Genomic DNA, 56,103 nt, shown 5'->3' with positions numbered 1-56,103 from the left:
GGCTACCTGCACCTGACCGGTGACACGGTGTCGTGGCTGGACACCGCCGATGGCCGCTACCTGGTGCGGCGCGACGACGGCTGGCTGGTGCTCACCCCGACCGACGCGCCCCGGCTGACCTCGGCCGTGGAGCAGGTGGTGGCGGTCGCGAGCCGGAACTGACCGGAACCGACCGGAACCGATCGGAACCGGCCCGTCGACCGTGGCCCCAGGCGGTCGCATCGGCTAGGAACGTCGGTATGACCGACACGCAGGCAGGCACCGCCGCCGCCGGTGGGGCACGACCGCTGTGGCAGCCCGACCCCGACCGGGTCGCGGCCAGCCGCATGACCGCCTTCCGCGACTGGCTACGAGCCGAGCGGGGACTGGACTTCGCCGACTACGACGCGCTGTGGCGGTGGTCCACCGAGGACCTGGAGGGCTTCTGGGGAGCCGTCGCCGACTTCTTCGGGGTCGCCTTCCACCAACCGCCCGAACGGGTGCTCGCCGACCGGTCGATGCCCGGCGCGTCGTGGTTCCCCGGCGCGACCCTCAACTACGCCGAGCACGCGCTGCGCCACGAGGGCGAGGCCGTGGTGTTCCACCGCGAGGACGGCCTGACCGCCCGGCTCACCTACGCCGAGCTGCGCGAGCGCGTCGCCGCCGTGCGCGCGGGCCTGGTGTCGCTGGGCGTGCGCCGCGGCGACCGCGTGGCCGCGCTGGTGCCCAACTCGCCCGAAGCCCTGATCGCCTTCCTGGCCGCCGCGTCGCTGGGCGCCACCTGGTCCTCCTGCTCCCCGGACTTCGGCGCGCGGGCCGTGGTCGACCGCTTCGCCCAGATCGAGCCCACCGTCCTGGTCGCCGTCGACGGCTACCGCTACAACGGCCGCGCCTTCGACGTGCGGCCCACCGTGGAACGGCTGCGCGAGGAGATCCCGTCGCTCAAGGCCACCGTGCTCGTCGACTACGCGGGCGGCTCGCTGCCCGACGTCGTGCCGTGGAACTCCCTGCTCACCGATTTCGCCGGAGCCGAGCCGGCGTTCGAGCCGGTGCCGTTCGACCACCCCCTGTGGGTGCTCTACTCCTCCGGCACCACCGGACTGCCCAAGGGCATCGTCCAAGGGCACGGCGGCATCGTCCTGGAGCACCTGAAGATGCTCGCCCTGCACAGCGACCTCGGGCCGGGGGAGCGGTTCTTCTGGTTCACCACCACCGGCTGGATGATGTGGAACTACCTGGTCTCCGGCCTGCTGGTCGGCACGACGATCGTGCTGTTCGACGGCAGCCCCGCCCACCCCGACCTGTCGGCGCTGTGGCGCATGGCCGCCGAGGACCGCATCACCTACTTCGGCACCTCGGCCCCCTACGTCCAGTCGTGCCTCAAGGAGGGCCTGGAACCCGCGCGGACGTTCGACCTCTCGGCGCTGTGCGTCGTCGGCTCGACCGGCGCGCCCCTCACCCCCGAGGGCTTCCGCTGGATCGCCGACGCCGTGGGCGAGGTCCAGATCGCCTCCGTCTCCGGCGGCACCGACGTGTGCACCGCGTTCGTGGCCGCCTCCCCGGACCTGCCGGTGTGGCTGGGCGAGCTGTCCTGCCGGGCGCTGGGCGCGGCCGTGCGCTCCTACTCCCCGGAGGGGCGGCCGGTGGTCGGCGAGGTGGGGGAGCTGGTCGTCACCGAGCCCATGCCGTCCATGCCGGTGTTCTTCTGGGGCGACGAGGACGGCTCACGGCTGCGCGAGGCGTACTTCGACACCTATCCGGGGGTGTGGCGGCACGGGGACTGGATCACCATCACCGAGCGCGGCTCGGCCGTCATCCACGGCCGCAGCGACTCCACCCTCAACCGCGGCGGCGTGCGGATGGGCACCAGCGAGTTCTACCGCGTGGTGGAAGGCGCGGCGGGCGTGGCCGACTCGCTGGTCATCGACACCTCCAGCGCGGCCAACCCGGACGGCGAGCTGCTGTGCTTCCTGGTCCTGGACCCCGGCGTGGCGCTGGCGGACGTCGAACCCGGCCTGCGGGCGGCGCTGCGCGCCAACCTGTCCCCCCGGCACGTCCCCGACCGGTTCGTCGCGGTCGAGGAGATCCCCCGGACCCTCAACGGCAAGAAGTGCGAGGTGCCGGTCAAGAAGATCCTCGCGGGCACCCCGCCCGAGCGCGCGGTCAGCCTGGACGCGCTGCGCAACCCGGCATCCCTGCGGCCGTTTTTGGATCTTGTCTGAGACGCTCGTCACTGAACGGGCCCCCAACGGCCGCTGAACGCCCTTCTCGACCCCGGCATCTGCGCTCTGACCAGCGCAGATGCCGGTGGGAGGGGGGCGTTTTGCTTCTACGTCGGGGGTGTGTGTAACCTATGCGTCGTAGCCGAGGGCTCCGGGAGGCTTCGCCTAGTCTGGTCTATGGCGCCGCACTGCTAATGCGGTTTGGGTTTACCGCCCATCCCGGGTTCAAATCCCGGAGCCTCCGCAACACCCAGCTCCACCGGGTGACAACTGAAGAACGATGCGCTCGTAGCTCAACGGATAGAGCATCTGACTACGGATCAGAAGGTTGCAGGTTCGAATCCTGCCGAGCGCGCACCAGTCAAAGGCCCCGCCGGATTCTTCCGGCGGGGCCTTTGACGACAGTTCTGATGACAACGCCCTACTCGGCAGCGCGCTCGCTGTCGTCGAACAGCCCGCCCGCCCGATCGACGGCCTCCCGCTGGACGCTTCCGACCACTTCGATGTAGGTGCCAGTCGTCACACTGGTCGGGTTGAGCCACAAGATCCGTTGACCCGTGGCCGCTGTGTTGCGGCCTGCGTGCTTGAGGTTGCGCTCATGCGACAGGCGTGGTCTGATAGCTCTGGGTTGCACATATAAGTGTACGGCCGGTCGGTTGTAACTGTAAGTGCCCCGCTGAGGGAGTGGTGACGGTGTCGACCGTGGTGGCTACGGCTGATCGTGATGTCCTGTTGGCGGACGAGCGTGACCAGCAGCAGGCGCGAGCGCTGATGAGCCTGCTCTCCCCTGGTGGTGCGCGGTTCACCGCGGTGTCCGACGGGCAAGGCGCTGAGGTTCCGGTGCCCGATGAGCTGTCGGCGATCATCGCTCAGGTCGTTCGCGCTGTGGCGCGGGGGCATGCGGTCACGGTCAGCGCGATGCCGGAGGAGTTGACGACCACTGCGGCCGCCAAGCTGTTGGGCATCTCGCGGCCTACTCTGATGCGCAAGATCAACGCCGGGGAGATCCCCTCGCACAAGGTCGGCACGCACACCCGCTTGCGGACGGTTGATGTGTTGCGGGAGCGGGATGCGCGGCGGCGGCGCCAACTGGCCGCGTTCAACGAGCTGCGGGATTTGGAAGACGACTGATTCTCATTTCACCGACTATCGGCCCGGTCATCGATAGGGGATGCGACAGCGGCTAGCCTCTTGCGGTGGTCTCAACGAGAGTGTTCGTGGACGCGAACGTGCTGTACTCCCGTACTTTGCGGGACTGGCTTGCGCTGTTGCAACTCGAATCGGCTGAAGAGATCTACACGGTCTACTGGACTGAAGATGTGCTCGCTGAGGTGATCTACCGCCTCCGTCGAAGGCATCCGACCTGGTCGGGAGCGAAGATCACTTCCGTGCGAGACCTGATCGCGAAGACCTTCGAAGGAGGCCGGGTCGACGATTTCACCATCGACGGCTCGTTCTTCGGCAAGGACGGCGACGATCAGCACGTACACGCCGCGGCGGTGGCTTGTCAGGCGGACATCGTCCTGACCGGCGACAACGGCTTTTTCGCCACGGGGTGTGATGCGGACGCGAGGCCCTACGAGGTCTACAAACCTGACGACTTCTTCATGTTGGTCGACGACAGCGCGCCGCACCTGGTGCAGCGGGTGACCCGTGAACAGACTCTGTACTGGGTCCGCAAAGGCGGTCGCGCCGACTTGGCGGGCAAGCTCGTGGAGGCGGGCTGTCTTCGCTTCGCTGAGCGCGTGAGGGCGCACCAAGGGCGGTTGTCCCTGCCCGGCCAGGTTGGAAATCCTGTCAGCACAGGTGGGGCATGAGTCGCGGACGGCCACGGGATGCCACGTGACCGAGAGGCGTTGATCGCGGTGTCCGGAAAGGCTTTCGCGAAAAGCCCCTTCAGCGTCCTGGTCGTGGGGGGCGGGTGTGTCCGGGGTGACCGCCGGGCGTTGCGCGACCTCGGCCACCCCGTCACCGTTACCTGCCCGACCGGGAGGACCGCGCGGGGGAGAACAAGCGCCCGACCGCCCGGAGCAGGGCCCGGAACTCCGCCCCGTTCGGCCGCACGCCCAGGCGGGCGTACATGAGCACGTCGCCGTACTCCGCCATCCGGACGATCTTCCCGTCGTGGACGTCGAATCGGGTCAGGTAGCTGTTGCGGTACGGCTTGCCCGTCCGGGCGACGACCATGTCCCCCTTCCCGCTGAAGAAGACCTCGCCGCTCGCGGAAACGGTCCACTCGTGATCGCGCCAGAGCAGCGGGGTGAACTTGGCGAACAGCGCCTCCGTGTAGGCGAGGATCTCCTCCTTGCCCTTGACGTCGGCGACGCAGAACCCCTTCCTCCGGCCCGCGATGATGTCCGCGACCCCCTCACCGCTCCTGGTCGCGGTCGAGTGCATGAACAACTGCCGCGCGTCGGTCGCCAGGGTCGCCGCGACGGCGTCGAGGTCCTTGGCCTGGATCGCGTCGATGAAGTCACGGGCGAGCCCGAGCGCCGCTTCCGGCCCGGCGGTCGGCGTCGATCCGGTCACGACCGCCCTCCGGTGCGAGCGCCGCTGCTCGTCCTCTCGGCGTCCCAGGACAGCAGCGGTTCGCCGAACGACCTCGGCAGCCCGAAGGACTCGAAGCGGGGCGTCCACCAGCGCGTGAACTCGGATTCGTAGGCGAGCAGCCGCTCGGAGAACGTCGCCAGGTCCACGCCCTCGTCGAATTCGAGGTAGACGATGAGCGCCGCGTCGCCGTCCTGGTCGGGCTGGAGCCACATCCGCTCCCGGTGGTACCCGACGGCTTGCGCTCGTTCGGCGAGCCCGGACAGGTCCTCGTTCAGGTCGGCCATCAGGTCGCGGAACTCCTGGACCCGCTCGTGCGGAATGGGGAGAGCCCAAGCTGTACTGGTCATGCGCGTCAATCTGCGCGAGGTCGCGCGGGCCGGGAAGACCTCGCCGAGCCTGGTATCGGCGGGGCCAGGCAACGCGACCGGGTGCCGCGCCGGGGACAATGACGCGCGTGCCCAGCGCCGACCGGACGGAGTTCGGGGAGTACCTGCGTCGTCGACGGGCGGGGATGATTCCGCCGGAACCCGGGGCGGGGGCGCGTGCGTCGCGGCGACGGGTTCCGGGTCTGCGGCGTCAGGAACTGGCCGACCTCGCGGGAATTTCCGTCGAGTACTACACCCGCCTCGAACAGGGCAGGGCCCCGCGCTCCTCCCGTGAGATCCTCGCCGCGCTGGCGCGGGCGTTCGAGTTGTCGAGAGCCGAGCGGGACCACCTGTTCCGGCTCGCGGGCGAGCCGCCGCCCGAACCCGAGTCGCCGGAGGCCGCGGTCCGCCCAGGGCTTTTGCGGATGCTGCACGGCTTGGCGGGCACGATGCCGGTCACCGTGCACGACGGCCGCCTGGACCTGCTGGCGCTCAACACCGCCGCCGCCGAGCTGCTCCAGCCGCTCGCCGCCACGGGACCGTACGGGCGCAACATCGCCTACCAGGTCTTCACCGCCACGGCGCTGCCCGACCTCCTCGGCGACGAGGGGGCGGAGCTGCTCGTCCGCGTCGCGGCGGCGGAGTTCCGCGGGGCGCTCAGCCGGTACCCCGGCGACCGGTACCTCCAGGCACTGCGCGCCGAACTCGCCGCGACCAGCACGAGCTTCCGCGACCACTGGGAGCGGGGCGAGGTGGAGACGCGGCGATCCGCGGTGAAGCACATCCGCCACCCGGCCCAGGGATGGCTGAACTTCGACATCGAGATGCTGCACGACCCGGAAAGGGATCACTGGGTCATGCTGTACACCCCTCGCGACCCCGCCTGACCCTCAGCCCGTGGGCCGGTCGTCCACCGGCAGGTGGGCGGCGGTGACCGGGGAGGCCACCGACCAACCCACGGACCGGTAGAGCCGCGCCCCCTCCTCGGTGGCCAGCAGCACCGCCCGGCTCGCCCCGCGCTCCACCGCCGCGGCCGCCAGGGAGCGCATCACGACCCGGCCCAGCCCGCGCCGCCGGTGCGCGGGATCGGTGGAGACCTGGTCGACCACGGCCGCCGCGCCCCACACCGCGACCCGCCCGCTGGACGCGGTCGACCCGTCGGCGGCGTGCACCACCGCATCGCACACCGCGCCACCCGGATCGGCGATGACTTCCACCCGGTAAGGCGACGGGACCGTCACGTCCTCGACCCGCAGGTCAACCGTCATGAGGAACTCCGGCGGACTGACCAGCCACGCGGGCGTCAGGTCGGCGATCACCGCGTCCCGCTCCCCGCACACCTTCAACCACGTCCCCGGAGCGGTCAGCGTCCTGGCCCGGTGCGCGACGGTGGCGGTGTCCGGCAGCACGAAGCGCACGCGGTGCACCACCTTCCCCACGTCGATGCGGTAGCCGTCCGGCTCCCGCACCGGGGCGGGCGTGCGGCGGGACAGCGCCCAGCCGTGCACCCACTCCTCGACGGTGGCGGCGGTGGTCGAGGTGCGCATCGCACGATCGTGCCACCGGTGATCGACAGCGGCACGACGACGGACGGGGTTCCGGCGCGTGGACGCGGCGGCCGGCCGCCTGCCGGGATACCGTGCAGCGGTGCGCGTCGCCACGTGGAACGTGAACTCGGTGAAGCAGCGGATGCCCAGGCTCCTGGCGTGGCTGGACGAGCGCGGGCCCGACGTGGTGTGCCTGCAGGAGCTCAAGCTGACCAGTGACGCCTTCGCCGCGCTGCTCGGCGAGGAGCTGGCGGATCGCGGTTACGCCTTCGCCGCGCACGGCCAGCCGCAGTGGAACGGGGTGGCGATCCTGTCCCGCGTCGGCCTGGACGAGGTGACGCTCGGCGTCGAGGGTGCGCCGGGCTTCCCGGACCCGGAGGCGCGGGCGGTGGCCGCGACGTGCGGCGGTGTGCGCGTGCACTCCGTCTACGTGCCCAACGGCCGCGCCGTCGACTCGGACCACTACCACTACAAGCTCGCCTGGCTGGCCGCGCTGCGGGAGGTCGTGCGCGGGGGGCCGCAGGACGTGCTGGTCTGCGGCGACATCAACATCGCCCCGGCCGACGCCGACGTGTACGACCCGGCCGTGTTCGTCGGGCACACCCACGTCACGGCGGCCGAGCGGGCCGCGCTGGCGGAGTTCGGCCTGCGCGACGTGGTCCGCGACCGCTGGCCCGACCAGCGCGTCTTCAGCTACTGGGACTACCGAGGTGGCATGTTCCACCAGGACCTGGGGATGCGCATCGACCTGGTGCTGGCGGCGGAGACCGTGGCGGGGCGGGTGCGGGCGGCGTGGGTCGACCGCAAGGCACGCAAGGGGACCAGCCCCAGCGACCACGCGCCGGTCGTCGTGGACCTGGACGAGGCCCCGGACGGCGACATCGGGCCGGTGGTGCCCCCGCCGTCCGCGCCGCGCACCCGCACCACCCGGAAACCGCCCAGGGATTAGTCCGGGCCCGGTGGGTGTGGCGATCGCGCCGCACCCACCGGGGATCAAGCCCGGCGGACACCCCCCGCGCGGGTGCGGCCGCTCATCGGGTCGGTACGACGGCCGGTCGAAGAACAGCGGCACCTTCCGCCTCGTCCGACTGCGGGCGGACGAGGCGGAACTCGGCGCTCACCTCCTGGTCCGCCTTCACCGTGACGATGCGGTAGAGGTCCGGCGGCGAGATCCAGCCGTCGTCGGTGCCGAACAGGAACAGCTGGTAGTGGCCTGCGGGCACGTCCTCCAGCCGGAACCGGCCGGACGCGTCGGTCTTGCCGTCGACCCACGTCCACGGCATCCCGCCCTCGAAGCCGACTTGGACGTCGGGCAGCTCCTCGCCCTGGTCGAACGCGCCGTCGCCGTCGCGGTCGCCGTAGACCAGCGCCACCGCGTCGCCGGTGCTGTGGGTCATGGCGGCGGAGATGTCGATGACGTTGTCGGACTGGTTGCTGTCGGAGGCGGTGATGGTGGCCTTGAGCCGGACGGTGCCGTTGGGTCGGTAGCTCGGCTGGGTGCCGACCAGCGTGATCACCCGCTCCTCACCCGGCCACAGCTTCGCCGAGGAGGGGGAGCCGCCGTTGGGCAGCAGGTCGCCCCACTGCGCCCGGTCGTAGGACAGCGCCGAGTCGACGTTCTCGATCCGCAGGCCGATCGACTCGCCGAAGCCGGTGCCCACGTTGGCGATCCTCACGGTGGCGCGGATCGGCTCCGCCATGTCGTAGGACGCCTTGTCGAACGAGGCGGTGACCCGGATGTCCGGCGCGTGCCCTGGCTCGGTGACCGCCGGACCGTCCACGACGACGAACCGGGCCTGCACGGTCTGCTCGGGCTTGATCTCGACGACGTGCTCGCCACCGTCCTTGGCGCGGTACGGGCCCAGCACGAGCACCTTGGTGGTCCCGATCGGCAGCTTCGGCATCGACCACCGGCCCGTGCTGTCCGAGAACGCCGTGTAGGTGCGCAAACCGCTGCGCTGGTCGAGAGCGATCAGCTGGGCACCGGCCAGCGGGGTTTCCGCGCCGTTCGCGTCGGCGCGCAGGAGGGTGCCCTCGACGCCGCCGAACGCGCCGGTGACCTCCGCCAGGTCCGAAGAACTGGTGTAGCCCTCGGTGTTCCCGCCGTTGTCGCCGAACCTGCAGGAGACTTCGAGTTGGCCCGCGTTGTAGGCGGCGTCGGGCACCACGTCGGTGACGGTCAGGGACTTGGTCTCGCCCGGTGCCAGGTCGACGCCGGGACCGTCGGGGTTCAGCGGGGCCCAGCCGGGCCCCGGGGGTGCCGAGCTCCACGGGTAGCACACCGCGACCACGCGGGTGAGCGGCTTGGCGCCGGTGTTGGTCAGCGTGACCTGGAGGGTGACCGGGTCGGTGCGGCGGTAGCTGTCGCGGTCCAGCGCCACCGACGACCGCAGCACCTCCGAGACCGGCGGCACGGCGGGGATGGCGAGGTTGGTCGTCTCGCCCGCCCGCACGGTGAACTCGCTGGAGCCGGGTTGGACCACGAGGGTGGAGCTGGGGAAGTAGAGCCGGTAGCGGCCGGTCGGCGCGTCGGTGAAGCGGAACTCGCCGCTGCTGCCGGTCCGGGCGCCCCGCAGGGCGAAGGGCGCACCGCCGGTGGCCTGGACGCTCAAGCCGGACAGCGCCTCGCCGCTGTCGGGCTGCCCGTTGCCGTTGTGGTCGGTGTAGACCACGCCGGAGACGGTGCCGCGACCTTGGGGCACCTGCGCGGTGACCTTCGCGCGGTTGTCGCTCGGCGTCGGGTCCACCGCGGGATGCTGCTGGTACCCGTCGGAGACGTGCACCTCGAACTCGGCGGTGCTGCTGTCCGCGGCGATCTGCTTGACCACCAGTTGGATGGTCAGCCGCTCGCCGGGTGCCAGGCTCGGGCCGGGGAGGCGGCGTAGCTGCTCGCCGCCGGACTCGAGCGAGACGTTGCCACTGGTGGTGAAGCGGATGTCGGTGGCGGGAGCGGCACCCTTGTTCTCGACGGTGACCGTGAGGTTCATGGTCGACTCGGGCGCGTACTCGGCCCGCTCGAAGGCGGCGGTGACCTTCAGGTCCGCCACCTGGGGCACGGCTTCGGCCGCGACCCGCTCGGGCTGGGCGGTGGTCGGTGCGGTGGTCGGTGCGGTGGTCTCCTGCGCCCAGGCCATCGGGCCGCTGAGCGCGACCGAGAGCGCTAAGGCGCTCGCGATCGCGATCCGGGGCGTGCGGGATCTCGCGCCGTCGCGGCGCGCGGAAGTGTCGGACAAGAGAGGTTTCCCCCCGTTGAGGTCCGCCCGCCCGGAGTGCCGGCGTCCCTCGAGCCGCCGCCGAGCAGGGCTTTTGGTGATACGTGAAAAACGTACACGATCACCGGGGTCGCCCACAGGGGGAACTTCGGGCGCTCAGCCCAGCTCGGCCAGCACCCCGTCGGTGAACGGTGGCCAGGCCGCGACGGCCCACTCGCCGAACGGCCGGTCGGCCAGCGCCACGCAGGCCGCCCCCACCGCCGGGTCCACCCACAGGAACGTGCCGCTCTGCCCGAAGTGGCCGAACGTGCGCGGGGAGCTGCCCGCGCCGGTCCAGTGCGGCGACTTGTCCGACTTGATCTCGAAGCCCAGCCCCCAGTCGTTGTGGCGCTGCGAGCCGTACCCCGGCAGCACCCCCTTCAGGCCGGGGAACTGCACCGAGGTCGCCTCGGCGACCAGCTCGGCGGAGACCAGCCGGGGCGACTGCACCTCGGCGGCGAAGCGCAGCAGGTCCGACACCGTGGACACGGCGCCCGCGGCGGGGGAGCCGGTCAGCGCGGTGGAGGTCATGCCCAGCGGGGCGAGCACGGCTTCGGTCAGGTAGTCGGCGAACGGGATCTCGGTGGCCGACTCGACGAACGCGGCCATCACCTCGAAGCCGGTGTTGGAGTAGATCCGCCGCTCGCCGGGCGGGGCCTGGACCTTGTCCGAGTCGAACGCCAGGCCGGAGGTGTGCGCGATCAGGTGCCGCAGGGTGGCCGGGCCCACCGGCTGGTCCCACTCCACCGCGCCCTCCTCGACGGCCACCAGCACCGCGTAGGCGGTGAGCGGCTTGGTCACCGAGGCCAGGGGGAAGCGCCGCTCCACGTCGCCGAAGGTGCCCAGCACCCGGCCGTCGGCGGACACCACGCCGGTGGCCGCGTTCTCGACCGGCCACCGGGACACCGCGCGCAAGCTCTGCATGGCGCAAACTCTGCCACGTGTCCACCCGAGAGCTGGTCGTGCTCGGCACCGCGAGCCAGGTTCCCACGCGCACCCGCAACCACAACGGCTACCTGCTGCGCTGGGACGGCGAGGGTTTCCTGTTCGACCCCGGTGACGGCGCGCAGCGGCAGCTGCTGCTGGCCGGGGTGGCGGCGGGCGACATCACCCGGATCTGCCTGACGCACTTCCACGGCGACCACTGCCTGGGCGTGCCGGGCGTGGTGCAGCGGATGTCGCTGGACCGGGTGCCGCACCCGGTGCACGCGCACTACCCGGCGTCGGGGGCGCACTTCTTCCAGCGGCTGCGGCACGCCAGCTCCTTCCACGACGTGGTGGACGTCCGCGAGGTGCCGGTGGCGCGCGACGGGGTGGTGGCCGAGGGCGGGTTCGGCGTGCTGGAGGCGCGTGCGCTGGACCACCCGCTGGAGACCTTCGGGTACCGGCTGGTCGAGCCGGACGGCAGGCGGATGGTGCCGGAGCTGCTGGCGCGGCACGGCATCAGCGGCCCTCGGGTGCGGCAGGTGCTGGAGGAGGGCGGGCCGCTGCTGGCGGCGGTCAGCGAGCCGCGCCCCGGCCAGCGCTTCGCGTTCGTCATGGACACCCGGCTGTGCGACGGGGTGTTCGAGCTGGCCGACCGGGCGGACATGCTGGTCATCGAGTCCACCTACTTGCACGCGGACGAGCGCCTGGCCGTCGAGCACGGCCACCTGACCGCCCGGCAGGCCGCGCGGGTGGCCGCCGAGTGCGGGGTGCGCACGCTGGTGCTGACGCACTTCTCCCAGCGCTACGCCGATCCCGGCGCTTTCCGCGCGGAAGCGGAGGAGGTGTTCGGCGGGGAGGTGGTGGTGGCGGCCGACCTCGACCGGGTCCGGGTGCCGCGCAGGTCACCCGGCGGGCGGTGAGGCGGCGCTGGCCCACTGGTCGCGCACCAGCTCGTCCAGGTCGGACTCCACCGGCCGCCAGCCCAGCGCGCGCAGCCTGGCGGTGTCCGCGCGCAGCACCCGCGCCTCGCCGGGGTGCGCGGGGCGGCGGCGGACGGCGGGCGGCCTGCCGCTGACCCGCTCCACCGCGCCGAGCACGTCGGCCACGCTGGCCGGGGTGGCGCCCACGTTGTAGACCGCGTGCCCCTCCCGGCAGCGCTCCAGCACCAGCGCGAACGCCCGCGCCACGTCCCGCACGTGCACGAAGTCGCGCACCGCCGAGCCGTCGCCGTAGACCTCCAGCGACGGCAGCCTGCCCGCGGCCACCTCGCACGCCCTGGTGACGATCCGGGTGTCGTCGCGGTCGCCGCCGCCCGCGACGTTGAACAGGCGCAGCACCGCGCCCGCCCGCGCCGCCCAGGCCACCGCGTCCTCGGCGGCGGCTTTCGAGGCGGCGTAAGGGCTGGCGGGGTCGCGGGGGGTGTCCTCGGTGAGCACGCCGGTGCGGGAGGTGCCGTAGACGGCGGCGGTCGAGGCGAGCAGGAACACCGGGGGCCGGGCGCGCAGCAGGTTGAGAGTGCCGCCCACGTTGACGTCGTAGTGCTCCACCGGCCGTTCGAACGATTCGCGGACGCGGGCGCGTGCGGCCAGGTGGACCACCGCGTCCGCACCGCGCACCGCCGCCTCGGCGGCCCGGGCGTCCCGCACGTCGCCGGTGAACGGCACCACCTCGTGGCCGGAGAACGCCAGTTGAGCGGCCACCGCCCGGCCGACGTACCCGGACGCGCCGGTGACCAGTACTCGCATGGCCGACATCCCAGCACGGCACCGTCCGATCAGGACGCGGCACTCTGGCAAAAAATGGCCCTAAAGGTGGTGACGCGCCACGCCGATACAACCCGAGTGAGTTACCCGCAGCCAGCCATGCACAAGAGCATTGAGGGCGCTCTCGCCGAGCACGCCGAGCGGGAGGCCAAGCGCAGGCGGTTCCTGGAGAGAGCCGCCGCGGTGGTCACCACCGCTCCTTCGTCGGTGGACGACACGCTGCTCAGCCTGTCCCTGCCGTACCCGAAGCGGAAGGGCGACAGCGCCTTCCTGCACCGCGTCGACCAGGTCCTGCGCGACGCCGCTCGCTGATCCCCGCGAGCCGTCGGCAAGTTTCATCCGGTTCGTTGCCGGACCGTGCTAGGCCGACGCGCAGGGGTGCCTCTACAGTGCGTGGCACCCGGCGCTCGCCGGTGCTCTCGTCTGCTTCTCGTAAAGCGAGTCCTCGGCGATGGATCATGTCCTTTCCGCGCTTCGAGCGCGCCTCGGCACGTTGTTCGGCGACCGCCTGGTCGTCCTGGCGGGCGGCACGCGGCTGAGCAGCCGCGTCCAGGAGCTGCACCAGCTCGGCGCCCGACATGCGCTCGTGCTCTCCACGGACGACCACGCGCCGCTGCACGACTCGGAGGTGGCCCGCTGGGTGCCGCTGGGCATCGGCGGCGGGTTCGTCGCGACCGAGCAGAACCGGCTGACCCGGATGCTGACCTCGCCCGACCGCCGCGTCCGCGAGCTGCTGGACGAGTTCGACCCGGCGGGCCGGGCGCTGGTGATCAGCACCCCCTACGCCCAGGTGCCCGAGTTCGCGGGCAGGCCGGTGCTCAACGCCCGCCGCCCCGAGTGGGTGGACCTGGAGAACAAGACCACCATCGACGCGCTGTGGGACGAGCTGTCCGCGCCGCGCGCCCCCGCCGAGGTGCTGGGCCTGGACCTCGACGGGCTGTGGGAGGCCACCCTGCGGCTGGACCGGGGCGCGGGCGTGGTCTGGTCCGGCGACGGCCCGGCGATCAACGGCGGCGCGAACTTCGTGCGGCGGGTGCGCGACCGGGAGGAGGCCGCGGACGCCTTCCGGGTGCTGGCGGCCAAGTGCGAGTTCGTCCGGGTGATGCCGTTCCTGGAGGGCATCCCGGTCAGCGTGCACGGCATCGTGTTCCCGGACGGCACCGCCGTGCTGCGGCCGGTGGAGATGGTGGTGCCGCGCCGCCGGGGCTCCGCCCGGTTCCTCTACGCGGGCTGCGCGTCCTACTACGACCCGCCCGCCCGCATCCGCGAGGAGATGCGCAACCTGGCCCGCCGCGTCGGCGAGCGGCTGCGCGAGACCGTCGGCTACCGCGGCACGTTCACCCTCGACGGCATCGCCACCGCGGACGGGTTCCTGCCCACCGAGATCAACACCCGCTACGGCGGGGCGATGGTGTGCTTCGAGGACGCGCTGCCGCAGCTGCCGCTGGCGCTGGCGCAGGTGGCCCTGGTCGCCGGGCACGACCTGGGCGTGTCGTCGCGGGAGTTCGAGGAGCTGCTGGTGGCCGCGGCGGACGCCTACCGGCACGGCTCGGTGGGCGCGAACGTGCGCGCGGTGCACCCGACCGAGGTCGTCGAGCGGCCGGTGGTGTTCACCGAGTGGGCCTGCCGGTTCGCCCACCCCGAGGAGGTCCCGCAGGGCACCCTGCGGCTGCGCCCCTCGCCCCTGGGCGCCCGCCTGGAGCTGGACCTGGTCGCCGACCAGCTGCCCTTCGGCCGCCCGGCGGCCCCGCTGACCGTGGCCGCCTTCGCGCTGGCCGACCGGGAGTGGGGCACCGCGCTGGGTCCCCTGGAACCCGCCGTGCCGATCCCCGACGACACCCCCATCGCCCCGGTGGTGGAGCTCGACGCCGTCACCGCGTGACCCGCGCCCGCTCCCCGTACACGCTCAGGTAGGCGTAGCGGTAGCCCATCAGCTGGAGGGTGACCTCGTGGGGCTGGTTGGGCGGGTAAGCGCCTTCCTCGTAGTCGCGCAGCACGTCGGGGTGGCCCTGGGCGATGGCGTAGACCCAGCCCTCGTCGGTGGGCCAGCCGTTGACCAGGTGCAGCGCGACGGCGGCGGCGTCGGCCAGCGGCTCGGGGAAGGTGCCCGCGAAGACGATGTCCCGCGCCACGTCGGCGACGTGGCGCGGGACCACTTCGGGCACCGCGACGGCCAGCGCCACCGAGCAGGCCACCCGCGCGCCGCCCAGCGCCTCGAACACCTTGGGGGCGCCCTTGGCCACGGCGTAGCGGGTCTGGGTGATCCAGTCCGGTGGCCGCCGGGGCAGCTCGCGGCCCAGCGGGTTCCACCGCCGCCAGGTGCGCCTGCCGTCCTCGGTGAACCCGGCTCCGGCCAGGGCCAGCGCGGCGAGCAGGAAGATCACCCGGTCGCGGCTGTCCGGGGGGACCTTGTAGCTGGCCCCGAGCTCGACCAGGAACGGCACGGCCCACGCGCTGGCCTCGGAGACGGTGTCCTCGTCCAGCAGCCGCGCGGCCAGCCGGTCGCACGCGCCCTGGTCGCCCTCGGCCGCGCCGCGCAGCTCGTCGTCCACACCGGACCCGCCGGACAGCTCGTGCCACGGCACGTCCTCCAAGCCGCGCAACGGGTCCGGCCGTTGCCAGGCGGGTGGCAGCTCCATGCCGGGCAAGCTACGTGATGCGCCGCCCGACCGGGTCGACCGTGACGAGGTGTCGTCACATGTCCACCGTACGATCACCGCCGTGCGCGGATCCCCCTACAAGGTCGTCGACCTGTTCTCCGGTGCGGGCGGCATGAGCCTCGGCTTCCAGGCGCACCGCGACTTCACCGTGGTCGGCGCCGCCGACGCCCAGGTGGGCAAGCCGTCGTCGCCGCTGGGGTCGTTGCGCTGCAACGGGATCTACCGCGACAACATCGGCGTCGACCCGCTGCAGGTGGACCTGGGCCGGATCGACCCCGGGGTGCTGCGCGAGGTGTGGGGGCTGCGGCGGGGCGAGCTGGACGTGCTGGTGGCCTGCCCGCCGTGCTCGGGGTTCACCCGGATCACCGCGGCCAACCACCTGCGCGACGACCCGCGCAACTCGCTGGTGGGCCGGGTGGCCGCGTTCGTGGCCGAGCTGCGGCCCAAGGTGATGCTGCTGGAGAACGCGCGCGAGCTGGTGAAGGGCAAGCAGCGCCACCACCTGGAGGGCTTGGCCGAGCAGCTGGTAGCGCTCGGCTACGAGGTGGACGCCAGTTCGCACATGCTGTCCCGGTTCGGCCTGCCGCAGCTGCGCGAGCGCGCCGTGGTGGTGGCGGTGGACGGGGGGCTGCCGCTGCGCACGATGGCGGACCTGTGGCGCGGCTGGGAGGTGCGGCCCTCGGCGGTGACCGTGCGGCGGGCGATCGGCAAGCTGCCGCCGGTGGAGGCGGGCCGGGCGCACCCGGAGGACCCGATGCACGTCTCGCCGTCGTTCCGCCGGGACCGGACCATGGACCGGATGCGCGCGATCCCGGCCGACGGCGGCTCGTGGGCGGACCTGGTGGGCTCGCCGGAGACCGAGGTCCTGCTCAACCCGGCGCAGCGCAAGATCATCGAGGCGGGCCGGTGGGGGTCGCACCCCGACGTCTACGGGCGGATGTGGTGGGACGAGCCCGCGCGCACCATCAAGCGGGAGTGCGCGCACGTGGGCAACGGCCGGTACGCCCACCCGGAGCAGCACCGGTTGTGCACGGTGCGGGAGATGGCGCTGCTGCAGGGCTTCCCGCGCCGGTTCCGGTTCGACGTGTCGGTGCTGGGCAACGCCTACCGCCACCTGGGCGACGCGGTGCCGCCGCTGATCTCCTACCAGCTGGCCTCGCTGGTGCGGTGGATGCTGTCCGGGGTGCCGCCCACGGCCAAGGACCTGTGCCTGCCGGGGACCTCGTTGCGGGTGGGGGACATCCGACCGGTGGTGCCCTCCGGGTTGGTCGCCTAGATCACTTTTGCATAACAGTACGATTTCGGATCATGCTCCACTGGTCGGGGGGTGGCCCGGCTTCCCGGCGTTGATCTGCGGAAACGCCCTCAGGGAAGGTGGGGTATGTCCAGTTCGCTGAAGTCCGAACTGGACTCCTCGCGGTGGATTCGCCGGGCCGGAATTCGTCCACAGTGGATGGTGGTAGCGAATTTGCGCAGGTAGAACCGCCGAAAATTGATGGGTTGACCACCGCTGAACGGGGTACCCCAGTCGGATATCGTTCCGCCGATTCCTGTCGATTTGGTGTCGGAGCCCCTGCGCGGAGGCCCACCGAACGGCACGGACCGCCGCCTTGACTACACCAACGGGCTACCCTCGCGAGCCTCAAGGAGACACATGGCATCCCGGAACTTGACGCGGATCGGGGCTGCGATCCTCGGCGCCTCCCTGGCAATGGCGCCCGCCGCCCTGCCCGCGTTCGCGGACACCGTCAAGGTCGAGCCCGACCGCGGTGCGGGCGAGAACGGCCTCACCGTCAACCTGGACGACCGGGGCAAGCACAAGTCCGAGGGCACCAGCCTCATCGGCCTGAAGATCACCGAGGGCGCCGCCGACACCCGCGCCCGCGCCTACTGCGTCGAGCTGCCCACCCCGCTCAAGGACGGCACCCCGCTGTCCGAGGTGCCCTGGGACCAGCACCCGAACGAGCAGACGAAGTTCAAGCAGAACAGCAAGTTCGTCAACTGGATCCTGCACAACAGCTACCCGCAGGTGAAGCCGTCCGTGCTGGGCGAGAAGACCGGCAAGGACATCGACGCCAAGGAGGCCATCACGGCCACCCAGGCGGCGATCTGGCACTACACCGACGGCGCCGTGCTGCGCGAGGACGCCACCGACAAGGACAAGAAGACCGACGAGGACGTCTTCGCGGTCTACAAGTACCTGACCGGCGCCGCCAACACCGGCATCGACCAGGAGCCCAGCCCGACCCTGAGCGTCGCCCCCGAGTCGCTCAGCGGCAAGGCCGGTGAGCTGATCGGCCCGTTCACCGTGACCACCACGGCGGACAAGGTCGTGCTCAAGGCCGACCTGCCCCAGGGCGTCAAGCTGACCGACAAGAACGGCACCGAGCTGGCCACCGCCAAGGAAGGCGAGTTCGCCGCGCAGGCCGACGTCAAGACCGGCGAGGTCTACGTCAGCGTCGCCCAGGGCACCAAGCCCGGCAAGGTCGAGTTCAGCGTCGAGGCCAACGCCGAGCTGCGCCACGGCCGCCTGTTCGTCAGCAGCGACCGGAACAAGAAGACCCAGTCGCTGATCATCGCCACCCCGTCCAAGGTCAAGGTCGAGGTCGGCGCCAAGGCGGACTGGGCCGAGGCCGTGGTGCCGACCACCACCACGACCACCGAGGCGACCACCACCACGACGGCCCCGGCCACCACGACGACCGAGGCGACCACCAGCACGGCGCCCACCACCACGACGACCACCGCGGTCGCCGGTGGCGGTGAGAACGACGACCTGGCCTCGACCGGCGCGTCGATCTTCGTGCCGCTGCTGATCGGCCTGGGCCTGGTCGGCGCCGGTGCCGCCACGATCATCGTGATGCGCCGCCGCAAGACCGCGTAACACCGCAGCACCACCGCGAACGGCCCCCTCGGGAGTCCTGAGGGGGCCGTTTCGCTGTCACTGGGGACGCCGGGAGCCTTCGGGTACCCTGCGTCGGGAGTGCGAAGGAGCACCATGAACTCGTTCAACACGGCTGAGCGGGTCGCCCCCGGCGGGGAGGCCCGCTCTCCTCTCGCGCACATGGTCACGTGGCAGGGCTACGCCGTGCCGCGGCTGGAGCAGGTCCGCGTGCTGGTCTCGGAGCGCAAGCTGCGCGCCTCCGGCAGGCTCGTCGCGGCCGGACCCGAGGAGCAGTTCAGCGGGTCGTTCGAGCTGTCCATCGGCGAGACCGGCGCGGTGTCGCGGCTGCTGCTGCGCTCGGCGACGGTGTCCGAGGAGCGGCACCTCTCGCTGAGCCGGTCCTCCGAGGGCGCGTGGCTGGTCGACCGGGGCCAGGGCGCCGAGCGGGCGGACTTCGACGGGGCCATCGACGTCGACGTGCAGTACGCCGTCATGTTCAACTCCATCCCCATCCGGCGGCTCAACCTGCACCGCGAGCCCGCCGAGCACGAGCTGCCGGTGGTCCACGTCAGCCTGCCCGACCTGTCGGTGCGGCTGGTGCGGCAGAGCTACCGGACCGTGTCGGTGGGGGAGGAGCACTCGGTGGTGTCGTTCACCAGCGGGGAGTTCCAGGAGGACATCACGGTCGACGCCGAGGGCCTGGTGGTCGACTACCCGAGGGTCGCGCAGCGCATCTGATCACCGCATCGGGCGAGCAAACGCTTGCGCGCCCGGTTCCGGTCAACGTCGCGCCTACGGCTCCGCTGACAGCGCGAAGCCCTGGCTCCCGCCGTCCGACGGGCCTACCAGGGCTCACTTCCTCGGTCGAGCGACCTCGGCTGCCACCGAACCCAGCCCACCGCCCCACCTCGTCGAGATCACCTGACTGGGTAGGTGACCATCTGTGTGCGGGGACGGTGAACTCGGGCATCCGCGATCCGGCGAGAGCGCGAGACCAGGGCGTCCGTCGTCCGGCGGGAGCCTGCCCTGGTCCACTTCCTCGACCTAGCGGTCTCGGCTGTCGCCGAATTTAGCCCACTCACCCGCCTCACCGAGATCGCTCGACCGGGCGAATGGCGGTCCGCGAAAGGGGTCGGACGCGACCGGCGTCAGACGCGGACGGCGATGGCCATGCCCTGGCCCACGCCGACGCACGCCGCCGCGATGCCCAGCCCGCCGCCGCGCGCCCGCAGGTGCCTGCACAGGTCGACCACCACGCGCGGCATCGACGCCCCCAGCGGGTGCCCGTACGCGATCGCCCCGCCGTGCACGTTGACCTTCTCCCGGTCCACCTCGGGCAGGTGGTGCAGCACCGACAGCGCCATCGCCGCGAACGCCTCGTTGAGCTCCCACAGGTCGACGTCCTCGGCGGAGACCTTCAGCCGCGCCAGCAGCTTGCGGATCGCGGCCACCGGCGCGAGGGTGAACCGGTGCGGCTCGTCGGCGGTCACCGCGCTGCCCAGCACCTCGCCCAGCGGGGCCAGGCCCAGCTCCGAGGCCACCGCCTCGGTGCCCATCAGGATCGCCGCCGCGCCGTCGTTGAGCGGTGACGAGTTGCCCGCCGTCACCGGGCCGCCTTCGGTGAACGCCGACTTGAGCTTGGCCAGCTTCTCCGCGCTGGTCTCCGGCCGCACCGACTCGTCCCGCCGCACCGCCGTCCCGTCCGGCAGCTGCACCGGGAACGCGAAGCCGTCGTGCACGCCCGCGTCCCACGCCGCCGAGGCGCGGCGGTGCGAGCGCAGCGCGTAGGCGTCCATCCGCTCGCGGGTGATGCCCAGCTCCACCGCCACCTGCTCGGCCGCGCGGCCCAGCGGCACCGTCCAGCGGTCCGGCATCCGCGGGTTCACCAGCCGCCAGCCCAGCGCGGTGGACACCGATTCCATCCGTTCGGGGAACGCCTGATCGGGGCGCGGCACGACGAACGGGGCCCGGCTCATGCCCTCCACGCCGCCCGCGACGAGCAGGTCCGCGTCACCCATGGCCAGCGCCCGCGCCGCCTGCACCACCGCTTCGCCGCCGGAGGCGCACAGCCGGTTGACCGCCACGCCGGGCACGGTCGGCGGCAGGCCCGCCAGCAGCGCGGCCATCCGGCCCACGTCGCGGTTCTCCTCGCCCGCGCCGTTGGTGTTGCCCAGCAGCACGTCGTCCACCCGCGCCGGGTCCAGCGCGGGCTGGTGCCTGCGCAGCAGCTCGGTGATCGGCAGCGCGGCCAGGTCGTCGACGCGCACCCCGGACAGTCCACCGCGGTAGCGGCCGAACGGGGTCCGGGCGGCGTCGAGGATCAGCGGGCGGCGCATGGGGCCATTTTGTCACCGGCCGATGAAGAACGGCACGAAAGCCGAGGTGGGGCGGGTCTCACCGGAACTGCCGAACAGCCGCACCTCGATCATGTGCGGCCCCTCGGCCAGACCGCCGGTGTTCAGCGCCAGCCGGTAGCGCCCGGCCACGCCCGGTCCGTCCGCGTCGGTGGGCACGGCGGCCACCCGGTCGCCGTCCAGCCACAGGGTGAACCCGGCCAGCCCGGCGACGCCCGTGGCGCGCTGGCCCGCCGTGCCGTCCAGCGCCAGGTCCAGCACCAGCCTGCCGGGCCGCACCGGGGTTCCGCCGGGCACCGGCTGCCCGGCCGCGTCCAGCACCGCGCCGACGACCCTGGCGGGCGCGGTCTCGGCGGGCGGCAGCGGATCGACCGGCGGGGCGGTCGCGGGCCGCGCGCCGGGGGCCGGGGTGAGCTCCAGGTCCAGGTGGGTGGGCCTGCTGCGGAACGGGGTGGGCACGGCCACCTCCAGCGCGCCGCCCGCCTTCTGCCGCAGCAGGTCCGGGGGCAGGTCGGCGACCAGCGGGTAGCCGGTGTCGGGCCGCCACGGCGTGCCCGGCACGGCGGGGCGCAGCGGCACCGACGCGCCCGCCACCAGCGCGGTGAGCTCCGGCGGCGTCGTCGGCTCCTCGAAGTGCAGCAGGGTCAGCCGCAGCTGCCCGCCCGCCACCCCGTCGACCGGCTCGGTGTCGGCCGTGTCGGGCTGCTCCCCGACCACGACCAGCCGGGGCGGGACCACGGTGGGCGGCGCTTCGGCGCGTGCGCTGTCGAACGCCACGCGGTCCACGTGCACGCGCTGCCCGGTCGGTCCGGACACCGACAGCAGCGCCGTCGCCTCGCGCCACCGGGGCACGACCGGGCTCTCCGCGACCGCCTCGCCGTCCAGCAGCACGCGCACGCCGTCGCGGCGCAGCACCACCTCCCAGCGGTGGGTGATCCCCGGTTCCAGCGCGGGCAGCTCGCGCAGCGCCCGCGTCGACGCGCCTTCGGGGACCAGGACGTCCACGGACGTGCCGCTGCCGCCGGTGGCCACGCGCACCCGCAGGGCGTCGGGCGGCAGCGCCTCGCCGCTGACCGAGGTCACCGGGCCGGGCACCAGGTCCACGGACAGCTCGCCGTCCGCGCCGGGCGCGTCGGTCTCCGCCGCGAACCGGCCCAGCACGTCCGCGTCGTGCAGCGCGAACGGGGTGCGCGAGCGCAGCGCCACCGCGGCCGCCGCGCAGGAGCTGCTGATCACCAGCCTGCGGCCGTCGTCGCCCGCGCCCGGACCGGTCCGGGCGCAACCGGGCGCGGCGGCGACCCGCCAGCGGGTCGGGTCCGGCGCGGTGGGCTGGTCGAACCGCTCCACCAGCCAGTAGTCGTCCAGGGGCTCCTCGCGCGGGGTGCCGGAGGCCCGCACGGGCTCGGAGCGCAGGCCGAAGGCGTCGACCGCGCGCACCTCGACGCGGTGCGCCACCCCGTTCTCCAGGCCGTCCAGCTGCACCGAGGACAGCCCGACCAGCCGGGTGCGGTCCAGCTCCTCGCCCGCGCCCCAGCGGACCTCGTAGCCGGGCGCGTCACCGCTCCAGCGCACCCGCAGCCGCTGCCCGCCCGCCTCGACCCGGACCTCCCGGGGCGGCTGCGGCGGTGTGCCCGCGGTGGGCAGCAGCACGCCTTCGGCGGCGAACGGCGCGAGCGAGGTGGGCGGCGGGGCGGACGTGCCGCTCGTGGTGGCGGGGGTGTCGGCCCCGGTGCCGCGCAGGACCGCGACCACGCCGGTGAACAGCACCGCGCCCGCGGCGAGCGCGGCGATCCGTCGACGGTCCATGCCCCCAAGCTAGGTCGCCGGGTGATCGCGGTCACCACCCCGTTGCGCACCCGAGACCTGTGCGAGCCCCGCCGGGTAGTAGGCAGCTGCCCGCTCGGCGCCACCGGGTGGTACTTGCAGGCGCTACAGGGGGCGGATCTGGAAGTCCTCTTCCGCCAGGCGGGTCTCCAGCCGCCGGTCGACCGGCACCGCGCGGACGGCGACCCGGTGACCGCCGGTCGACAGCCCGCCCAGGTCCAGGGTGAACACGTGCCGCCCGCCCACCGCCCCGCCGGTGGGGACGGCGGCGACCCGCTCGCCGTCCAGGTCGACCTCCACGCCGTCGACGGCGGCGATCTCGCCACCGCGCGGCGCGGTCAGCTCGACCACCACCTCGGCCCGGCCGGACCGCTGGGTCACCGCGGTCACGGGCTCGGGCGCGCGCGGACCGGGGGTCTCGCGTTCGAGCAGCCGGGGCAGCGGGCGCACCGCGTCCGGCCCGTCCGACACCACCAGGTGCGACCGCAGCACCCCCACCCCGTCGCCGAGCACCCGGACCTGCGCGCCGCCCGGCGCGGGCAGCGGGAAGTCCGCGTGCACGAGGGTGCCGAACATGTCGGTGCCCACGACCCGCGCGGGCGCCGACCGGTCGCCGAACCGGACGGTGAGCCGGGCGCCCGCCGCGGCCCCGACCGCGGCGACCACCCGCACCGACGTGCCGCCCGCCAGCCGCTCGGCGGGGACGTGGCCCAGTGACACGGCGTCGTCGCCGTCCGGGGTGCCGGGGCCCAGCAGCACCAGCGACGACGCCTCGGCAGGCGCGGGGACGCCGCCCACGCCGAAGCTGTCGACCTGGGTGAACCTGCTGCCGCGGAACGCCAGCCGGGCGCGGGCGGCGGTCCACGGCACGGCCACCGGGGCCGCCGCCACCACCTCGCCGTCGACCAGCGCGACCAGCGCGTCCGGCAGCACCCGCAGCTCCCAGCGGTGCCGCACCCCGCTCACCGGGGGCCGGACCTGGCCGGTCACCGGCACCCGGCGGGTCGTCGCGGGCACGCCCTCGCCGGTGGTGAAGCCCGCCGCGCGCTCGCCGACGCGCAGGGCGACCGCGCCCGGCGGCAGCGGGTCGGTCAGCGGACCGGAGTCGTGGAACGGCTCGGGCAGCAGCGCCACGACGATCTCGCCCGCGTCGCGGACAGCGCCCAGCCCGGAGGGGCCGTCGGTGGTCAGCACCACCCGCGCCACCGCGCCGTCCGGGTGCGGCGGGGACAGCCGCACCGGCACGTTGGACTGCAGGTCCACCCGGTCGCAGGTGATCCGCAACCGCTTGTCGGCGGCCCCGGTCAGCCCCAGGCAGTCGGCCACGCCGTCGTCGAGCACCCGCCAGCGGCGCGGGGCCAGCGCCTCCGGGCCGTCGAACCGGTCGACCGGGTGCACCAGCGGGTCCGCCCAGCTCACGTCGTGCGCCAGCCGGGGCACCGCCTCGGCGGTGGCGGGCGCGGAGCGCCTGCCCAGCGGGTCCAGCGCGCGCACCTCGACCCGCACGTCCGCGTTCGGGGGCAGGCCGGTCAGCTCGGTCTCGGTGGCCCGCACCAGCCGCACCCGGTCGGCCCAGCGCACCTCGTAGCCGCCGGTGGCGGTGCCGCGCCAGCCCACCCGCAGACTGGTCAGGTCCAGCGCGGTCAACGCCAGGTCGGTGGGGGTGGCGGGGGAGCCCTCGTCGGTGCTGTGGCCGACGCCCTCGGCGAGGAAGTGCGCGAAGGGCCCGTCGGGCGGTGGCGGCGCGGACTCCTGGCGCAGCACCGCGATGGTGCCGCCGAGCAGGGCGACCCCGGCGACCACGGCGACGAACCCGCGTCGGTCCACGCCCCGACCCTACGAGATCCGCCCCTACGCGGTCTGCGCCCGCACGGTGGTGCCGTCGAACCCGACCACCCGCCCGCCGCGCGACCCCAGGGCGCGCAGCGCCTCCAGCGCCCGAGGCGAACCCAGGTCCACGGTCACCTCGGTCAGCTCGGCGCGCTGCCGCTCCACCAGCGCCGCGCGGGCCGCGTGACCGGCGTCGATGGTCTTGGCCAGGCCGCCGGTGGAGGCCAGCGACCCGCGCGCCGCGCCCAGCCTGCCCAGCGCGTCGTCCACCGCGGCCAGCAGCGCGACCCGGTTGCCCTCGCACATCGCGCGGACCAGCTCCGGGCGGGTGCCCGCCACCCTGGTGCCGTCGCCGAAGGACCCGGCGGCCAGCGCCAGCGCCAGCGGGCCGCCGTCCGCGCCGACGCTGGCCAGCACCGCGGCCAGCAGGTGCGGCAGGTGCGACACGCGCGCCACCGCCGCGTCGTGCTCGGCCGCCGTGGTCGGCACGACGTGCGCACCCGCGTCCAGCGCCAGCCGCAGCACGTCGCCCAGCACCTCCAGGTCCGCGTCGTCCTCGGCGGTGACCACCCACGCCGCGCCCGCGAACAGCCCGGCCTCGCCCGCCGCCCAGCCCGAGTCCGCGCTGCCCGCCATCGGGTGCCCGCCGACGTAGCGGGCGCTGGGCGCGCTGCGCCGCACCAGGTCGGCCACCGGCCCCTTCACGCTCACCACGTCGGTCAGCCGCACGTCCGGCGGCAGCCTGCGCAGCACCTCCTCCACGGCGGGCAGCGGCACCGCCAGCACCACCAGCGCGTCGGACTCCCGCGCCCGGCCCAGCGCCTCGGCCAGGTCGACCACGTCGAAGCCGTCCGCGCCCGCCAGCCCGGCGTCCTCGGCCGACGCCGTGGCGCCCCAGGCCGTCCGCCCGGCCGCGACCGCGGCGCGCAGCACCGAGCCGCCGATCAACCCCAGTCCGACCACGCACACGTCTCGCACGGGGCACATCCTGCCGGCGGAACCGATCACCGGTGCGGGACGGCGCGGCGCGGGTCCGGTGCCGCGCCTGCCCGCACGGCCCGCTCAGCGCAGCGCGTCCAGCGCGAACGCCGTGTAGACGATCACGCCGTGCTCCATCGCGGCCTCGTCGAACAGCACGCGGCTGGAGTGGTTCGGCTCGGCCTTCGCCAGTTCCACGCCGCGCGGGCAGGCGCCCAGGAACGCGATCGCGCCGGGCACCTCGCGCAGCACGTAGGAGAAGTCCTCGGCACCCATCAGCGGGTCCTCCATCGGCGCGACCCACCGCGAGCCCAGCGCCGCCGCGGTCACCTCCAGCACGCGCGGGGCGACCACCTCGTCGTTCACCGTCACCGGGTAGCCGGGGACGACCTCCACCCGCGCCGCGCAGCCGTGCGCGGCGGCGACGTGCTGGCACACCTGCTTGAGCTCCCGGCGCACCAGCTGCCTGGTCTCCTCCGACAGCGTGCGGATGGTGCCCTCCAGCAGCGCCGTCTCCGGGATGATGTTGTTCGTCGTGCCCGCCTTGATGTGGCCGACCGTGACCACCGCCGGGTGGTGCACGCTGACCCGCCGGGCGACCATCGTCTGCAGCGCGCCGACCATCGCCGCGGCGGGCGGCACCGGGTCGATCGCGTCGTGCGGCATCCCGCCGTGACCACCGCGCCCGGTCACCGTCACCTTGAACGTGTCCGCCGACGCCATCGCCGGGCCCGGCCGCGACACCACCACGCCCGACTGCAGGGTCGAGGTGATGTGCAGGGCGAACGCCTTCTCCACCGGCGCGCCCGCCGCGCCCAGCAGGCCCTCCTCCAGCATGTACCGCGCGCCGTGGTGGCCCTCCTCGCCGGGCTGGAACATGAACACCACCTGCCCCGACAGCGCGTCGCGGCGCGAGCACAGCAGCCGCGCCGCCGAGGCGAGCATCGCCACGTGCGTGTCGTGGCCGCAGGCGTGCATCGACCCCTCCACCTCGGAGGCGTAGGCCAGGCCGGTCTCCTCCCGCAGCGGCAGCGCGTCCATGTCGCCGCGCAGCAGCACGGTCGGCCCCGGCCGCGCCCCGCGCAGCACCGCCACCACCGAGGAGGTCGACTTGCCCGTGGTCACCTCCAGGGGCAGGCCCTCCAGCGCGTGCAGCACGGCGGCCTGCGTCGCGGGCAGGCGCAAGCCCTGCTCGGGGTGCTTGTGCAGCAGTCGCCGCAGGGCCACTGTCCTGGGCTGCAGCGCCCTGGCCGCCTCCACCAGCCCGGTGAAGCGGGGGTCCGACGCGGTGGTCTGCACGTGCGGGAGAGTTGCGCTCATCCATCGATAGTGGCATCCGCCGCACCCCGACGCCCGCGTCCGCGGCCCCCGTGCTACCGGGTGTGGTCCGGTGGCCCTACGGTGTTCACATGGCGGAGCAGGAGCCGGTCAACGGCTTCGCGGTCGCGGTGGTCCGGGAGGACGGCCGCTGGCGGTGCAGCAGGATGGACAGCGCCGCGCTGTCCGAGCTCGACGCGGCCATCACACAGCTGCGTCAACTGCGCTCCACCGGGGCGGTCTTCGGACTGCTGGCGGTGGACGACGAGTTCTTCATCATCCTCAGACCGGTGCCGGGCGGCGTGTCGCTGCTGCTGTCCGACGCGGCCGCGGCGCTGGACTACGACATCGCCGCCGACGTGCTCGACCTCCTGCGGGTGGACCCGCCCGACGAGGAGGACGACGAGCTGTGGCCGGAGGGCGACCTGGCGGTGCTGGCCGATCTCGGGATGCCGCAGCACGAGCTGCAGGTCATCGTGGACGAGGTGGACCTCTACCCGGACGAGCAGCTGCAGATGATCGCGCAGCGGTGCGGCTTCGGCGAGGAGTTCACCAAGCTGCTGGACACCATCCAGGCGTGACCGACGAGGAGATGGTCTCCGCGGCCGTCCAAGCCGCCCGCCTGGCCCCGGAGACCGGCGACATCCCCATCGGCGCGGTCGTGTTCGGCCCCGACGGCGCGGAGCTGGCCCGCGCCTGCAACGCCAGGGAAGCCCTCGGCGACCCCACCGCGCACGCCGAGGTGCTGGCCCTGCGCCAGGCCGCCGCGGTGTTCGGCGACAGCTGGCGGCTGACCGGCTGCACCCTCGCGGTCACCGTGGAACCGTGCACCATGTGCGCGGGCGCGCTGGTGCTGGCGCGGGTGTCGCGGGTGGTGTTCGGCGCGTGGGAACCCCGCACCGGCGCGGTGGGCTCGCTGTGGGACGTGGTGCGCGACCGCAGGCTCAACCACCGGCCCGAGGTGGTCGGCGGGGTGCTGGAAGAGCGCTGCGCGGCACTGATGAAGGACTTCTTCGCCGAGCTGTGAGCCGCACCCGCACGGGTGATGCCGTCGCACGGCGCTCCCGTGCGCCCGCTGCCACGATGAGCCGGGTGGAGATCGCGGACGCCGAGCTGGTCAGCAGCGCCGTCCGAGGTGACCGCGCCGCGTTCGAGCTGCTGGTGGACCGGTTCTCCGGGCGGGTGCTCGGCATGGCGCTGCGGATGCTGGGCGACCGCGCGGACGCCGAGGACGTGACCCAGGAGGTGTTCGTCACGGCCTGGTGCGGGCTGTCCGCCCTGACCGAGCCCGCCGCCGTGCGCACCTGGCTGTTCCGGGTGGCGCACCGGCAGTGCCTGGCCGTGCTGCGCAGCCGCGCGGGCAGGCGCACCGACCCCGCCGCCGAACTGCCCGACTGGGGCGCCACCCCGGTCGGCGCGGGCGTCGTCCCGCGCGACCCCGAGCGCAGCGCCGAGGCGCTCGCGGCGCTGGAGGCGCTGTGGCGGGCGCTGCGCGGCCTGCCCCCGGCGCAGCGCGCCGTGTGGCTGCTGGCCGAGCTGGACGGCCTGTCCTACGCCGAGATCGCGGACGCGCTCGGCACCACCGAGGAGTCCGTCCGGGGCCGCCTGGCCAGGGCCCGCCACCAGCTCGCGGCGACCATGCGCGCGTGGCGGTGACCCCCGGTTAGGGGACCTGGCGGCGGTCTTGTATTGTTCTCGGCGGTGGCGTGTCCGAGCGGCCGAAGGAGCACGCCTCGAAAGCGTGTGAGGTGCAAGCCTCCGTGGGTTCAAATCCCACCGCCACCGCTGAAGACGGGGCCCAGCTGCGGAAGCGCAGCTGGGCCCCGTTCTCGTCTCCGGGGGCCTCCGCCGTCCGCCGAGCTGGGCGGCTCCGGGGGCATCCCGCCACAGCGTCTCCGGTGCTTGGTGGCTTTGCCGCGTGGCCTCGGCTTGCGCTTCCCGCTCAACGTGCGGGGACGCTGGTTGGCGCGTTTGCAGACATTGACAACGGGGGTCGGTGTGTCGCAATTGGGCCACGCTATGCGAGAGGCGCGTAAGGCTTCCGGGTTGTCGCTCGCTCGAATGGCGCAACTGACCCATTACAGCGAGGCGTACCTGAGCTTGATCGAGAACGGAAAGCGTCGACCGGTTCCGGAAGTGGTCACGGCCTACGAGGACCACCTCGGCGAGCCCATGGGGAGCGATCCTGTCCGGCGTGCGCACGAGTGGCTTGTCGCGGACTCGCCAACGGTCGTGCAACGGCGTTCAGGGCGCAGAGTGGGGGCTTCCTTGGCTGACGCGGTAGAAGCTCGCGTGGTCGAGTTGAGGCACCTGGACGACGTGGTCGGCAGTGCCGACCTGCTGCCCGCCATACGCCGGGAGTTGGCCGAGACGGAAGCGCTGGTGCGTGACGGCTCCTACGCCGAACCGATCGGCAGGCGGCTGCTCACCGCGACAGGCGAACTCGCCCAACTCGCCGGGTGGGTGGCCGGTGATGCCGGGCAGTACGCCGAAGCCCAACGGCTGTACGTCGGTGGGGTGCTCGCGGCGAAGGCTGCGGGCGATGAACCCCTCGGGGCGCAGCTGTTCTCATCGTTGAGCTACCAGATCACGAACGTTGGTGATGCCGAGGACGGGCTGCTCCTGGCGCGGACTGCGGTCAAAGGCGCACACAGCGCGACCCCGCTCGTCCGAGCGTTGCTCCTGGAACGGGTGGCATGGGCCAGTGCCAGGACCAGAGATCGTGACGCGACGCTCCGCGCGCTGGACGCGGTGGACGACGCGTATGAGCAGAGGTCACCCGGCATCGAAGAACCTGAGTGGGTCTACTGGCTCAACAGAGCCGAAATCGACGTCATGGCCGGACGTTGCATGATCGAGCTGGGTGCACCTGGCAGGGCCGAACCGCTGTTGTCCGGAGCGGTCGCCACATACCCCGAGGAGCACTCCCGGGAGGTGGCTCTCTACCTCTCGTGGCTAGCGGAGTCCTACGCCCGTACCGGGGCGCTGGATGCCGCTGGGGCGGTACTGGACCGCGCCAGGGGGTATGCGGCCCGGATGCCGTCCACGCGGACTGATGACCGGTTCAGGATTGTCGAGGGGCTGATCCGCTCCTGAGCCCCTCCCTCCATGGCGTCGACAGCCTCTTGATGTAAGAGAGTTCAAGCCCGTCGGGACACGCTTTCGGCGTTCCCGATGCCACTTCAGCGTGTGAGGTTCAAACCTTTGTAGGGCTGAATTCCACCGCCACCGCTGAAGAAGGGATCCCGATCTCTTTTTCGGGTAGTCAGCCGATGCCCAGGGCGTGGTGCCTGCTCATCCGGTGCCGCGTCCACGCGCGAGCAGCGGCTGTGGCCGTTGTGGTCGCGAATCGGCGTTCCCAGAGGCGGAGGACCGACGCGGCGAATGCCGTCACGGCGTCAGGTGGCGTCGAGGCGAAGTCCGGCGACTGGTACGCCCACTGCTCCGCCGCCTCGGGTCGGTGCCCGGCGGCGATGAGGCGGATGACGAGCAAGGCGGTGTCGATCCACGCCGCCCCGGTGCGCCACCAAGCCCAGTCGACCACTTTCGCGGTGTCGGCCACCAGGAAGTTCGCCGGGTTGAGGTCGGAGTGGACCAGGCGGTTCCCATCCAGCTGATCAGGTGCCTTCGCGGCCCACTCGGCGATGAGCCCCGCGTTGGCAGCGGACCACGGATCGGCGTCGTTCGAGAGGGGCAAGTCGAGTTCGACCTTGAGCGCCCGCGTCCACTGGCTCGCCATCGGTCGGGCCTGCGGTGGCGGTACCGACCTGATCCGGGTTACCGCGTCGGCGACCGCGAGGAGGTCCGCCGAGCCGGGGGACAGGTCGGCGTGGTGGCCGGTCACGTGCTCGAACCCGAGGACCAGCCACCCGTCCGCCTCGACGTGCCACAGCAGGCGCGGAGCGAGGTCGTCGGGCAGGTGGGAGCCGATCGCCAGCTCATTGCGGTGCATGGCCGACAGTGATGAGCCCGTCGTGATTCCTTTGCAGAACACCGATCCCGATGGCGTGGTGAGGGTGACGGCGAGTTCGGAATTCCGACCATCCCTCAGCGACTTCGCGCCCGACGCCGGGCCGGTGTGTTGCTCCACAGCTTGCCGCACCCTTTCAGGCACGTCGTGCCAATCACGACGGGACGTCATCACCTGTTCCTGTTCTGGGGCTAGCGCCCCGCCCCTGCGGGCGTGCCTTCACGGGCAGCCGCACCATCGTCGTCGCCTTGACCGCAGCTGGTGCACCCCGAGTGGCACTGTGTGCACGAGCCGGACGCGGTGAGGACCCACAGGTCCGGGTCGACGGTGAAGCCGGCGGCACGCATCGCGTTCACCGTAGGTGCGAGCATCCTCGCGGTGTCGGATTTCGCCGCACGTGGCGGGGTGAACTCCTCGGGCACGTGGTGCAGGAACCGACCCGCCACACGCTCGCAGAACTCCGCGTAGTCGGTGGTGTTCAGGATGAACTGGTGCCAGCCGAGGTCCACTCGCCGGCTCGGCCGGAAGTGGCCATTCGGGTTATCGGCGCACACCTTCAGGAACGCCGTGGTCGCATCCACGATGCGGGTCGCTTCGTCGCCCGTCATTCCCGCGTGCTCATTGATGAGCTGCTGGACGAGTCGGCTGCGGAGGACGTCGGAAATCAACCTCTCAGCCGGTGACTTGACGATAGGCGGTGTCATGGCTCCCTCATTCCCGCGCGATTCACTCCACTAGCGGAATCGGTAATCCCATCGGAGGAAAGATCTCGATCCGCTCCAAGGGCGTATGTCCTGTGAGTAGCGTGACCGCAGCGGAACGCCATGGGAACGGTTCCGAGGTCCACAGCCGTCCACAGCGCGGGAGACGGTCTTCATGTTCGAAACGGCGAGAGCACTGCGGGCGGCCCGGCGGGCCGCAGGGGTCAGTTTGGGAGTTCTGGCGCGACGCACTCACTACAGCAAATCGCTGCTCGGGATGGTGGAGAATGGTCAGCGCGCAGCGAGACCCGAACTGGTAGCGGCCTACGAGCGTGCGCTCGGCGCACAGGGGTTGGGTGAGGACGTGAACAGGCGTGAGCTGTTGGCGGCAGCCACCGCGGTGCTCGCCGGAACCACCACCCCCGACCCGCTGGCCCGACTGCTCGACGGCCTCGGTGCGCCCGACGTGCCGAGACAGGTCGGCCGGTCGGAGGTCGAAGCCGTGCGGCAGGCCGCGACGGTCTGCACGACGATGGACCTCCGGTACGGCGGTGAGGTCGCCGCGCACGTGTCCGGCGGCGCGCTCCGGTGGGCGGTCAGCCTCTTGGACGCCTCGATGCGCGCCGACACTCGGGTGGAGCTGTGCGAAGCGGTGGGCGCGCTCGCGGACCGGACCGCGTGGACGTACTTCGACTCCGGCCGGACCCGTTGCGCGCACAGGCTGTCCGCGCTCGCGCTCCGCACCGCGGACAAGGGCGCTGATCCGGACCTCCGCGCGCACGTGCTGCTGAACATGGCCGCCCAGGTCGGCGACGCACTCCCCGGCGAAGCCGTCCACCTGGTCGAGGTCGCGCTGTCGGACCGGCGGGTCTGCGGCTTGGAGCGCGCGAACCTGCACGCGAGCCTGGCCGGGCACCTCGCGCGGACCGGTGCGCGTGGCGACGCGCTTCGCCACATCACCCTGGCGGAGAAGCTCGCCCAACGCGACAGCGACCGACCCGCGTGGGCGCACTTCCTCACCACCGAGCACATGGACTCGATCATCACCCTCGCCCTGATGTCGGCGGGTGAGGACGGTGAGGCGATCCGCCGCTTCGAGGACCTCATCCCGCGCATGGGAGCGGACCGGCTGCGCGGGAAGGCGGGACGGATGATCGACCTGGCGGCGCTCTACGCGAAGACCGATCGGTTGGACGAGGCGCGGGACCTGGTGGGGCGAGCGGAGGCGGTGCTGAGCGACGTGCGGTCCACGCGGGCGACGGATCGACTCACGGCGTTGCGTCGGCGCATCACCGCCTGACGGGGCCACAACGGGCCGCCGACCAGCAGCTCCTCGGGCGTGTGGCCGGCCGTCGCCGCGAACGGGGTGCTCCGGTCCTCCGCATTGGTCAGCTCGGCCGGGTCGGGATGCCGATGGCCCTCGACCCGGCCGGACTCCACCGCGGCCACCACCCGCGACCGCGGTGGTGAGCGCGGCTCACACGTCGTTCTGCCGAGCGACGAGGAGCCGCACGTCGCGGGCTACTTGGTTTCGACCTTCGCCAGGGGCGTCTCCTGCGCTTCCAGGGCTTTCACGGCGAGGTCCCAGGACGTGTCGCCGGGGAACAGCTGGGAACGCAGGTAGGCCCACACCATCGCGCGCACCGCGGCAACCCGTTCGGGGTTCTCGTCGGAGGTTTCCGCGGCGTCGTAGCCGGAGATCCCGCCGAACAGGTGCCCCGCGCCCAGGAAGGTCAGCAGCGTCTTGTTCCCGCCGGGGCTGTGGGTGTAGGCGTCCCAGCGGTAGCTGAGCCGGGAGGAGAAGTTGAGGTTCAGGTCCTCGTCGCCCGCGACGACCAGCGCGGTGCCGGTCATCTGCCCGAAGTCGATGTACTTCATCATCGGGTAGTTCTCGGCGGCCCACGACGAGAAGTGCTCGTCGGCGATGCCCGGTCCGCCGATCACGACGCCCGCCTTGACGCGGGGATCGGAGAGGTCCTTCTCCCTGGGGTCGTTCGGGTCGCTCACCTGCGAGCCCAGCAGCAGCGAGACCGTGTGGCCACCGGCCGAGTGCCCGACCGCGGCCACCTTCTCGGTGTCGACACGGCCCGGCAGCCCCGGAACCGCGGCGAGGACCTCCTCCAGGTGATCGAGGACGGTGTGCATGTCGACGGCGCGGTCGCGCCAGAACAGCGGCGCGTCGGGCAGGTCCTGCTCGCGCAGCCCGAGCACCGTGGAGTCCAGGTGCGTCGGCTGGATGACGACGAACCCGTGAGCGGCCCAGAAGTCCGCGACGGGGCCGTAACCGCGCAGCGAGGAGATGAAGTTGGCCATGCCGTGCCCGTGCGAGAGCAGCATCACCGGCAGGTCGGTCCCGGTCACGGGGGCCGAGATCTTGATCTCCAGCGGCACGGGCCTGCCCGGCACCTCGAGCGTGAAGGGGCTGTAGCTGAGGATGGGGGTGGGCTCGCTGACCGGGAAGCCGGCGGCGTCTGCGTAGGACATGCTCATGGTTGTGCCTCTCAGGCCGTTCGTCCGGGAAGCCGTTGCTCCCGGACTCGGTGGTGATCGACTTCGACCGCCTGGCAAAAGATTGCCATGCGTGGCAAGTTTGCGCAAGGAGGCATTTTTGCCTTGGGTGCAGTACGCTGAGGTGTGCACAGGCGGTGATCGACGGAGTGCGGGAGAGTTGCGGTGACCAGTGACGGTCCGGGGCTTCGGGAACGGTCCAAAGCGCGACGACGGCGGCTGATCCTGCACACAGCCCTGCGCCTGTTCACCGAACGCGGGTACGAGCGGACCACGATCGCCGACATCGCCGAGGCGGCCGAAGTCGCGCCACGGACCGTGACGGGCTACTTCCCGTCGAAGCTCGACTTCATCACCGAGTGGCCGGCGTCCATCGAGCGGCGGCTCATCGCGATACACCAGGAGGAGCCCGGCCTGGACTTCATCGGTCTGGTGGACAGGTGGTGGCACGACCTGCGCGACAACGTCGACCGGGAGGAAGCCGCGCTCACCCGCGCCGTGGCCCTGGCCAACCCCGGCGTGGTCGCCATGGCGGAGGCCGAGGTCTCGCAACGGACCCCCGTGACCGACTTCCCCCTCGAGGGAGCCGATCGCGACGACCTGCTCGGAGCCGCGGGGCGAGCCGCGATCAGGGGCATCAACCTCGTGTTCCTCCGCGGCGTCGCCGAGAACCGCATGACCGACGAACTCCACAACGCGCTGCTGCACCTGATCCGGGCCATCGCCGACAGCACCAACGTCGGCCACGGCTCACTCAAGCTGGACCCTTAGCGCTCCACAGCCGCAGTTCGTGGTGTTGTGCCTGTCCTCGCTGGTGGTGGGCTTGTTCGGCGCGGTGCGGTGGCGTCTGCGCCAGTGGGGCCAGCCCTGGGTTCCGGCACTTGGGCGAACAGGGTGAGGGCGAGGAGTGGCGGGTGACGGCGGGGGAAGCGGCACTTCGGCGGCTCGGCGGGCGACCTTCTCCTCGGGCGTCATGGAAACGCTCACGGTCACCTCCGACTCCTGTCCGGGACGGGGGTCTACCGCACCCGTACCGGTGGGCGCCGCACGCGGGCGTAACCGCCGTTGCCCGAGCGCGTGGGTGCTCAGGCGCGGGGGTCGCGTTCGTCGAGGGCGTCGAACTCGCGCACCTCGTTGCGCATCCGCGGACCCCACTTGGCGAAGATCGCCTGGACCTCCGGGGTGGCCAGGTGCCGGTCGAGCGCCTCCTGCGAGGTCCACTGCTCCAGCACGGTGACGGCTCCGGCCGCCGCGTCCTCCACGCTGAACGAGATCAGCACGTTGCCGGGGTTCGCCGCGGCGACCGGGTACGTCGCCCGCGCCTCGGCGATGAACGCTTCGACGTCTTCGGCGGGGACGAACACCCGGCCCGCGACGATGACGGCGGTCCTGCCCTGTGGCGAATCCATGGTTGTTCCCGTCCTCCGTGTCCGCTGCGGAGCCGGATCGGCTCGGCACGGGCACGGTAGGACCTGACGTCGGTGTCAGGGGCAAGAGTGGATGGGGGACGTCCCCGTCACGCGGGTAGTGGCACCCGGTCGATCAGTTCGCGGACCGCGACCATGTCCAGGTAGGCGTGCGCCCGCACGATGAGGCCCCGGCGGAAGGTGAGCAACCAGCAGTAGTCGTTGTGGTACGGCTGCCCGTCCAGGGCGGTCGCGTCGGCGGTGAACTGGTAGGCGACGGTGTCCCCCTCCTCCAGCAGGGAGGTGGGCGTCATGCGCAGGACCGTCCGCAGGCGGTCGAGGATCGGGGCCGCGCCCTCCACCAGGAACTCCTGCTTGTCGCGGTAGGTGCGACCGTTGACGATCGTCCACCGCACCCGGGGGTGCAGGAAGTCGTAGAAGCTGCCGCCGCTGTTCTGCCGCGCGACGGCTTCGAGCACGATCGCCTTGTTGTCCCGCCGTCCCGGACTCGCCTGCGCGGGGGCGCCCGCCAGCGCCAGACCGCCCGCGGTGAGGGCGATCGCGCCGAACCCGCGCCTGGTGTGCGGTGCCATCACCGGCTCCTCTCGTCGTGTCACCTTCGACGATCGGCCGGTGGTGGTGGGGGAACCAGGGTGCATCGCACCCTGGCAGCCTGCGGCGGGCGCTGGGCACCCGCGTTCGGCACCGGAGAGGAAGGACGCCGACCGGTGCCTGGGAGGGGACCACCGGCCGGCGCTCTCACCGACGACCCTACACCATCATCGAACACACGTTCGAGTGATTTCGGCGCAGTCAATCGTTGGTCACGGCGTCTTCCGTCGTTCACTCGATCCAGGGAGGATCGGCGGACCCGCCAATGACCGGAGGAATCCGTGAGACCAACCCCGCTCCGCGCAGGCATAGCGGCCACCGCCGCGACCGCCGCCTCGCTCGCCCTGGCCGTGCCCGCCGTCGCGGCGCCCAGCACGGACGCCCTGATCGCCGAGGTGTACGGCGGCGGGGGCAACTCCGGGGCCACGCTGACCCAGGACTTCGTCGAGCTGGCCAACCGGGGGTCCGCGCCGGTCGCGGTCGACGGGTGGAGCGTGCAGTACCTGCCCGCGAGCGCCAGCGCGGCCAGCCAGTGGCAGGTCACGCCGCTGAGCGGGGCCATCGCCTCGGGCGGGCGGTTCCTGGTCGCCCAGGCCAAGGGCTCGGGCGGCACGGTCGAGCTGCCCGCTCCCGACGCCACCGGCTCGATCGCCATGGCGGGCTCGGGCGGCACGGTCGCGCTCGTCACCGCCACCACGCCGCTGACCTGCAAGACCGCCGCCGACTGCGCCGCCGACGAGCGCGTGCGGGACCTGGTCGGCTACGGCTCGGCCACGGTGGTGCGCGAAGGCACGGCGACCGGGAACCTGAGCAGCACCACCTCCGCCGCGCGCCCCCAGCTCGCCGACACCGACGACAACGCCGCGGACTTCACCGTGGGCGCGCCGACGCCGGTCAACGCCAAGGGCGAGGGCGCGGGCGGCCAGGAGCCGGACCCCGAGCCCGACCCGGAGCCCGGTGACAAGCGCATCCGCGACATCCAGGGCACCACGCGCGTCTCGCCGCTGCTGGGCCAGAAGGTCACCGGCGTGCCCGGCGTGGTCACCGCCACCCGCGCCACCGGCGACCGCGGCTTCTGGTTCCAGGACACCGCCCCCGACACCGACCCGCGCACCAGCGAGGGCCTGTTCGTCTACACCGCGGGCCTCGCCCCGACCGTGCAGCCGGGCGACTCCGTGCTGGTCAGCGGCACGGTCGCGGAGTACCGACCGGGCGGCAGCGCGGCGAGCAACTCCAACCAGACGCTCACCGAGCTCACCTCCGCCACGGTGACCGTGCTCTCCAGCGGCAACCCGCTGCCCGAGCCCGAGGTCATCGCGCTGCCCGACGGCTACCTGCCCACCGCGGGCTCCGGCGGCGACATCGAGGGCCTGCCCCTGGACCCGGCCACCTACGCGCTGGACTGGCTGGAGTCCCGCGAGGGCATGGCGGTGCGGGCCGACGACCTGCGCGTGGTCGGCCCGACCAACGGCTACGGCGAGACCTTCGTCACGACCAAGCCCGCGCAGAACCCGACCCCGCGCGGCGGCACCGTCTACCTCGGCTACGACCAGCCCAACAACGGCCGCATCAAGGTCAAGCCGGGCAGCGCCACGCCGCCGAAGAGCAACGTGGGCGACGTGTGGCGCGGCGCGACCGTGGGCAACATCGAGTACACCGACTTCGGTGGCTACACCCTGGCGGCCAAGTCCGTGGGCGAGCACGTGCCCGGCGGCATCGCGCCGGAGAAGACCGACGCGACCCGGCAGTTCGAGCTGTCCGTGGCGACCTACAACGTCGAGAACCTGTCCCCGGCCGACCAGCAGGCCAAGTTCGACCGGCTCGCCTCGGCCGTGGTGACCAACCTGGCCGGCCCGGACGTGGTGGTGCTGGAGGAGATCCAGGACAACAACGGCGCGACCGACGACGGCACGGTGGCCGCTGACCAGACCTACGCCAGGTTCACCGCGGCCATCGCCGCCGCGGGCGGCCCGCGCTACCAGTGGCGGCAGATCGACCCGAGGAACAAGGCCGACGGCGGCGAGCCGGGCGGCAACATCCGGGTGGCGTTCCTGTTCAACCCGGCCCGCGTGTCGTTCGTGGACCGGCCCGGCGGCGACGCCACCACGCCGGTCTCGGTGGTCAAGCGGGGCGGGCGCGCGGCGCTGTCGGTCTCGCCCGGCCGCGTCGACCCGGCCAACCCGGCGTGGGAGAACAGCCGCAAGCCGCTGGCGGGCGAGTTCACCTTCCGCGGCCGGACCGTGTTCGTGGTGGCCAACCACTTCAACTCCAAGGGGGGCGACCAGGCCATGCACGGCCGCTACCAGGCCCCGGTGCGCGGCTCCGAGGTCCAGCGGGGTCAGCAGGCCGCCGCGCTGAAGGCGTTCGTGGACCAGGTGAAGTCGGTCGACCGGGGCGCGAACGTGGTGCTCGCCGGTGACATCAACGACTACCAGTTCTCGCCCGCGCTGGGCACGCTGACCTCGGGCGGCACCATCGTCGACCTGATCAGCACACTGCCCCCGAACGAGCGGTACAGCTACGTGCACGAGGGCAACTCGCAGACCCTCGACCACATCCTGATCAGCTCGAACATGACGCGGTACCGGTACGACGTGGTGCACATCAACGCCGAGTTCGCCGACCAGGCCAGCGACCACGACCCGCAGGTGGTCAAGGTGCGGCCGAGCACCGGCAACCCGCACCTGGACAAGACGGTGTTCGCCATGGAGGACCTGCTGGAGTGCCTGCGGGGTCTGCGCCCCTGACGGCTCTACGCGCGAGGCCCCCGAAGCCGCTTCGGGGGCCTCGCCCCTACCCGTCCGACGAGTCGAACCTCCAGGTAGGGCGAGTTCAACGCTGGTGCGGCACGGCAGGCGTTCGCTCCCGCAGACGCAGCAGAGCCCCGGTCACCTGACGGTGCCGGGGCTCTGACCTGCGGAGGATACGGGATTTGAACCCGTGAGGGTGTTAACCCAACACGATTTCCAATCGTGCGCCCTAGGCCACTAGGCGAATCCTCCGCCGGAGAGCCTACCGGACGGTCCGCTGACCACCCAAAACGGGTGGTCAGGACCAGGGGAGCCGGGCAGGGAGGTGCCGGCGCAGCGCTCGGTGACAGCCTTGTCGGTGTGTCTGTCGCATGGGCACCACCAGCACGAACGCCGCAGTCCGCACCGAACACCGATACGTCGCACCACGCTGAACCGTCGGAGCGAGCGCGCCGGGGTGCCCGCACCGGTTCCGGCACTACTTCTCCGACCGCTGGCAGGCTGCGGGCGACAGCCAAGACCCGCCGTGGCTTGGGCGCGGCTCACGCTTCATGGGCGGTGACGCCGGACCGGTCGGCTCGCACCGCACCCGCCCGACGGGCTTCGCTCGCCCGCTTCGAGGACCAGGCCGCCCCCGACCGGAAGCTGCCTGCCGACGAGCGGGAGCAGCGGATGCCGTCCGCACTACGGCTTGATTTTCGCCACCGTTCTTGTTCCATGTCCCTGATCCGCCGTCATTGCTGGTTGACCGAATTGTGCGCCTGTTTGATGGCATCCGAGCACTTCATCAGAATTCGTCGCGTTTCGTCGCCCTCGACTGCTACGGTCCACGGCATGTCGGCGAGCTCATGGCAATAGGAGACCGTCAGTGTTCGTCAGCCGTGCCTACGTACCTGAGTCCCTACGTCCCGATGACCACCGGTCCTGGCCGTACACCGTGCCCGCGGTCGCCGAGGTCGTCGAACGCGGCGTCGAGTTCACGCATCCGGTGACCTTCCTCGTCGGCGACAACGGCTCGGGCAAGTCGACCCTGGTCGAAGCCATCGCCGAGGGGTTCAAGCTGGACGCCCGCGGCGGGCGGGCAGCGCGTAGGACGGGCAGCGCCGACACGACCAGGACACCGCTGGGCGAGGTGCTGCGACTGGAGACCACCGCCAGGGGCGGTCGCATGTTGGCGGGGCCGCGCCTGAAGAAGAAGGGCTTCTTCCTGCGCGCCGAAACCGCGTTCAGCATGACGGAAAACCTTGGCGGTGTCCCCGGCTATTGGGCTGAGAACACGGCCGAGATGAGTCACGGTGAGGGGTTCCTCGCCGTGTTCCGCTCGATGTTCCGCGACCCCGGTTTCTACGTGATGGACGAACCCGAGTCGGCGCTGTCGTTCACCGCTTGCCTGCAGCTCGTCGCGCTCATGCACGACTTGGGCGAGTCGGGCGCGCAGGTCGTGTGCGCGACGCACTCGCCGATCCTGGCCTCGACGCCCGGCGCCGACATCATCGAAGTGGGCGAGCACGGTCTACGCCGTGTGAAGTGGGCCGATCTGGGCCTTGTCGACCACTGGCGCCGCTTCCTCGACAACCCCACGAGCTACCTGCGGTACCTCACGGAAGAGTGAAGGGGGCGAAGTCGGCGCCGACGCCGTCAGCGAGGCGGACGCCCGGTTCAAGGCATGGACGCGCATCCGGTGTGGGTGCTCACGGGTCGGCCCCCGGATCGCTCGGCGTCACATCGGCGACCGTCGCTGTCATTCAGGGCGACGAGCTGCGCGGCGGACGGCAACGCCCACCACTGACCGGCATCGGTCGCAGGTGTGAACCCGCAGGTGGCGGCCCCCACGTTGCACCGTTCGGCCTCGCCATGTTTGCTTAGCCTGCCCTAAATCGCTCAGGAGGTGGCCGCGTGCGGCTCCGTTCGATCGTCGTCCTGTTGGCCCTGTTCGCCACCGCCTGCGGCGGGGGCGGGACGGAGAGCAGCGACCCCGCGGCGGCGCAAGCCGTCACCGTCGACACCCGGTTCGGCCCGGTCACCGTCGAGCGGCCCCCGACGCGCGTGGTCGCGCTGGGCTGGTCGGACGCCGAGGCCGCGCTGGCGCTGGGCGTGCAGCCGGTCGGCGTCAGCGACTGGCTGGCGTTCGGCGGCAAGGGCGTCGGGCCGTGGGCGGAGGGCCTGTTCACCACCGCGCCCACGCTCCTGGGCACCACCGAGGTCGACTACGAGGCGGTCGCGGCGCTCAAGCCCGACCTGATCCTCAACACCCGGTCGGACAACGACGAGAAGAAGCACGAGACGCTGTCCAAGATCGCGCCCACCATCGGCGCGCCCAAGGACGTCATCCCCTACGGCACCACCTGGCGCCAGCAGGTCGAGATGGTCGCCAAGGCGCTGGGCAAGGTCGACGAGGGCAACAAGATCATCAGCGACCTGGACGCCAAGTTCGCCGCGAACAAGAAGTTCGAGGGCAGGACCGCCGTGGTCGGCGCGTACTTCGACGGCAAGTTCGGCGCGTACGTCAGCGGCGACTCCAGGGCCGACTTCATGAAGGCCATCGGCTTCGGCGTGAAGAAGGAGGTCGAGGACCTCGCGGCGGGCACCTTCTACGTCGACATCTCCACCGAGCGGCTGGACCTGCTGCGCGCCGACCTGACCGCGGTGTTCCCCATCGGCGGCGACGCCTCGGCGCTGACCGGGAACCAGCTGCTCAAGCAGGCCGCGGGCGACGGCCTGGTGGTGATGGAGGACAAGACGCTGGTCAACGCCTTCTCCAGCGGCTCGTCGCTGGGCACGGCCTACGCGCTCGACCACGCGGTGCCGCTGTTCGCGAGCACCCTGAAGATGGGCTGAGCCGACCGGCTACACTGGTCGCGGACCTCGTGCGGCACACATCTCGCGAACCTCCCCAGGGCCGGAAGGCAGCAAGGATAAGCGGGCTCTGGTGGGTGCACGGGGTCCCCTTCTTCTGTCGGGGGTCCCCGGTACTGTTGCCGCCGTGGCGCTGGCCCTCTACCGCAAGTACCGACCGGCCACCTTCGCCGAGGTGGTCGGTCAGGAGCACGTCACCGACCCGCTGCGCACGGCGCTCGGCGCGGGCCGGGTCAACCACGCCTACCTGTTCTCCGGGCCGCGCGGCTGCGGCAAGACCTCCAGCGCGCGCATCCTGGCCAGGTCGCTGAACTGCGTCAACGGCCCCACCCCCGACCCGTGCGGGGAGTGCAACTCGTGCGTGGGCCTGGCCCCCAACGGGCCGGGCAGCGTGGACGTGGTGGAGCTGGACGCGGCCAGCCACGGCGGCGTGGACGACGCCCGCGAGCTGCGCGACAAGGCGTTCTACGCGCCCGCGGAGTCGCGCTACCGGGTGTTCATCATCGACGAGGCCCACATGGTCACCACGCAGGGCTTCAACGCCCTGCTCAAGATCGTGGAGGAGCCGCCCGAGCACCTCATCTTCATCTTCGCCACCACCGAGCCGGACAAGGTGCTGCCGACCATCCGGTCGCGCACCCACCACTACCCGTTCCGGTTGATCCCGCCGGGCGCGATGCGCGCGCTGCTGGAGCGCAACTGCGCGGCCGAGGGCGTGCCCGTGGAGCCCGCGGTGTTCCCGCTGGTCATCCGCGCGGGCGGGGGTTCGGCGCGGGACACGCAGTCGGTGATGGACCAGCTGCTGTCCGGCGCGGGCCCCGAGGGGGTGACCTACGAGCGGGCGATCTCGCTGCTCGGCGTGACCGACGTGGCGTTGATCGACGACGTGGTGGACGGCCTGGCGGCGGGCGACGGCGCGGCGGTGTTCGGCACCGTGGACCGGCTGGTCGAGGCGGGCCACGACCCGCGCCGGTTCGCCTCCGACCTGCTGGACCGGCTGCGCGACCTGGTGCTGCTGCGCGCGGTGCCGGACGCGGCCGAGCGCGGCCTGGTGTCCGCGCCGGAGGACGAGCTGGCCAAGATGGTGGCGCAGGCGCAGAACATCGGCCCGGCCACGCTCACCCGCTACGCCGAGGTGCTGCACCAGGGGCTGACCGAGATGCGCGGGGCGACCGCGCCCCGGCTGCTGCTGGAGCTGGTGTGCGCGCGGATGCTGCTGCCCTCCGCGTCGGACGCGGAGTCGGCGGTGCTGCAGCGGGTCGAGCGCCTGGAGAAGCACGGTCCGCCCGCCGGGGCGGTGGCCGCCGGGCAGGCGGTCCCGGTCGAGGGTGGCCGGACCTTCCAGCGGCCCTCGCAGCGCCCGGCCGAACCGGAGCCCGCGCCCCAGCCCACCCACCAGCCCCCGGCCCCGGTGGCACCTCCCGCGGCGGCACCCCCGCGAGCGGCCCAGCGGTCGCAGCCCGTCGCGGCGCAGGCGGCGCCGCCGAGCGCACCTCCGGCGGCACAGGCAGGCCCAGCCCAGCCCAGCGCGGTCCAGCCCAGCACGCCCCAGCCCAGCACGCCCCAGCCAAGCGCCGCCCAGCCAAGCGCGGCTCCGGTGCCGGAGCCTTCGGGTGGCGGCGGTGTCGAAGCGGTGGAGATCCGCCGTCGGTGGCCGGAGCTGTGCGCCGTCGTCCGGGGCATCGCCGGGCCCAGCGCGGGGGCGCTGCTCACCAGCGCCACGGTCACCGAGGTCAGCGGCACCGCCGTGACGGTCTCCCACACCTCGGCACCGCTGGCCCGCAGGCTGGCCGAGCAGCGCAACACCGATGCCATCGCCGCCGCGTTCGGCCAGCTGTTCGGCGGCGCGTGGCAGGTGCGCTGCGTCCACGGCGACGCCGCCGCCGTCGCGGCCGCGCAGCGCCCACCCGCCGCGCAGGCCCGGCCGCAGCGGCCCGCCCCCAGCAGGCCCAGCCAGGCGGGCAGGCCCGCGCCCGACCAGGGCAGGCAGGCCCCGGCGGGCAGGCAGGTGGACGACGTGCCCCCGCCGCCCGAGCCCCCGGAGCCCGATGAGCCCCTCCCGCCGGAGCCGGTGGACGAGGAGGAGATGCTCGCCGAGGCGGCCCGGCCCACCGAGGAGGGCGGGGAGCGGCACGACCCGGAAGCGGTGGTGCTCAAGCTGCTCGCCGACCAGTTGGGCGCTCGGCCGCTGAAGGGCTGAGCACCCGACTACGCTGGATGACGGCGGCGAAACCGACGAGAGGAACCGCGGTGCAACCCGGTCAGCCCAACATGCAGCAGATCCTCCAGCAGGCGCAGAAGATGCAGCAGCAGTTGGCCATCGCGCAGCAGGAGCTGGCGGAGGCCGAGGTCACCGGCACGGCGGGCGGTGGCCTGGTCACCGCGGTGGTCTCCGGCGGCGGCGAGCTCAAGAGCCTGGCCATCGACCCGAAGGTGGTCGACCCGGACGACGTGGAGACGCTGTCCGACCTGGTCGTGGCGGCGGTGCGGGATGCCAACCGGGCCGCGCAGGAGCTGGCCGCGCAGAAGATGGGCCCGCTGGCCAGCGGCATGGGCGGGATGGACGACCTGGGCGGCCTCGGCGGGCTGTTCGGCTGATGTACGAGGGGCCAGTCCAGGACCTGATCGACGAGCTCGGCCGGCTGCCGGGCGTCGGTCCCAAGAGCGCGCAGCGCATCGCCTTCCACCTGCTCGCCGCCGACCCGGCCGACATCGGCCGCCTGCAGGACGCGCTGCAGAAGGTCAAGGAGGGCGTGGTCTTCTGCGAGGTCTGCGGCAACGTCTCGGCCGAGTCGACCTGCCGGATCTGCCGCGACCCGCGCCGCGACCTGACCCTGATCTGCGTGGTCGAGGAGCCCAAGGACGTGCTCGCGGTGGAGCGCACCCGCGAGTTCAAGGGCCGCTACCACGTGCTCGGCGGCGCGCTGGACCCGTTGTCCGGCATCGGGCCGGACCAGCTGCGCATCCGGCAGCTGCTGACCCGCATCGGCACCGACGTCAACGAGATCATCATCGCCACCGACCCGAACACCGAGGGCGAGGCGACCGCCACCTACCTGGTGCGGATGCTGCGCGACTTCCCCGGCCTGACCGTGACCAGGCTGGCGTCCGGCCTGCCCATGGGCGGTGACCTGGAGTTCGCCGACGAGCTGACCCTCGGTCGGGCGCTGTCCGGCAGGCGCAGCATGTGAGGATCGTCGCCGTGGACGGGCCCTCGGGCTCGGGCAAGTCGACGTACGCGCGCGGCCTCGGCGGCACCGTCGTGCCCACCGACCACTTCGCCACCTGGGACGACCCGGTGTCGTGGTGGCCCCGGCTGGTGTCGGGGGTGCTGGAGCCGCTGCTGCGCGGCGAACCCGGCCGGTACCGGCGGATGGACTGGAGCACCGGGCTGCCGCGCCCGGGCGACTGGGTGACCGTCGAGGTGCCCGAGCTGCTGGTCATCGAGGGCGTGTCGGCCGCGCGCCGCAGCATCGCGCCGCTGCTGGACGAGGCGGTCTGGGTGGAGGTGCCCGACCCGGCCGCGCGCCTGGAGCGCGCGGTGGCGCGGGACGGCGAGGCCAGCCGTGCCCACCTGGTGCGCTGGCAGGCGTTCGAGCGCGGCTGGTTCGCGGTCGACGGCACCCGCGAGCGCGCCACCAAGGTCGTCCACCCCGACTGATCAGGTCAGGGCGGCGCGCTCGTCGGCGGTCAGGCCGTCCGCCCGGATCTCCCACAGGTCGGCCCCGAGGCGGGTCGAGTTGTGGTGCACCCAGTCCGCCCAGTCGGCGGGCCACCGGGTGGCGGCGGACCACCGCACGCCCTCCAGCGGGATGCCTCCCAGGTCGGCATCGGCCAGGTCCGCGCCCATCACATCGGTGACGGACCGCTGGATGAGCCGCACCGCCTTGGCCACTTCGCGCGCGATCGCCCCGCTGTCGTCCCGGTCGCTTTCCAGCGCGCGTCTGAGGGCACCGGCGTCGCCGTGCCGCCGCAGGCAGGAGGCGGCATGTTCCAGGGCGGTGCCCAGGTCCCGGTTCTCTTCGAAAGCCAGAACGTTGGTCTGGACCTCGCCAAGCCTGCGGATGACGACGGCGTGCCTAAAAGCTCCACCCCGCGCGAGCCTCCGGATCTCTTCGAGGTGGCGGGCGACGCCGAGGGCGATGCCCGAGCCGTGGGCATCGTCGATCGCCTGGTCGATGAGGCGGACGAGCAAGCCGGTGACCTCCTGGCCGTACTGGCGGACGTTGTCGCCGGCGCGAGCGACGATGAGCGCTTGCTCCAGCCCGTTGACCAGCGCGTGGAGGGCATCACGCTCGGACGGGGCGACCTCGGCGGCCACCCGGACTTCGGCCAACTCCTCCAGGGGCAGCCAGCGGCGGGCGAGGAGCCTGTCACGCGGCGGGCGAGCCGCCAAGGCGTGGGCGTAGTTCAGCAGGGCCGACCTGTGCCGGACAGGCACGATCGCGTTCAGGCCCGCGTCGAGGTCCAGCACGTCGTCCAGGGCGTCGGTGAGCGCGGCGGCCCTGCCGGGCAGCCGGGCGTCGGCCAGACCGGAGTCGAGGTCCAGGACCCGGTCCAACGCGCTGTCCAGGGCGGCCAGGCCGTCCCGCAGCCACTGGTCGGTCACCGGTCCCCCTCCCGACGCGCGATGAGCGCCTTGCGGGCCTGGTAGAGGTTCGCCCGCACGGCTTCCGGGGTCATCCCCAGCTCGGCGGCGATCTCCGCCGGGGTGTGGTCGAACAGGGTCCACGCCATCACCTGCCGTTGTCGCGGCGGTAATCGCGCCAGCTCCGCCACCACCTCCTGCGTCTGGTGCCAGTGCTCGACGTCGGCGGTGGCGCGCAGCAGCGGCGGGTCGGCGGTGGGAGTTTCCCGCGAGGAGAACAGCGCCCGGCCCAGCGCGCGGGAGGCGGTCCGGTAGGCCCAGGCGCGGGGCTGGGAGACCTCCGCCCAGCGCCGGTACAGCGTGGTCATGGTCTCCTGCGCCAGGTCCGCCGCCAGCGGCAGGTCCGCGCCCTGGAGCAGCAGGAACGCCACCAGCTGCCTGGTCGTGGCCCGGTAGAAGTCGCTGAACGCGGTGTCGGCGGCGTGCTTCGCGCCGACGTGCGAGGTGGTCGGTTCGCTCACCGGTCCCTCCTGATGCGCACCCGGAGCCTGCTGCCGTCGCCGCGCACGTCGTCGATCTCCACGTCACCGGCGGCGGGCAGCCGGGCGGCGAACGCGCGCAACGCCTCCTGCCGCCGCCGCTCCCGCACCGCCCACCACCGCAGCCGCGCCACCAGGCCCGCCACCGCGATCAGCTGCGCGCCCAGCGCCCACGCCACCTGCCACCCCATCCCGCCTCCGTCCGAAGCCGTTGTCGGGAGTAAGAGGCGGCGCGGCCCGCCCGCGTGAAAGCGGTCACTCGGACGGCTCAAGCAAGGCCCGCACGACTTCGGCCTCCGGCGCGTCCACGGCGGTGAACAGCTCCAGCGCCGCGCGCCACCGCGCCGCCGCCCCCGCCGGGTCGCCCAGCGCCGCCCGCGCGTCCCCGGCCAGGTGCTCCGAGCGCGCCAGCACCAGGCGCTGCCCGGTGGCCCGGCTCAGCTCGCCCGCCCGCTGCGCGTGCTCCAGCGCCCCCGCCACCTCGCCCTGGTCCAGCAGGACGCGCCCGAGCAGGGCCAGCACCTCCACCTCGGCCACCCGCAGCCGGTAGCGCACGGCGCTGTCCAGCGCCTGCCCCGCCGAGTACCGCGCCTCGTCCAGCCTGCCCGCCGCGTGGTGCGCCCTGGCCAGGCCCCTGCGCGCCGCGCAGGTCCCCCACGGGTAGCTGGTCTCCTCGGCGATGCGCAGCGCCTCGGTGTGCCTGGCCACCGCGTCGGCGACCCGGCCCGCGCCCAGCAGCGCCTCGCCCAGCACGTTCTTGGCGTCGCAGTGGCCCTTGAGGTTCTCCCGGTCCACGGCCAGCGCCACCGCGCGGCTGGCCTCGGAGATGGCGTCGGCGTACCGGCCGCGCAGCACGTACGACAGCGCCAGGCCCTCGTGCCGGATGTGCGCGAACCGCCGGGCGCCCGCCAGCTCGTACAGCTCGCCGGTGCGCTCGTACAGCCGCGCGGCCCGCTCGGGCCTGCCCTGGAACAGGTGCACCTCGCCCAGCGCCCGGTGGCTGTCGGCCTGCGCCATCCACGAGCCCAGCCGGTTGCCCACCTCCAGCGAGCCCTCGAAGCAGGACACCGCCCGGTCGAGCTGGCCCAGCTGCATGTAGACCCCGCCCAGGTTGTACAGCGCGATGCCCTGCTGCTGGGACGCGCCGATGTCGCGGGTGATCGCCAGCGCGCGTTCCAGGTGGTCGGCGGCCTGCTCCAGGTCGCCCAGGTCGATGTGCACGGCGCCGAGGTTGGCCAGCACGGCGGCCTGCGCGGGCGGCGGCGCGCCGGTGCGCCGCTGGATCGGCAGGGCCCGGCGGAAGTGGTCCACGGCCACCCGGTGCTGGCCGATCGCCCAGTGCAGGGTGCCCAGCGAGGACAGCATCGCCACCTCGCCGACCGGGTCGCCGATGCCCTGCGCGACCGCCAGGCCCGCCTTGGCGGTGGCCAGCCACTCCACCGGCATCCCCCGCGTGTAGAAGTACCGGCGCAGCGCGTCGACCAGCTGCCAGCAGTCGGCGTCGGGGCTGCGCTCGGCCGCGTGCGCGACCAGCGCCACCAGGTTCTGCCGCTCGGCGTCCAGCCAGGCCAGCGCCTCGGCCGGGGTGGTGAACCGCCGCGGCGAGACCTCCGGCACGACCGCCGCGCGGGGCAGCCGCAGCAGGTTGCTCTTGAGCGTGTCGGTGGCGTTGTCCACCGAGCGGATCGACCAGTCCAGCAGCCTGCGGAACGCCTGGGCGCGCCCGACCGGGTCGTCCTCCACGGCCAGCCGCTCGGCGGCGTACTCGCGCAGCAGGTCGTGGAACTGGTAGCGGCCGGGGACGTGGTTGTCCACCAGGTTCGCCGTGGCCAGCCGGTCCAGCCTGCGCCGCGCCTGCTGTGCGGTCAGCCCGCCCAGCGCGGCGGCGATGTCCGGGGTGATGTCGCCCGGCGCCAGGCTGAGCACCCGGAACAGCTGCGCCAGCTCCGGTTTGAGCGCGGTGTAGGACAGGTCGAACGCCGCGTGCACGGCCGCCCGCTCGTCGCCCTCCACGCTCAGCGCGGCCAGCCGGTTGTCCGCGCGCAGCTCCGCCACGTACTCGGCGATGGTGGTCTCCGGCCTGCTCAGCAGGTTCGCCGCGGCGATGCGCAGCGCCAGCGGCAGGTGCGCGCACACCTCGGCCAGCTCGTCGGCGGCCGCGCGCTGGGCGGCCACCACCTCCGCGCCGAGCATCCCGGCCAGCAGTGCCCTGGTCTCGTCCAGGTCGAGCACGTCCAGCCGCACGTTGGAGGCGGCGTGGCTGACCGCCAGCCCGCGCAGGGTGTCCCGGCTGGTCACCAGCACCGCGCAGCCCGACGAGCCGGGCAGCAGCGGCCGGATCTGCTCGGCGTTGGCCGCGTTGTCCAGCACCACCAGCACCCGCTGGCCCGCCAGCCGGGACCGGAACATCGCCTCCTGCTCGTCCTGGTCCAGCGGCACCGCCTCGGGGGGCACGCCCTGGGCGCGCAGGAACCGGGGCAGCACGTCCACCGCGCTCAGCGGCGGTCCCTGGGCGTAGCCGCGCAGGTTCACGTACAGCTGCCCGTCCGGGAAGCAGGACCTCAGCCGGTGCGCCGCGTGCACCGCCAGCGCCGTCTTGCCCACCCCCGGCGGGCCCGCCAGGGTCACCACCGGCACGCCCTGCGCGCTGCGCAGCAGCGCCTCGATCAGCCGCACGGCCTGCTCGCGGCCCACGAAGTCGACGACGTCGGCGGGCAGCTGCGAGGGCACCACCCGGTCGCGCCTCGGCGGCGTCCCCCCGCCGGGGTCCAGCGCGGGCGCGCCGCTGAGCACCTGCTGGTGCACCCGGCGCAGCTCGTCGCCGGGGTCGATGCCCAGCTGCTCGGCCAGCAGCGCGCTGACCCTGCGGTAGGCGGCCAGCGCGTCGGCCTGCCTGCCCGACCGGTACAGCGCCACCATCAGCCGCGCCCACAGCCGCTCGCGCAGCGGGTGCTCGCTGGTCAGCCGGGCCAGCTCGGGGACGAGCTCGGCGTGGCGGCCCAGCTCCAGGTCCACCTCGACCCGCCGCTCCTCGGCGTGCAGCCGCCGCTCGCCCAGCCGGGGCACCTCGTCGCGGTGCAGCACCTCCGAGGGCACGTCGACCAGCGCCTGCCCGCGCCACAGGCCCAGCGCCTCGGTGAACAGCGCCGAGGCCGCCTCCAGCCGCCCGGCGGCCCGCTCCCGCTCGCCCCGCTCGACCAGCCGCTCGAACCGCGTCACGTCGACCGCGCCGGGGTCCACGTCGACCAGGTAGCCGTCCGGGACGGTGCGGATCGGCACCGCCGGTCCCAGCGCTTGGCGCAACCGCATCACGTAGGTCTGCAGGGTGCCGCGCGCCCGAACGGGTGGGTCCGCGCCCCAGATGTGCTCCGCCAGCTGGTCGACCGACACGCTCGACCCGGCGCGCAGCAGCAGCGACACCAGCAGGCACCGCTGGCGCCCGGCGCGCACCACCACCGGTTCGCCGTCGACGAGCACCTGCAGTGGGCCGAGCAAGCGGAACTCGACCTCGGAACTCACCGGGCGACCTCCCCTCCGCTCGGCTGCGGTGTTGCTTTTCACACTCCGTTGTACAGCGTATGAGGACGTGACACTGGTCATGCGCGTTCACGGTGGGTCAGCGGGCATACGCCGGATGTACGAGTATGTCGATCCACGTGGCCGGATCGTGACCTCCGTTACGCCAGGAGGGTTGTAGTGACCGGTTAGGGTCCGTGACCACACCGTGAGATCCCGGATTTCCCCAAAGGGGTGTTTGATGGTTCATTCCCGAACGGCCCAGCGCCGCTGGACGGCCGCGATCGGCCTGACCGGCGCCGCTGCGCTCGCACTGTCCGCCTGCGCCCAATCCGAGCGGGGGGATGAGTCCGGGGCGGGCAAGCAGGGCGGCACCTTCACCTTCGGCGCGGCGGGCGCGCCGAAGCTGTTCGACCCCCTGTTCGCCACCGACGGCGAGACCTTCCGCGTCGCGCGGCAGATGTTCGACGGGCTCACCACGTTCAAGCCGGGCACCGCGGAGCCCGCGCCGTCGCTGGCCGAGAGCTGGGAGAGCACCCCGGACGGCCTGACCTGGACGTTCAAGCTGCGCCAGGGCGTGAAGTTCCACGACGGCACCGCGTTCGACGCCCAGGCCGTGTGCGCCAACTTCGACCGCTGGTACAACCTGAAGGGCGCGGCCCAGTCCGACGCCGTGTCGCAGTACTACGTCGACAACTTCGGCGGGTTCTCCGACGGCGCCAAGCCCTCGCTGTACAAGTCGTGCAGCGCCAAGGACGCGAACACCGCCGAGGTGGTGCTGACCTCGTCCACCTCGAAGTTCCCGGACATCCTGGGTCTGCCGTCGTTCTCCATGCAGAGCCCCGCGGCGCTCAAGCAGTACGACGCCGACAACGTCCAGGCGCAGGGCGACAGCTTCGTCTTCCCGGCCTACGCCAACGAGCACCCCACGGGCACCGGTCCGTTCAAGTTCGGCAAGTACGACAAGGCCAACGGCACCGTCGAACTGGTCCGCAACGACGATTACTGGGGTGAGAAGACCAAGCTGGACAAGCTGGTCTTCCGGATCATCCCGGACGAGACCGCGCGCAAGCAGGCGCTGCAGTCCGGCGACATCGACGGCTTCGACTTCCCGAACGCCGCCGACTGGGAGAGCCTGAAGTCCGCGGGCTTCAACGTGCAGGTGCGCCCGGCGTTCAACATCCTGTACTTCGGCATCAACCAGAAGAACAACCCGGCGCTGCGCGACCTGAAGGTCCGCCAGGCGCTGGCGCACGCGATCAACCGCGAGCAGCTGGTCAAGTCGCAGCTGCCCGAGGGCGCCGAGGTCGCGACCCAGTTCATCCCGAAGACGGTGGGCGGCTTCGCCGACGACGTCACCAAGTACCCGTACGACCTGAACAAGGCCAAGCAGCTGCTGGCCGAGGCCAACGCCTCGAACCTGACGCTGAAGTTCTACTGGCCCTCCGAGGTCACCCGCCCGTACATGCCCAACCCGAAGGACATCTACGGCGCGATCGCGGCCGACCTGCAGCAGGCGGGTATCACCATCGAGACCGTCACCAAGCCGTGGAACGGCGGCTACCTGACCGACGTCGACCAGGGCATCCCGGACGTGTTCCTGCTGGGCTGGACCGGTGACACCGGCAGCGCCGACAACTGGATCGGCACCTTCTTCGGCAACCCGGAGAACCGGTTCAACACCGGCGCCGCGACCTGGGGCAACGACCTGGCCGCGCAGCTGAAGACCGCGGACGCCGAGCCGGACCGCACCAAGCGGTACGGCCTGTACGAGGACCTCAACCGCAAGATCATGTCCGAGTACCTGCCCGCCATCCCGGTGTCGCACTCGCCGCCCGCGCTGGTGGTCAAGAACAACGTCAAGGGCATCGTCCCGAGCCCGTTGACCGACGAGAAGTTCGGTCCGGTCAGCATCGGCTGATCGGACGGACCCGAGACACAACGGGGTTTACCAGTGCTCCGCTATACGGTTCGACGGCTCATCCAGCTCGTCGTCGTGGTGCTGGTGCTCTCGTTGCTCGTCTTCGCGTGGTTGCGCGCGCTCCCAGGAGGGCCTGCATCGGCCCTCCTGGGAGACCGCGGCACGGAGGAGTCGCGGGCGGCGTTGAGCAAGCAGCTCGGCTTGGACCAGCCGATCTTCGTCCAGTACTTCAGATTCCTCGGCCGCGCCCTCACCGGGAACTTCGGCAACTCCACCGGCGTGCAGCCCGGTGACTCGGTGGTCGACATCTTCCTCCAGCGGTTCCCGGCCACCATCGAGCTCAGCGTGCTGGCGATCCTGATCGCCATCGCCGTGGGCATCCCGCTGGGCTACCTGGCCGCGCGCAGGCGCGGCGGCCTGTTCGACAACTTCAGCGTCGGCGCCTCGCTGATCGGCGTCGCGGTGCCGGTGTTCTTCCTGGCCTACCTGCTCAAGTACGTCTTCGCGACCAAGCTGGGCTGGCTGCCCTCGCTGGGCAGGCAGGCGGGCGACATCGACGCCACCAGGGTCACCGGCTTCTTCGTCCTCGACGGCATCCTCACCCAGGAGTGGGACGCCGCCTGGGACGCCTTCGTGCACCTGCTGCTGCCCGCCGTGGCGCTGGCCACCATCCCGTTCGCGGTGATCTTCCGGATCACCAGGGCCGCGGTGCTCGACGTGCTCAACGAGGACTACGTGCGCACCGCCGAGTCCAAGGGCCTGCTGGGCACCGTGATCCGGCGCAGGCACGTGCTGCGCAACGCGATGCTGCCCGTGGTGACCACCATCGGCCTGCAGATCGGCGCGCTGCTCGCGGGCGCCGTGCTGACCGAGAAGGTGTTCGGGTTCAGCGGGGTCGGGGAGGCGCTGGCGCTCGGCTTCGAGCGGCGCGACTACCCGGTCCTGCAGATGTTCATCCTGGTCGCCGCCATCGTGTACGTGCTGGTCAACCTCCTGGTGGACCTGTCCTACGCGCTGGTCGACCCGCGGATCAGGACGAGGTAGCGCCATGAGCACCCCCACCACGAAGAAGGAGCGCATCGACGCGCTCGCCGAGACCTCGGCGCGGTCGGACTCCGGCGTCAGCCTCGCGGCCAGCGCCTGGAAGCGGCTGCGCCGCAGCCCGGTGTTCCTGCTCGGCGCGGCGATCATCGTGCTGTTCCTGGTCACCGCGGCCATCGCGCCGTGGCTGGCGCCGCACGACCCGGCCGCCCGCGACCTGATCGACCAGGTCGTCAAGGCGCGCAACGAGATCCCGCCGCCGCAGGAGGGCCACCCGCTGGGCGGCGACCAGGTCGGCCGGGACTTCCTGTCGCGGCTGCTGGTCGGCTCCCAGCAGACCCTGCTGGTCGGCGTGTTCGCCACGCTGATCGGCCTGGCGGGCGGCCTGGTGCTGGGCACGCTCGCGGGCGCGTTCGGCGGCTGGGTCGACTCGCTGGTCATGCGCGTGGTCGACGTGATGCTGTCGATCCCGCAGCTGCTGCTGGCCTTCGGCATCGGCGCGCTGTTCGCCAGGCCGAGCCTGTTCACCGTCATCCTCGCCGTGTCGATCGTGCAGATCCCGGTGTTCGCCCGGCTGCTGCGCGGCTCGATGCTGGCCCAGCGGTCCAGCGACCACGTGCTGGCGGCCACGGCGCTGGGCGTCAAGCCCGCGCCGATCGTGTTCCGGCACATGCTGCCGAACTCGCTGGGCCCGGTGATCGTGCAGTCCACCCTGGTGCTGGCCACGTCGATCATCGACGCGGCGGCGCTGTCGTTCCTCGGCCTCGGCAACCCCGACGACACGATCCCCGAGTGGGGTCAGATGCTCGGCACCGCCCAGACCGTCATCGACAGCCACCCGCACCTGGCCTTCTGGCCCGCGGGCTGCATCATCGTGATCGCGCTCGGCTTCACCCTCGTCGGCGAGTCGCTGCGCGACGCGCTCGACCCGAAGAACAGGCGGTGAGCCACGTGGCACTGCTGGAAGTCCGCGACCTCAGCGTCGTGTTCGAGCGCAAGGGCGAGCAGCCCTTCACCGCGGTCGACAAGGTCAGCTTCGACGTCGAACCCGGCCAGACCGTGGGCCTGGTCGGCGAGTCCGGCTGCGGCAAGTCGGTGACCTCGCTGGCCATCATGGGCCTGCTGCCCAGGCGCGGCGCGAAGGTGTCCGGCTCGGTGCGGTTCGAGGGCGCGAACCTGCTCGACCTGTCGGACAAGGAGATGCGCGACCGGCGCGGCCGCGACCTGGGCATGGTGTTCCAGGACCCGCTGACCTCGCTCAACCCGGTCATCCCGATCGGCCTGCAGGTCACCGAGGTGCTGGAGCGGCACCGCGACATGCCGCGCAAGAAGGCCATGGTCGAGGCGGCCGAGCTGCTGGACAAGGTCGGCATCCCGGACCCGACGCGGCGGCTGTCGGAGTACCCGCACCAGCTCTCCGGCGGGATGCGGCAGCGCGCGCTGATCGCCATCGCGCTGGCGTGCAGGCCGCGGCTGCTCATCGCCGACGAGCCGACCACCGCGCTGGACGTGACCATCCAGGCCCAGATCCTGGCGCTGCTCAAGGAGCTGGTGCGGGACATGGGCACCGCCCTGGTGATGATCACCCACGACCTCGGGGTCGTGGCCGGGCTGTGCGACGAGGTCAACGTGCTCTACGCGGGCCGCGTCGTGGAGAAGGCGCAGCGGCACGAGCTGTTCGGGCAGCCGCGCCACCCGTACACCTACGGCCTGCTGTCGTCGATCCCGAGGCTGGACGCGCCGCGCGGCGAGAAGCTGGTGCCCATCAAGGGCTCCGTTGCCGACAACATCCCGTGGACGCAGGGCTGCGCCTTCGCGCCGCGCTGCCCGAACGCGCTGGACGTGTGCGTCAACGTCACGCCCGCGCAGGAGGACATCGGCGGTGGCAGGCTGCTGCGCTGCCACAACCCGGTGCGGCCCGAGGTCGCCGAGGAGGTGACGACCGCGTGACCGCCGAGTCCGTGGTGCAGGACAGGCCCGTGGGCACCGAGCTGGTGTCGGTGCAGGGCATCAAGGTGCACTTCCCGATCAAGCGGGGGGTGCTGCTGGACCGCACGGTGGGCCACGTCTACGCGGTGGACGGGGTGGACCTCAGCGTCCGGCGCGGCGAGACCTACGGGCTGGTCGGCGAGTCCGGCTGCGGCAAGTCCACCCTCGGGCGGGCCATCCTGCGGCTGACCGAGCCGACCGAGGGCCGGGTGGTGTTCGACGGCACCGACCTGTCCCAGCTCAAGGGCGAGCCGCTGCGCACCATGCGGCGGCGGATGCAGATGGTGTTCCAGGACCCGATGTCGTCGCTGGACCCGCGCCAGTCGGTGGAGTCGATCCTGGTCGAGGGCCTGCGGGCGCACGGGCTGGACAAGGGCCGCGAGGCCACCGGCAAGCGCCTGCGGGAGCTGCTGGCCTCGGTGGGCCTGCCGTCGACCTCGCTGCGCAAGTACCCGCACGAGTTCTCCGGCGGCCAGCGGCAGCGCATCGGCATCGCGCGGGCGCTGGCCGTGGAGCCGGACCTGATCATCGCCGACGAGCCGGTGTCCGCGCTGGACGTGTCGGTGCAGGCGCAGGTGGTCAACCTGCTGGAGGACCTGCAGGAGCAGCTGGGCCTGACCTACCTGGTGATCGCGCACGACCTGGCGGTGGTGCGGCACATCTCCGACCGGGTCGGCGTGATGTACCTGGGCGGGATCGTGGAGGAGGCGACCTCCGACGGGCTGTACGCCGAGCCGCTGCACCCGTACACCAAGGCGCTGCTCTCGGCGATCCCGGTGCCCGACCCGCTGGTGGAGGACCGGCGGGAGCGCATCCTGCTGCAGGGCGACCTGCCCTCGCCCGCCAACCCGCCGACGGGCTGCCGGTTCCACACCCGGTGCCCGTGGCGGCAGGCGACCAAGTGCGACACCGAGCGGCCCGCGCTGCGCGAGGTGCTGCCCGGCCACAAGGTGGCCTGCCACTGGGCTGAGGAGATCCGCGACGGCCGGATCCGGCCGCACGCCGTGGAGGCCGAGCTGGTGGAGGAGGACGGCATCTCGCCGGACGTCCCGCTGGTCGGGCCCGCCTCGGTGACCGAGGCGCTCAACCCGTAGCGCACGCGCGAAGGGGGGCGGTCCCAGTCGGGGCCGCCCCCCTTCGTTTTCCCCCTATCAGGCGGGCCAGCGCGGTGAGCGGCCGAGCAGGCCCACCAGCCGGTCCGTGAGCGGCGCGTCCTCCGGCACGGCGACCGGGAGGGCGAAGGGGCCGCCCGGTC

At 72.5% G+C, this 56,103-nt stretch carries 51 protein-coding genes, 4 tRNA genes and 1 other RNA gene; 34 read left to right on the top strand and 22 right to left on the bottom strand.

Going from position 1 to position 56,103, the window contains the following annotated elements; translation table 11 throughout:
• Positions 1-27 precede the first annotated feature (27 nt).
• From IEZ00_RS38060 to IEZ00_RS02625, 6 genes are all read left to right on the top strand, one after another.
• The gene (locus IEZ00_RS38060) at positions 28-162 is read left to right on the top strand and encodes an ESX secretion-associated protein EspG (protein ID WP_373293067.1); all 135 of its coding nucleotides are present in this window, start codon (positions 28-30) and stop codon (positions 160-162) included.
• 77 nt (positions 163-239) lie between these two features.
• A complete protein-coding gene (locus tag IEZ00_RS02645) occupies positions 240-2,201 on the top strand; it encodes an acetoacetate--CoA ligase (RefSeq protein ID WP_189221389.1) in 1,962 nt (653 codons plus the stop codon).
• Between the two features lie 154 nt (positions 2,202-2,355).
• Positions 2,356-2,445, top strand: a tRNA-Ser gene (locus tag IEZ00_RS02640).
• Positions 2,446-2,483: 38 nt separating this feature from the next.
• A tRNA-Arg gene (locus IEZ00_RS02635) sits at positions 2,484-2,556 on the top strand.
• 338 nt (positions 2,557-2,894) lie between these two features.
• Positions 2,895-3,332: a helix-turn-helix domain-containing protein gene (locus IEZ00_RS02630; RefSeq protein WP_229794931.1), complete on the top strand. Its 438-nt coding sequence runs from the start codon at positions 2,895-2,897 to the stop codon at positions 3,330-3,332.
• An 86-nt stretch (positions 3,333-3,418) separates the two neighbouring features.
• Entirely contained in the window at positions 3,419-4,018 is a 600-nt protein-coding gene (locus IEZ00_RS02625; protein ID WP_229794929.1) for a PIN domain-containing protein, read from the top strand.
• A 157-nt stretch (positions 4,019-4,175) separates the two neighbouring features.
• Here the strand turns inward: IEZ00_RS02625 and IEZ00_RS02620 are convergent, their stop codons facing one another.
• Positions 4,176-4,730 (bottom strand): nuclear transport factor 2 family protein, encoded by a 555-nt coding sequence (locus IEZ00_RS02620; RefSeq protein ID WP_189221387.1) that lies wholly within the window; start codon positions 4,728-4,730, stop codon positions 4,176-4,178.
• Positions 4,727-5,098 (bottom strand): hypothetical protein, encoded by a 372-nt coding sequence (locus IEZ00_RS02615; RefSeq protein ID WP_189221386.1) that lies wholly within the window; start codon positions 5,096-5,098, stop codon positions 4,727-4,729. Before IEZ00_RS02615 ends, IEZ00_RS02620 begins: the two co-directional genes overlap by 4 nt.
• A 107-nt stretch (positions 5,099-5,205) precedes the next feature.
• Between IEZ00_RS02615 and IEZ00_RS02610 the strand changes: the two genes are divergently transcribed.
• Positions 5,206-6,003, top strand: coding sequence for a helix-turn-helix transcriptional regulator (locus tag IEZ00_RS02610; RefSeq protein ID WP_229794926.1), 798 nt, complete (start codon positions 5,206-5,208; stop codon positions 6,001-6,003).
• A gap of 3 nt (positions 6,004-6,006) precedes the next feature.
• Here IEZ00_RS02610 and IEZ00_RS02605 read toward each other — a convergent pair whose 3' ends face one another.
• Positions 6,007-6,663 carry a GNAT family N-acetyltransferase gene (locus IEZ00_RS02605; RefSeq protein ID WP_189221384.1) on the bottom strand — a complete coding sequence of 219 codons (657 nt, stop codon included), beginning with the start codon at positions 6,661-6,663 and terminating at the stop codon, positions 6,007-6,009.
• A 100-nt stretch (positions 6,664-6,763) separates the two neighbouring features.
• On the opposite strand from IEZ00_RS02605, the gene IEZ00_RS02600 reads away from it, so the two are divergent.
• On the top strand, positions 6,764-7,612 hold the full coding sequence (locus IEZ00_RS02600) for an exodeoxyribonuclease III (protein ID WP_189221383.1): 849 nt from the start codon (positions 6,764-6,766) through the stop codon (positions 7,610-7,612).
• 82 nt (positions 7,613-7,694) lie between these two features.
• Here the strand turns inward: IEZ00_RS02600 and IEZ00_RS02595 are convergent, their stop codons facing one another.
• Both IEZ00_RS02595 and IEZ00_RS02590 read right to left on the bottom strand, forming a co-directional pair.
• Positions 7,695-9,896: a carboxypeptidase-like regulatory domain-containing protein gene (locus IEZ00_RS02595; protein WP_189221382.1), complete on the bottom strand. Its 2,202-nt coding sequence runs from the start codon at positions 9,894-9,896 to the stop codon at positions 7,695-7,697.
• A gap of 135 nt (positions 9,897-10,031) precedes the next feature.
• The gene (locus IEZ00_RS02590) at positions 10,032-10,838 is read right to left on the bottom strand and encodes a serine hydrolase domain-containing protein (RefSeq protein WP_189221381.1); all 807 of its coding nucleotides are present in this window, start codon (positions 10,836-10,838) and stop codon (positions 10,032-10,034) included.
• A gap of 17 nt (positions 10,839-10,855) precedes the next feature.
• On the opposite strand from IEZ00_RS02590, the gene IEZ00_RS02585 reads away from it, so the two are divergent.
• A complete protein-coding gene (locus IEZ00_RS02585; protein WP_189221380.1) occupies positions 10,856-11,761 on the top strand; it encodes a ribonuclease Z in 906 nt (301 codons plus the stop codon).
• Here the strand turns inward: IEZ00_RS02585 and IEZ00_RS02580 are convergent.
• Positions 11,744-12,586, bottom strand: coding sequence for an NAD-dependent epimerase/dehydratase family protein (locus tag IEZ00_RS02580; RefSeq protein ID WP_189221379.1), 843 nt, complete (start codon positions 12,584-12,586; stop codon positions 11,744-11,746). The two genes, IEZ00_RS02585 and IEZ00_RS02580, sit on opposite strands and share 18 nt — an antisense overlap.
• A 117-nt stretch (positions 12,587-12,703) precedes the next feature.
• Between IEZ00_RS02580 and IEZ00_RS02575 the strand changes: the two genes are divergently transcribed.
• Positions 12,704-12,916: a hypothetical protein gene (locus tag IEZ00_RS02575; RefSeq protein WP_189221378.1), complete on the top strand. Its 213-nt coding sequence runs from the start codon at positions 12,704-12,706 to the stop codon at positions 12,914-12,916.
• 139 nt (positions 12,917-13,055) lie between these two features.
• Entirely contained in the window at positions 13,056-14,486 is a 1,431-nt protein-coding gene (locus tag IEZ00_RS02570; protein WP_189221377.1) for an ATP-grasp domain-containing protein, read from the top strand.
• Here the strand turns inward: IEZ00_RS02570 and IEZ00_RS02565 are convergent.
• Positions 14,476-15,243 (bottom strand): hypothetical protein, encoded by a 768-nt coding sequence (locus IEZ00_RS02565; protein ID WP_189221376.1) that lies wholly within the window; start codon positions 15,241-15,243, stop codon positions 14,476-14,478. The two genes, IEZ00_RS02570 and IEZ00_RS02565, sit on opposite strands and share 11 nt — an antisense overlap.
• Before the next feature lie 82 nt (positions 15,244-15,325).
• Here IEZ00_RS02565 and IEZ00_RS02560 point away from each other — a divergent pair, with 82 nt between their 5' ends.
• The 3 genes from IEZ00_RS02560 (at position 15,326) to IEZ00_RS02550 (ending at position 18,886) form a co-directional block, all read left to right on the top strand.
• Entirely contained in the window at positions 15,326-16,540 is a 1,215-nt protein-coding gene (locus IEZ00_RS02560) for a DNA cytosine methyltransferase (protein WP_189221375.1), read from the top strand.
• Positions 16,541-16,918: 378 nt separating this feature from the next.
• Positions 16,919-18,148: a thioester domain-containing protein gene (locus tag IEZ00_RS02555; protein WP_189221374.1), complete on the top strand. Its 1,230-nt coding sequence runs from the start codon at positions 16,919-16,921 to the stop codon at positions 18,146-18,148.
• Positions 18,149-18,262: 114 nt separating this feature from the next.
• Positions 18,263-18,886, top strand: a complete 624-nt coding sequence (locus IEZ00_RS02550; RefSeq protein ID WP_189221373.1) for a putative glycolipid-binding domain-containing protein — start codon at positions 18,263-18,265, stop codon at positions 18,884-18,886.
• A 410-nt stretch (positions 18,887-19,296) separates the two neighbouring features.
• Here the strand turns inward: IEZ00_RS02550 and IEZ00_RS02545 are convergent, their stop codons facing one another.
• The 5 genes from IEZ00_RS02545 to IEZ00_RS02525 form a co-directional block, all read right to left on the bottom strand.
• On the bottom strand, positions 19,297-20,484 hold the full coding sequence (locus tag IEZ00_RS02545; protein WP_189221372.1) for a thiolase family protein: 1,188 nt from the start codon (positions 20,482-20,484) through the stop codon (positions 19,297-19,299).
• A gap of 12 nt (positions 20,485-20,496) precedes the next feature.
• A complete protein-coding gene (locus tag IEZ00_RS02540) occupies positions 20,497-22,308 on the bottom strand; it encodes a hypothetical protein (RefSeq protein WP_189221371.1) in 1,812 nt (603 codons plus the stop codon).
• A 123-nt stretch (positions 22,309-22,431) separates the two neighbouring features.
• Positions 22,432-24,153, bottom strand: a complete 1,722-nt coding sequence (locus IEZ00_RS02535) for a fibronectin type III domain-containing protein (protein ID WP_189221370.1) — start codon at positions 24,151-24,153, stop codon at positions 22,432-22,434.
• Positions 24,154-24,177: 24 nt separating this feature from the next.
• On the bottom strand, positions 24,178-25,134 hold the full coding sequence (locus IEZ00_RS02530; protein WP_189221369.1) for a prephenate dehydrogenase: 957 nt from the start codon (positions 25,132-25,134) through the stop codon (positions 24,178-24,180).
• Positions 25,135-25,218: 84 nt separating this feature from the next.
• Positions 25,219-26,454 (bottom strand): M20 metallopeptidase family protein, encoded by a 1,236-nt coding sequence (locus tag IEZ00_RS02525; RefSeq protein ID WP_189221368.1) that lies wholly within the window; start codon positions 26,452-26,454, stop codon positions 25,219-25,221.
• Positions 26,455-26,543: 89 nt separating this feature from the next.
• Between IEZ00_RS02525 and IEZ00_RS02520 the strand changes: the two genes are divergently transcribed.
• The 5 genes from IEZ00_RS02520 to IEZ00_RS02500 all read left to right on the top strand — a co-directional run bounded on the left by IEZ00_RS02520 (position 26,544) and on the right by IEZ00_RS02500 (position 29,547).
• Positions 26,544-27,032 (top strand): tRNA adenosine deaminase-associated protein, encoded by a 489-nt coding sequence (locus IEZ00_RS02520; RefSeq protein WP_189221367.1) that lies wholly within the window; start codon positions 26,544-26,546, stop codon positions 27,030-27,032.
• An 11-nt stretch (positions 27,033-27,043) separates the two neighbouring features.
• Positions 27,044-27,478, top strand: coding sequence for a nucleoside deaminase (locus tag IEZ00_RS02515; protein WP_189221743.1), 435 nt, complete (start codon positions 27,044-27,046; stop codon positions 27,476-27,478).
• A gap of 65 nt (positions 27,479-27,543) precedes the next feature.
• Positions 27,544-28,107 (top strand): RNA polymerase sigma factor, encoded by a 564-nt coding sequence (locus IEZ00_RS02510; RefSeq protein WP_373293063.1) that lies wholly within the window; start codon positions 27,544-27,546, stop codon positions 28,105-28,107.
• 44 nt (positions 28,108-28,151) lie between these two features.
• Positions 28,152-28,236 (top strand) — tRNA-Ser (locus IEZ00_RS02505).
• A 162-nt stretch (positions 28,237-28,398) separates the two neighbouring features.
• Positions 28,399-29,547: a helix-turn-helix domain-containing protein gene (locus tag IEZ00_RS02500; RefSeq protein ID WP_306344648.1), complete on the top strand. Its 1,149-nt coding sequence runs from the start codon at positions 28,399-28,401 to the stop codon at positions 29,545-29,547.
• Positions 29,548-29,716: 169 nt separating this feature from the next.
• Here the strand turns inward: IEZ00_RS02500 and IEZ00_RS02495 are convergent, their stop codons facing one another.
• Both IEZ00_RS02495 and IEZ00_RS02490 read right to left on the bottom strand, forming a co-directional pair.
• Positions 29,717-30,592: a phosphotransferase gene (locus IEZ00_RS02495; RefSeq protein WP_229794922.1), complete on the bottom strand. Its 876-nt coding sequence runs from the start codon at positions 30,590-30,592 to the stop codon at positions 29,717-29,719.
• Positions 30,593-30,612: 20 nt separating this feature from the next.
• Positions 30,613-31,125 (bottom strand): glycine-rich domain-containing protein, encoded by a 513-nt coding sequence (locus IEZ00_RS02490; RefSeq protein ID WP_189221364.1) that lies wholly within the window; start codon positions 31,123-31,125, stop codon positions 30,613-30,615.
• Positions 31,126-31,297: 172 nt separating this feature from the next.
• Here IEZ00_RS02490 and IEZ00_RS02485 point away from each other — a divergent pair, with 172 nt between their 5' ends.
• Complete coding sequence (locus IEZ00_RS02485; protein WP_189221363.1) at positions 31,298-32,422, top strand: helix-turn-helix domain-containing protein; 1,125 nt, start codon at positions 31,298-31,300, stop codon at positions 32,420-32,422.
• Between the two features lie 221 nt (positions 32,423-32,643).
• On the opposite strand, the gene IEZ00_RS02480 is transcribed toward IEZ00_RS02485, so the two are convergent.
• Complete coding sequence (locus IEZ00_RS02480) at positions 32,644-33,606, bottom strand: alpha/beta hydrolase family protein (RefSeq protein WP_306344642.1); 963 nt, start codon at positions 33,604-33,606, stop codon at positions 32,644-32,646.
• Between the two features lie 189 nt (positions 33,607-33,795).
• On the opposite strand from IEZ00_RS02480, the gene IEZ00_RS02475 reads away from it, so the two are divergent.
• Entirely contained in the window at positions 33,796-34,401 is a 606-nt protein-coding gene (locus IEZ00_RS02475) for a TetR/AcrR family transcriptional regulator (RefSeq protein ID WP_189221361.1), read from the top strand.
• A 314-nt stretch (positions 34,402-34,715) separates the two neighbouring features.
• Here IEZ00_RS02475 and IEZ00_RS02470 read toward each other — a convergent pair whose 3' ends face one another.
• Positions 34,716-35,039 (bottom strand): putative quinol monooxygenase, encoded by a 324-nt coding sequence (locus tag IEZ00_RS02470; RefSeq protein ID WP_189221360.1) that lies wholly within the window; start codon positions 35,037-35,039, stop codon positions 34,716-34,718.
• A 107-nt stretch (positions 35,040-35,146) separates the two neighbouring features.
• Positions 35,147-35,629, bottom strand: a complete 483-nt coding sequence (locus tag IEZ00_RS02465; protein WP_189221359.1) for a nuclear transport factor 2 family protein — start codon at positions 35,627-35,629, stop codon at positions 35,147-35,149.
• Between the two features lie 300 nt (positions 35,630-35,929).
• On the opposite strand from IEZ00_RS02465, the gene IEZ00_RS02460 reads away from it, so the two are divergent.
• Positions 35,930-38,395, top strand: a complete 2,466-nt coding sequence (locus tag IEZ00_RS02460; RefSeq protein WP_189221358.1) for a DUF8508 domain-containing protein — start codon at positions 35,930-35,932, stop codon at positions 38,393-38,395.
• A 170-nt stretch (positions 38,396-38,565) separates the two neighbouring features.
• On the opposite strand, the gene IEZ00_RS02455 is transcribed toward IEZ00_RS02460, so the two are convergent.
• Positions 38,566-38,650: transfer RNA gene (locus tag IEZ00_RS02455), tRNA-Ser, on the bottom strand.
• A gap of 616 nt (positions 38,651-39,266) precedes the next feature.
• Between IEZ00_RS02455 and IEZ00_RS02450 the strand changes: the two genes are divergently transcribed.
• The 7 genes from IEZ00_RS02450 (at position 39,267) to IEZ00_RS02420 (ending at position 44,915) form a co-directional block, all read left to right on the top strand.
• Entirely contained in the window at positions 39,267-40,010 is a 744-nt protein-coding gene (locus IEZ00_RS02450; protein ID WP_189221357.1) for an AAA family ATPase, read from the top strand.
• A gap of 284 nt (positions 40,011-40,294) precedes the next feature.
• On the top strand, positions 40,295-41,236 hold the full coding sequence (locus IEZ00_RS02445; RefSeq protein WP_189221356.1) for an ABC transporter substrate-binding protein: 942 nt from the start codon (positions 40,295-40,297) through the stop codon (positions 41,234-41,236).
• A gap of 19 nt (positions 41,237-41,255) precedes the next feature.
• An RNA gene (ffs, locus tag IEZ00_RS02440) (signal recognition particle sRNA small type) lies at positions 41,256-41,350 on the top strand.
• Positions 41,351-41,381: 31 nt separating this feature from the next.
• The gene (locus tag IEZ00_RS02435) at positions 41,382-43,454 is read left to right on the top strand and encodes a DNA polymerase III subunit gamma and tau (RefSeq protein ID WP_189221355.1); all 2,073 of its coding nucleotides are present in this window, start codon (positions 41,382-41,384) and stop codon (positions 43,452-43,454) included.
• A 50-nt stretch (positions 43,455-43,504) separates the two neighbouring features.
• Complete coding sequence (locus IEZ00_RS02430; RefSeq protein WP_189221354.1) at positions 43,505-43,852, top strand: YbaB/EbfC family nucleoid-associated protein; 348 nt, start codon at positions 43,505-43,507, stop codon at positions 43,850-43,852.
• The gene (recR, locus tag IEZ00_RS02425) at positions 43,852-44,445 is read left to right on the top strand and encodes a recombination mediator RecR (protein WP_189221353.1); all 594 of its coding nucleotides are present in this window, start codon (positions 43,852-43,854) and stop codon (positions 44,443-44,445) included. The genes IEZ00_RS02430 and recR overlap by 1 nt, the downstream gene beginning before the upstream one ends.
• Complete coding sequence (locus tag IEZ00_RS02420; protein ID WP_189221352.1) at positions 44,442-44,915, top strand: uridine kinase family protein; 474 nt, start codon at positions 44,442-44,444, stop codon at positions 44,913-44,915. The genes recR and IEZ00_RS02420 overlap by 4 nt, the downstream gene beginning before the upstream one ends.
• On the opposite strand, the gene IEZ00_RS02415 is transcribed toward IEZ00_RS02420, so the two are convergent.
• The 4 genes from IEZ00_RS02415 to IEZ00_RS02400 form a co-directional block, all read right to left on the bottom strand.
• Entirely contained in the window at positions 44,916-45,863 is a 948-nt protein-coding gene (locus IEZ00_RS02415; protein WP_189221351.1) for a hypothetical protein, read from the bottom strand. It abuts the gene before it with no gap.
• The gene (locus IEZ00_RS02410) at positions 45,860-46,363 is read right to left on the bottom strand and encodes an RNA polymerase sigma factor (protein WP_189221350.1); all 504 of its coding nucleotides are present in this window, start codon (positions 46,361-46,363) and stop codon (positions 45,860-45,862) included. The genes IEZ00_RS02415 and IEZ00_RS02410 overlap by 4 nt, the downstream gene beginning before the upstream one ends.
• Complete coding sequence (locus IEZ00_RS02405) at positions 46,360-46,572, bottom strand: hypothetical protein (RefSeq protein WP_189221349.1); 213 nt, start codon at positions 46,570-46,572, stop codon at positions 46,360-46,362. Before IEZ00_RS02405 ends, IEZ00_RS02410 begins: the two co-directional genes overlap by 4 nt.
• A gap of 64 nt (positions 46,573-46,636) precedes the next feature.
• Complete coding sequence (locus IEZ00_RS02400; protein ID WP_189221348.1) at positions 46,637-49,900, bottom strand: AfsR/SARP family transcriptional regulator; 3,264 nt, start codon at positions 49,898-49,900, stop codon at positions 46,637-46,639.
• 238 nt (positions 49,901-50,138) lie between these two features.
• On the opposite strand from IEZ00_RS02400, the gene IEZ00_RS02395 reads away from it, so the two are divergent.
• Genes IEZ00_RS02395 through IEZ00_RS02375 form a run of 5 tightly spaced genes read left to right on the top strand, consistent with a single transcriptional unit; the run spans position 50,139 to position 55,942 of the window.
• On the top strand, positions 50,139-51,818 hold the full coding sequence (locus IEZ00_RS02395; protein WP_189221347.1) for an ABC transporter substrate-binding protein: 1,680 nt from the start codon (positions 50,139-50,141) through the stop codon (positions 51,816-51,818).
• 33 nt (positions 51,819-51,851) lie between these two features.
• Complete coding sequence (locus tag IEZ00_RS02390; protein ID WP_189221346.1) at positions 51,852-52,862, top strand: ABC transporter permease; 1,011 nt, start codon at positions 51,852-51,854, stop codon at positions 52,860-52,862.
• 4 nt (positions 52,863-52,866) lie between these two features.
• Entirely contained in the window at positions 52,867-53,805 is a 939-nt protein-coding gene (locus IEZ00_RS02385) for an ABC transporter permease (protein ID WP_189221345.1), read from the top strand.
• 5 nt (positions 53,806-53,810) lie between these two features.
• A complete protein-coding gene (locus tag IEZ00_RS02380) occupies positions 53,811-54,809 on the top strand; it encodes an ABC transporter ATP-binding protein (protein WP_189221741.1) in 999 nt (332 codons plus the stop codon).
• A 14-nt stretch (positions 54,810-54,823) separates the two neighbouring features.
• The gene (locus IEZ00_RS02375) at positions 54,824-55,942 is read left to right on the top strand and encodes an ABC transporter ATP-binding protein (RefSeq protein WP_372448538.1); all 1,119 of its coding nucleotides are present in this window, start codon (positions 54,824-54,826) and stop codon (positions 55,940-55,942) included.
• Positions 55,943-56,103 lie beyond the last annotated feature (161 nt).

Source organism: Saccharothrix coeruleofusca (assembly GCF_014648515.1).
GTDB lineage: Bacteria > Actinomycetota > Actinomycetes > Mycobacteriales > Pseudonocardiaceae > Actinosynnema > Actinosynnema coeruleofuscum.
This window is presented reverse-complemented; position numbering and strand designations above follow the sequence as displayed.

Bases quoted from the DNA above. Each gene is read 5' to 3' on its own strand.
- IEZ00_RS02645 (WP_189221389.1), top strand. From the start codon at position 240: ATGACCGACACGCAGGCAGGCACCGCCGCCGCCGGTGGGGCACGACCG.
- IEZ00_RS02615 (WP_189221386.1), bottom strand. From the start codon at position 5,098: ATGACCAGTACAGCTTGGGCTCTCCCCATTCCGCACGAGCGGGTCCAG.
- IEZ00_RS02605 (WP_189221384.1), bottom strand. From the start codon at position 6,663: ATGCGCACCTCGACCACCGCCGCCACCGTCGAGGAGTGGGTGCACGGC.
- IEZ00_RS02590 (WP_189221381.1), bottom strand. From the start codon at position 10,838: ATGCAGAGCTTGCGCGCGGTGTCCCGGTGGCCGGTCGAGAACGCGGCC.
- IEZ00_RS02580 (WP_189221379.1), bottom strand. From the start codon at position 12,586: ATGCGAGTACTGGTCACCGGCGCGTCCGGGTACGTCGGCCGGGCGGTG.
- IEZ00_RS02575 (WP_189221378.1), top strand. From the start codon at position 12,704: ATGCACAAGAGCATTGAGGGCGCTCTCGCCGAGCACGCCGAGCGGGAG.
- IEZ00_RS02570 (WP_189221377.1), top strand. From the start codon at position 13,056: ATGGATCATGTCCTTTCCGCGCTTCGAGCGCGCCTCGGCACGTTGTTC.
- IEZ00_RS02565 (WP_189221376.1), bottom strand. From the start codon at position 15,243: ATGGAGCTGCCACCCGCCTGGCAACGGCCGGACCCGTTGCGCGGCTTG.
- IEZ00_RS02555 (WP_189221374.1), top strand. From the start codon at position 16,919: ATGGCATCCCGGAACTTGACGCGGATCGGGGCTGCGATCCTCGGCGCC.
- IEZ00_RS02550 (WP_189221373.1), top strand. From the start codon at position 18,263: ATGAACTCGTTCAACACGGCTGAGCGGGTCGCCCCCGGCGGGGAGGCC.
- IEZ00_RS02545 (WP_189221372.1), bottom strand. From the start codon at position 20,484: ATGCGCCGCCCGCTGATCCTCGACGCCGCCCGGACCCCGTTCGGCCGC.
- IEZ00_RS02540 (WP_189221371.1), bottom strand. From the start codon at position 22,308: ATGGACCGTCGACGGATCGCCGCGCTCGCCGCGGGCGCGGTGCTGTTC.
- IEZ00_RS02525 (WP_189221368.1), bottom strand. From the start codon at position 26,454: ATGAGCGCAACTCTCCCGCACGTGCAGACCACCGCGTCGGACCCCCGC.
- IEZ00_RS02520 (WP_189221367.1), top strand. From the start codon at position 26,544: ATGGCGGAGCAGGAGCCGGTCAACGGCTTCGCGGTCGCGGTGGTCCGG.
- IEZ00_RS02515 (WP_189221743.1), top strand. From the start codon at position 27,044: ATGGTCTCCGCGGCCGTCCAAGCCGCCCGCCTGGCCCCGGAGACCGGC.
- IEZ00_RS02495 (WP_229794922.1), bottom strand. From the start codon at position 30,592: ATGACGTCCCGTCGTGATTGGCACGACGTGCCTGAAAGGGTGCGGCAA.
- IEZ00_RS02490 (WP_189221364.1), bottom strand. From the start codon at position 31,125: ATGACACCGCCTATCGTCAAGTCACCGGCTGAGAGGTTGATTTCCGAC.
- IEZ00_RS02485 (WP_189221363.1), top strand. From the start codon at position 31,298: ATGTTCGAAACGGCGAGAGCACTGCGGGCGGCCCGGCGGGCCGCAGGG.
- IEZ00_RS02480 (WP_306344642.1), bottom strand. From the start codon at position 33,606: ATGTCCTACGCAGACGCCGCCGGCTTCCCGGTCAGCGAGCCCACCCCC.
- IEZ00_RS02470 (WP_189221360.1), bottom strand. From the start codon at position 35,039: ATGGATTCGCCACAGGGCAGGACCGCCGTCATCGTCGCGGGCCGGGTG.
- IEZ00_RS02465 (WP_189221359.1), bottom strand. From the start codon at position 35,629: ATGGCACCGCACACCAGGCGCGGGTTCGGCGCGATCGCCCTCACCGCG.
- recR (WP_189221353.1), top strand. From the start codon at position 43,852: ATGTACGAGGGGCCAGTCCAGGACCTGATCGACGAGCTCGGCCGGCTG.
- IEZ00_RS02405 (WP_189221349.1), bottom strand. From the start codon at position 46,572: ATGGGGTGGCAGGTGGCGTGGGCGCTGGGCGCGCAGCTGATCGCGGTG.
- IEZ00_RS02395 (WP_189221347.1), top strand. From the start codon at position 50,139: ATGGTTCATTCCCGAACGGCCCAGCGCCGCTGGACGGCCGCGATCGGC.
- IEZ00_RS02385 (WP_189221345.1), top strand. From the start codon at position 52,867: ATGAGCACCCCCACCACGAAGAAGGAGCGCATCGACGCGCTCGCCGAG.